This window comes from Alcanivorax sp. (assembly GCF_040118815.1).
Lineage (GTDB): Bacteria > Pseudomonadota > Gammaproteobacteria > Pseudomonadales > Alcanivoracaceae > Alcanivorax.
The window spans coordinates 1-43,306 of record NZ_JBEDTC010000014.1 but is presented as its reverse complement, the minus strand read 5'-3'; the positions used below and the strand labels follow the sequence as shown (position 1 = coordinate 43,306).

The 43,306-nt window shown below is 58.7% G+C and carries 40 protein-coding genes and 1 pseudogene; 14 read left to right on the top strand and 27 right to left on the bottom strand.

The genetic code is table 11. The features are described from left to right. Nucleotides 1–267: 267 nt before the first annotated feature. The 4 genes from ABNH18_RS09265 to coaD all read right to left on the bottom strand — a co-directional run bounded on the left by ABNH18_RS09265 (nt 268) and on the right by coaD (nt 4,298). Complete coding sequence (locus ABNH18_RS09265; RefSeq protein WP_349382539.1) at nt 268–687, bottom strand: SRPBCC family protein; 420 nt, start codon at nt 685–687, stop codon at nt 268–270. Nucleotides 688–834: 147 nt separating this feature from the next. Then, a complete protein-coding gene (locus ABNH18_RS09260) occupies nt 835–1,881 on the bottom strand; it encodes an NAD(P)H-dependent flavin oxidoreductase (RefSeq protein ID WP_349382538.1) in 1,047 nt (348 codons plus the stop codon). A gap of 31 nt (nt 1,882–1,912) precedes the next feature. Then, a complete protein-coding gene (gene ggt / locus ABNH18_RS09255; protein ID WP_349382537.1) occupies nt 1,913–3,589 on the bottom strand; it encodes a gamma-glutamyltransferase in 1,677 nt (558 codons plus the stop codon). Nucleotides 3,590–3,806: 217 nt separating this feature from the next. After that, on the bottom strand, nt 3,807–4,298 hold the full coding sequence (gene coaD / locus ABNH18_RS09250; protein ID WP_349382536.1) for a pantetheine-phosphate adenylyltransferase: 492 nt from the start codon (nt 4,296–4,298) through the stop codon (nt 3,807–3,809). A 444-nt stretch (nt 4,299–4,742) separates the two neighbouring features. On the opposite strand from coaD, the gene ABNH18_RS09245 reads away from it, so the two are divergent. The 4 genes from ABNH18_RS09245 to ABNH18_RS09230 are packed head-to-tail and all read left to right on the top strand — an operon-like array spanning nt 4,743 to nt 7,093. Beyond that, the gene (locus ABNH18_RS09245) at nt 4,743–5,723 is read left to right on the top strand and encodes a hypothetical protein (RefSeq protein WP_349382535.1); all 981 of its coding nucleotides are present in this window, start codon (nt 4,743–4,745) and stop codon (nt 5,721–5,723) included. A gap of 2 nt (nt 5,724–5,725) precedes the next feature. Then, nucleotides 5,726–6,277, top strand: a complete 552-nt coding sequence (locus ABNH18_RS09240; RefSeq protein ID WP_349382534.1) for a GTP-binding protein — start codon at nt 5,726–5,728, stop codon at nt 6,275–6,277. Next, the gene (locus ABNH18_RS09235; protein ID WP_349382533.1) at nt 6,274–6,678 is read left to right on the top strand and encodes a roadblock/LC7 domain-containing protein; all 405 of its coding nucleotides are present in this window, start codon (nt 6,274–6,276) and stop codon (nt 6,676–6,678) included. Before ABNH18_RS09240 ends, ABNH18_RS09235 begins: the two co-directional genes overlap by 4 nt. A gap of 55 nt (nt 6,679–6,733) precedes the next feature. Continuing rightward, the gene (locus ABNH18_RS09230; protein WP_349382532.1) at nt 6,734–7,093 is read left to right on the top strand and encodes a hypothetical protein; all 360 of its coding nucleotides are present in this window, start codon (nt 6,734–6,736) and stop codon (nt 7,091–7,093) included. Nucleotides 7,094–7,184: 91 nt separating this feature from the next. Here the strand turns inward: ABNH18_RS09230 and ABNH18_RS09225 are convergent, their stop codons facing one another. Then, nucleotides 7,185–8,243, bottom strand: a complete 1,059-nt coding sequence (locus tag ABNH18_RS09225) for an SDR family oxidoreductase (RefSeq protein ID WP_349382531.1) — start codon at nt 8,241–8,243, stop codon at nt 7,185–7,187. A gap of 103 nt (nt 8,244–8,346) precedes the next feature. Between ABNH18_RS09225 and ABNH18_RS09220 the strand changes: the two genes are divergently transcribed. Together ABNH18_RS09220 and ABNH18_RS09215 are read left to right on the top strand one after the other, a co-directional pair. After that, nucleotides 8,347–8,745 (top strand): MerR family transcriptional regulator, encoded by a 399-nt coding sequence (locus ABNH18_RS09220; RefSeq protein WP_349382530.1) that lies wholly within the window; start codon nt 8,347–8,349, stop codon nt 8,743–8,745. A gap of 167 nt (nt 8,746–8,912) precedes the next feature. Further along, nucleotides 8,913–9,497, top strand: a complete 585-nt coding sequence (locus ABNH18_RS09215; protein WP_349382529.1) for a DUF4334 domain-containing protein — start codon at nt 8,913–8,915, stop codon at nt 9,495–9,497. Between the two features lie 40 nt (nt 9,498–9,537). Here ABNH18_RS09215 and ABNH18_RS09210 read toward each other — a convergent pair whose 3' ends face one another. The 4 genes from ABNH18_RS09210 to ABNH18_RS09195 all read right to left on the bottom strand — a co-directional run bounded on the left by ABNH18_RS09210 (nt 9,538) and on the right by ABNH18_RS09195 (nt 14,377). Continuing rightward, nucleotides 9,538–10,401, bottom strand: coding sequence for a PA4780 family RIO1-like protein kinase (locus ABNH18_RS09210; protein ID WP_349382528.1), 864 nt, complete (start codon nt 10,399–10,401; stop codon nt 9,538–9,540). 149 nt (nt 10,402–10,550) lie between these two features. Beyond that, entirely contained in the window at nt 10,551–12,161 is a 1,611-nt protein-coding gene (locus ABNH18_RS09205; protein WP_349382527.1) for a GMC family oxidoreductase, read from the bottom strand. Between the two features lie 61 nt (nt 12,162–12,222). After that, entirely contained in the window at nt 12,223–12,756 is a 534-nt protein-coding gene (locus tag ABNH18_RS09200) for a twin-arginine translocation signal domain-containing protein (protein WP_349382526.1), read from the bottom strand. Between the two features lie 178 nt (nt 12,757–12,934). Then, nucleotides 12,935–14,377 carry a coniferyl aldehyde dehydrogenase gene (locus ABNH18_RS09195; RefSeq protein WP_349382525.1) on the bottom strand — a complete coding sequence of 481 codons (1,443 nt, stop codon included), beginning with the start codon at nt 14,375–14,377 and terminating at the stop codon, nt 12,935–12,937. Between the two features lie 129 nt (nt 14,378–14,506). On the opposite strand from ABNH18_RS09195, the gene ABNH18_RS09190 reads away from it, so the two are divergent. Beyond that, on the top strand, nt 14,507–15,205 hold the full coding sequence (locus tag ABNH18_RS09190) for a TetR/AcrR family transcriptional regulator (RefSeq protein WP_349382524.1): 699 nt from the start codon (nt 14,507–14,509) through the stop codon (nt 15,203–15,205). A gap of 16 nt (nt 15,206–15,221) precedes the next feature. On the opposite strand, the gene ABNH18_RS09185 is transcribed toward ABNH18_RS09190, so the two are convergent. Then, a complete protein-coding gene (locus ABNH18_RS09185; RefSeq protein ID WP_349382523.1) occupies nt 15,222–16,208 on the bottom strand; it encodes a YheT family hydrolase in 987 nt (328 codons plus the stop codon). 105 nt (nt 16,209–16,313) lie between these two features. Between ABNH18_RS09185 and ABNH18_RS09180 the strand changes: the two genes are divergently transcribed. From ABNH18_RS09180 to ABNH18_RS09170, 3 genes are all read left to right on the top strand, one after another. Further along, nucleotides 16,314–17,036 carry a 16S rRNA (uracil(1498)-N(3))-methyltransferase gene (locus ABNH18_RS09180; protein ID WP_349382522.1) on the top strand — a complete coding sequence of 241 codons (723 nt, stop codon included), beginning with the start codon at nt 16,314–16,316 and terminating at the stop codon, nt 17,034–17,036. Beyond that, nucleotides 17,026–17,409 (top strand): DUF1294 domain-containing protein, encoded by a 384-nt coding sequence (locus tag ABNH18_RS09175; RefSeq protein ID WP_349382521.1) that lies wholly within the window; start codon nt 17,026–17,028, stop codon nt 17,407–17,409. Before ABNH18_RS09180 ends, ABNH18_RS09175 begins: the two co-directional genes overlap by 11 nt. A 73-nt stretch (nt 17,410–17,482) precedes the next feature. After that, entirely contained in the window at nt 17,483–18,334 is an 852-nt protein-coding gene (locus tag ABNH18_RS09170; RefSeq protein ID WP_349382520.1) for a DMT family transporter, read from the top strand. Between the two features lie 43 nt (nt 18,335–18,377). Here ABNH18_RS09170 and ABNH18_RS16915 read toward each other — a convergent pair. From ABNH18_RS16915 to pilG, 17 genes and pseudogenes are all read right to left on the bottom strand, one after another. Continuing rightward, nucleotides 18,378–18,961, bottom strand: a pseudogene (locus ABNH18_RS16915) (YoaK family protein). Nucleotides 18,962–19,104: 143 nt separating this feature from the next. Then, nucleotides 19,105–19,572 carry a helix-turn-helix domain-containing protein gene (locus ABNH18_RS09155; RefSeq protein ID WP_349382517.1) on the bottom strand — a complete coding sequence of 156 codons (468 nt, stop codon included), beginning with the start codon at nt 19,570–19,572 and terminating at the stop codon, nt 19,105–19,107. 112 nt (nt 19,573–19,684) lie between these two features. Next, a complete protein-coding gene (gene gloA / locus ABNH18_RS09150; RefSeq protein WP_349382516.1) occupies nt 19,685–20,227 on the bottom strand; it encodes a lactoylglutathione lyase in 543 nt (180 codons plus the stop codon). Nucleotides 20,228–20,388: 161 nt separating this feature from the next. After that, a complete protein-coding gene (locus ABNH18_RS09145; protein ID WP_349382515.1) occupies nt 20,389–21,348 on the bottom strand; it encodes an SPFH domain-containing protein in 960 nt (319 codons plus the stop codon). Between the two features lie 24 nt (nt 21,349–21,372). After that, nucleotides 21,373–21,837, bottom strand: coding sequence for an NfeD family protein (locus ABNH18_RS09140; RefSeq protein WP_349382514.1), 465 nt, complete (start codon nt 21,835–21,837; stop codon nt 21,373–21,375). Between the two features lie 330 nt (nt 21,838–22,167). Further along, entirely contained in the window at nt 22,168–22,656 is a 489-nt protein-coding gene (locus ABNH18_RS09135) for an FKBP-type peptidyl-prolyl cis-trans isomerase (protein ID WP_349382513.1), read from the bottom strand. Nucleotides 22,657–22,738: 82 nt separating this feature from the next. Next, on the bottom strand, nt 22,739–24,259 hold the full coding sequence (locus ABNH18_RS09130; RefSeq protein ID WP_349382512.1) for a BCCT family transporter: 1,521 nt from the start codon (nt 24,257–24,259) through the stop codon (nt 22,739–22,741). 180 nt (nt 24,260–24,439) lie between these two features. Beyond that, nucleotides 24,440–25,432, bottom strand: a complete 993-nt coding sequence (locus ABNH18_RS09125; RefSeq protein ID WP_349382511.1) for a lysophospholipid acyltransferase family protein — start codon at nt 25,430–25,432, stop codon at nt 24,440–24,442. Further along, nucleotides 25,425–26,432, bottom strand: a complete 1,008-nt coding sequence (locus ABNH18_RS09120; protein WP_349382510.1) for an MBL fold metallo-hydrolase — start codon at nt 26,430–26,432, stop codon at nt 25,425–25,427. The genes ABNH18_RS09125 and ABNH18_RS09120 overlap by 8 nt, the downstream gene beginning before the upstream one ends. Then, complete coding sequence (locus tag ABNH18_RS09115; protein ID WP_349382509.1) at nt 26,429–26,884, bottom strand: chemotaxis protein CheW; 456 nt, start codon at nt 26,882–26,884, stop codon at nt 26,429–26,431. Before ABNH18_RS09115 ends, ABNH18_RS09120 begins: the two co-directional genes overlap by 4 nt. A 52-nt stretch (nt 26,885–26,936) precedes the next feature. Beyond that, nucleotides 26,937–27,944, bottom strand: a complete 1,008-nt coding sequence (locus ABNH18_RS09110; RefSeq protein ID WP_349382508.1) for a chemotaxis protein CheB — start codon at nt 27,942–27,944, stop codon at nt 26,937–26,939. Further along, a complete protein-coding gene (locus tag ABNH18_RS09105; protein WP_349382507.1) occupies nt 27,941–35,017 on the bottom strand; it encodes an Hpt domain-containing protein in 7,077 nt (2,358 codons plus the stop codon). Before ABNH18_RS09105 ends, ABNH18_RS09110 begins: the two co-directional genes overlap by 4 nt. A 167-nt stretch (nt 35,018–35,184) precedes the next feature. Then, complete coding sequence (locus tag ABNH18_RS09100) at nt 35,185–36,063, bottom strand: CheR family methyltransferase (protein WP_349382506.1); 879 nt, start codon at nt 36,061–36,063, stop codon at nt 35,185–35,187. Nucleotides 36,064–36,094: 31 nt separating this feature from the next. After that, on the bottom strand, nt 36,095–38,122 hold the full coding sequence (locus ABNH18_RS09095) for a methyl-accepting chemotaxis protein (protein WP_349382505.1): 2,028 nt from the start codon (nt 38,120–38,122) through the stop codon (nt 36,095–36,097). A 58-nt stretch (nt 38,123–38,180) separates the two neighbouring features. Beyond that, the gene (locus tag ABNH18_RS09090) at nt 38,181–38,729 is read right to left on the bottom strand and encodes a chemotaxis protein CheW (RefSeq protein ID WP_007150053.1); all 549 of its coding nucleotides are present in this window, start codon (nt 38,727–38,729) and stop codon (nt 38,181–38,183) included. Between the two features lie 11 nt (nt 38,730–38,740). Then, entirely contained in the window at nt 38,741–39,109 is a 369-nt protein-coding gene (pilH, locus tag ABNH18_RS09085; protein WP_007151610.1) for a twitching motility response regulator PilH, read from the bottom strand. Between the two features lie 32 nt (nt 39,110–39,141). After that, on the bottom strand, nt 39,142–39,525 hold the full coding sequence (pilG, locus tag ABNH18_RS09080; RefSeq protein WP_007148837.1) for a twitching motility response regulator PilG: 384 nt from the start codon (nt 39,523–39,525) through the stop codon (nt 39,142–39,144). Between the two features lie 322 nt (nt 39,526–39,847). Here pilG and gshB point away from each other — a divergent pair, with 322 nt between their 5' ends. The 4 genes from gshB to ruvX all read left to right on the top strand — a co-directional run bounded on the left by gshB (nt 39,848) and on the right by ruvX (nt 43,053). After that, on the top strand, nt 39,848–40,801 hold the full coding sequence (gene gshB / locus ABNH18_RS09075; RefSeq protein WP_349382504.1) for a glutathione synthase: 954 nt from the start codon (nt 39,848–39,850) through the stop codon (nt 40,799–40,801). Nucleotides 40,802–40,918: 117 nt separating this feature from the next. Beyond that, nucleotides 40,919–41,797: a TonB family protein gene (locus tag ABNH18_RS09070; RefSeq protein ID WP_349382503.1), complete on the top strand. Its 879-nt coding sequence runs from the start codon at nt 40,919–40,921 to the stop codon at nt 41,795–41,797. Between the two features lie 211 nt (nt 41,798–42,008). Next, nucleotides 42,009–42,569, top strand: coding sequence for a YqgE/AlgH family protein (locus tag ABNH18_RS09065; protein ID WP_349382502.1), 561 nt, complete (start codon nt 42,009–42,011; stop codon nt 42,567–42,569). A gap of 79 nt (nt 42,570–42,648) precedes the next feature. Further along, nucleotides 42,649–43,053, top strand: a complete 405-nt coding sequence (gene ruvX / locus ABNH18_RS09060) for a Holliday junction resolvase RuvX (protein ID WP_349382501.1) — start codon at nt 42,649–42,651, stop codon at nt 43,051–43,053. Nucleotides 43,054–43,306 lie beyond the last annotated feature (253 nt).

The following is a 43,306-nucleotide window of genomic DNA, read 5'->3' as shown; positions in this document are numbered from 1 at the left end:
GATCGAGCTTTTTCTTACTGACATCAATACCGATGGTAGCCATCTCTCCACTTCTCCTTGTTCGTGCAGCCTCATCCGGTCAACGGAGGGCTCGGATACCGTTCAAGTTGTAAGAGAAATACTGGCGGGACCTATCTACGTCACAGGCTCAGGGCCTCAGGTCGGATACGGGTTGCCCGCCAGCAGTGGCGAAAGGGTAGCAAATCCTTCCGCCGGAGAGACACAAGGTCGGATTAGGCCGAAGGCCGTAATCCGACAGCCAGAGCTTTAGAGCTTCAGCTTGTTCAGTCCGCGGTCAATGGCCTGGCCCAAGCCGGCTTTGATGATCGGGCCGATCAGTGGCAGCTTGCCTTCAAACTCGATGGTATAGTCCAGCTGGCTGCCACCATTGGCCGCTTCAGAAAAGCGCATGACACCCTTGTGGTGCTTCAGCGGGCTGCCCTTGGTGATGGTGTACTCAATACGTTCGTTGGGGACCACTTTGGTGACGGTTTCCTCGAACGGTGGCGCGATAAGAATCTGCATTTTCCGCGTGGAACCCACCCCGTTGGGGCTGTCTTGCCCATCCTTGATGCGTTTGATTTTGGCCGGGGCAAAAATCAGTTCCAGGTTCTCGTGCACGCTGAGAAAGTCGAACAGCTTGTCCACAGAGAACGGAAAGGTCTTGGAAATCTCGATGCGTTGCATGGCGTTGCTCCCACTGCAGCCCGGCAAGGCCGCCGGGAAAGATTCATACTACCAAAGGGGGGTAGTAAACAGGGTGTCGATTTTGCCTGTTGGCTGCCCGCCCACAAGGTTAGTTTGGGCCATAGCGTTGTTCGTGGCCGCTTGATCCTACCACCGTGTGCTAACGAACCCTTCAGCCAACCAGGCCGTCACACTCGCAGCACTGTCTTCGCGGCAGCCGCTGGCGTTCTGTCCTGCCCACAGAGGCGAGTAGTCACCGCTGCCCTGCGCTTCCGCGGCGGCGCGCAATGGTCCGATGGCGTTCCCCGCCAGCGGGAATGCCGGTGCAGTGTCCGGGAAGTAGCCCAGTTCATGCATCAGCCGGTTGACCATACCCCGGGCGGGGCGCCCGGAAAAGGCCGTGGTTAATGCGGTGTGTCGGGCCCGGTCGCTATTCAGCCATTCACGGTGCACGGGTTTGGTGGTGGCTTCCGGACACAGCAGGTAGGCCGTGCCCACTTGCACGGCGGTTGCGCCTAACGCCATGGAGGCCCGTACGCCGGCTGGGCTGGCAATGCCGCCGGCCGCAATCACCGGAATCGATACCGCGTCTGCGATCTGTGGCAACAGGCTGAAGGTGCCCTGCTGAAGGCTCAGGTCATCACTGAGAAAGTGGCCCCGATGACCGCCTGCTTCCAGCCCTTGCGCAATCACCGCATCGGCGCCTTTTGACTCCAGCCAGCGAGCTTCCTCCACCGTGGTGGCGCTGGAGAGTACGGTGGCCCCGGTGGCTTTTACCCGATCCAGCAGGCTGGCCTCCGGCAAGCCGTAATGAAAGCTCACTACCGCAGGGGTAAGGCGTTCCAGCACGGCGGCGCTGTCGGCATCGAAGGGTTGCCGTGACGGCCCGCCGGGAATGGCCGTGGAGTCTACGCCAAATTCGCGGTAATACGGGCGCAAGGTATCCACCCAGCGTGGCTCCCCTTCTGCATCCACTGCGGGGGTGTCATGGCAGAAAAAATTCACGTTGAAAGGGCCGTCGGTGGCCTTGCGGAGGTGGGTGAGCTGTTCCTCCAGCGCAGCGGCGCTCAGCATCCCCGCCGGCAGAGAGCCGAGCCCGCCAGACAGGCAGACAGCCGCGGCCAGGTGCCAATCCTGCACCCCGGCCATGGGCGCCTGGATCAGGGGAAAGTCGGTACCAGGCAGGGAAGGCATGGTGGGCTCCGGTGCATTAAGGCTATGGTTTTCAGTGTTCAGCCGTTGGCGACGGGTTGCGCACTTCGGCACTGCCAATACCACGGGGGTCGCTGGCAGCGGTGACTTCGCCGCTATCCTTGCGCCACAGAATGGCCTGCATATTGCCGTAATTGCGGCCGGTGGAGACCACCTTGTGGCCCCTCAGCATCAGTTCCTTGGCCGCCTGGCTGCCGACGAATTCCGGTTCGGCCTGCACTTCGTCAGGTAAGAACTGGTGATGGAAACGCACTCGGCTGACCCAGTCTTCCACGGGCTTGTTGTTGGCGGCTTCAAGCACGCCGAGCATGACCATGGAGATGATCCGGCTGCCGCCGGGGGTGCCGAGAATGGCGATCCGGTCGTCGAATTCTACAAAGGTGGGGCTCATGGACGACAAGGGACGTTTGCCGGGGGCAATGGCGTTGGCCTTGCTGCCGACCAGGCCGTAGGCATTGGGGCTGCCGGGCTTGGCGGAGAAATCGTCCATTTCATTATTGAGCAGGACACCGGTACCCGGGGCCACAAAGCCGCTACCGAATGGCAGGTTGATGCTTAGCGTAGCGGCGACCCGGTTGCCGTTTTTATCCATGACCGAAAAATGGGTGGTATGAAAGCCCTCTTCCACCCCGATGGGCTTGCCCAGGCTGCTGCTGGGGGTGGCCTTGTCCAGGGTGATGCTGTTGGCGCGCTGTTTGGCGTAGTCGGTACTCAACAGCTTATCCACAGGCATATCCACAAAGTCCGGATCGCCCAGATAGCGGGCCCGGTCTTGGTAGGCGCGGCGCATGGCTTCGATGGCCAGGTGAGGGGTCATATCGCCGGTGTCGCCGTCGTTGAACTGACTGAGAATATTCAGTGCTTCGCCCATGACGATGCCGCCGGAGGACGGCGGCGGTGCGGAGATAACCCGGCCGCCCCGGAACTGACTGACGGTGGGCGAGCGTTCCACCACGGTGTAATCGGCCAGATCGTCCAGCGTCCAAATACCGCCGGCCTGCTGGACACCGTCCACCAGTTGTTTGGCTACCTCGCCCTGATAGAAGCCGGCGTTACCCTTTTCCGCGATGGCGGTGAGTGCCCGGGCCAGGTCTGGTTGCTGAATCAGATGGTTGTTGGGGGGCACCTTGCCGTTATGCAGGAAGATGGCGGCGGCTTCCGGGAAGCGGTTGAGTACATCTTCCCGGTATCCGGCCAGCTTGCGGTAGTGGTCTTCCACGCGAAAGCCGTCAGTGGCCAGGGCGATGGCAGGAGCCAGGGTGGAAGTGAGTGGCAACTTACCGTAGTTGTCAGCCAGATGGGCGAATGCGGCGGCCTGGCCGGGAATGCCGGCGGCACTGGGGCCGTTCACTGCCCAGTCGCGCATCACGTTGCCGTCTTTGTCTTGGTACATGGTGGCGGAGGCGGCACCCGGCGCGGTTTCGCGGGCGTCCACAAAGGTCTGCAAGCCGTCCTCTTCCCGATGCAGCAGCCAGAAGCCGCCACCGCCCATGCCGGCAGAATAGGGTTCGACCACCGCCAGGGCCGCCGCCACGGCTACGGCTGCATCGAAGGCATTACCGCCCTGCGCCAGAATATCGAGCCCGGCTTGCGTGGCCAGTGGATGGGCGCTGGCCACCGCATTCTTGCCCGGTCCGGCCGCCTGGGCGGACACGGTGATCAGCAGCAGGATCGGGAGCAGGTAACGCATGGGGTTCCTCCGTGGGTGCCGGTGTTTATCGATGGACGGCCGGTTTTGTTGTTATACGAGCAGCTGCAAGCCACAAGCTTCAACACGGTCAGGGGTATGCGGGGTTGACCTTTACGCCCTGCCCGCGCACCAGCACTCGAGTCGCGGCTATGCCCTTTCCGGATCATCAAGCAGCGGGCCGCGTTGAAGCTTGCTGCTTGACGCTTGTGGCTATCTGTTACTTCTTCCGCGCCTGGCGCTTTTCTTCCAGGGCGTCTGCGACCAGTGGTGGCACAAAGTTATTCACATCCCCGTCTAGCAGGGCGATTTCACGGATCAGGGAGCTGGAAATAAAGGACAGGTGTTCCGCGGGGGTCAGGAATACCGTCTCCAGCTCCGGGGCCAGCTGCCGGTTCATATTGGCCAGTTGGAACTCGTACTCGAAGTCACTGACGGCGCGCAGGCCCCGTAACAGGATGTTACCGCCCTCTTCCCGACAGAAATGGGCCAGTAGCTTGGAAAAACCGGTGACCTTCACGTTCGGCAGGTGCGACAGCGCTCTCCGGGTCAGGTCCACTCGCTCTTCCAGCGTAAACAGGGGGCCCTTCTTCTCGCTGGCGGCGATGCCTACTACGACTTCATCAAACATTTTGGCGGCCCGTTCCACCAAGTCCAGGTGGCCATTGGTAATCGGATCGAAGGTGCCGGGGTAAATTACGCGGTTGGTCATGCTTGGCTCGCTCTGTCGCGGTAGAAACCGTACCCGGCTGTGTGCCAGATACCCACTGTGCCGCAAGCATACCCGATGCGTTGGCAGAGTTGCAGGTATGGCCATGGTGGGTGGCAAGGGAGCATAGCAAGGAGGTCGTTACAACAAGCCGGTGGAATAGTGTCGAGTGAAGTCGTGGCATGTAAGGATTCACGCACAAAGTAAGATTAAAGTTTTATTACATAAAACAGGGCTCTAGTTATTATGCCGTATACAAACTGTTCATATGTTTCATCCGTTTTTATCGTCCACTTGTCGTCATCTGTTTGCTGAATGCAATCTCGCAGGACTAATTTGGGACGTGGGTCACACTTGATGGCCGGAAGGTAATTCCGGAAGACACCGGTCCCAATGATGGGTTTGGATTATCAGGGATAGTTGCCGACTTAATGGATTATGTGAGCGATGAAAAACCAACGGCTGGGATTTGTAGGATTGGGGGATGATACGGCAAGCGCTTGCCTGTCCATGTTGAAAATCATGGAAGGTAGAGCCGCTGTGAGCTGGAGTCTTAGTGACCCGGATAACGCAGATGTGTTGATGATTTCCTGCGATCAAACAGGGGAAACACAACGCTGGGAGCGAAGTGATAAGCCTCGCATTGTGGTGTACCGCGGTAATCAGCAGAAGCCGTCTTCTCCGTTCGTTTTACAGCATCCTTTTCGGGTTATGCAACTATTATCGGTTCTCGACGAGGTGGCGGGCACGCTATCTTCCAGGGGCAAGACGGCGCCTCAAGTAACTGCTCCGGCTCAGCCCTCTTCTGCGCCGGGGGCTGTCTCTACGAATACGGTGTCACCTTTCTGGTTATCCCTGCACGAAGCGGTTAATGGCAATGTGGCTGACCCGGCCGGATTATTGATGGCCACATCTCCTCATGGCCCCTTGTATTTTAAGCCGGCGTCACAGCGTTTCTATGCAAGTAAAACACTGTTCCGTCAGTTGGCGGCGGGATCCTTGCCGCTAGGTTCATTGACACCGACAACGGATGCGGTTTCCGACGACATGGTGGCCTGCCCATTATTTTCTGTGTGTTGGATGGTATCCCGGTATGACGCCATACATTTGGCGCCGTGGATGAACCCTGAAGGGGCTTTTCACCTCAAGCGTTGGCCCAGCTTTGGCACCCTGGAAAAAAGCCGCACGCATTTATCGTTGTGCGCCCTTATGACCAAGCGACCTTTGACCCGCGAACAACTACAGCAGATCTCACAATGCAGCGAAGACGAGCTCGATCGTTTTATCAATGCCTGTGAGATGAGTGACTTGATGGTATTTGAAGAAGCGGTGCAAGCTCCCTTGCCGGTTGCCTCCGAAGAGGGAAACAAGGGACGTTTTGGTGGCCTGATACAAGGTTTGCGTAGTCGGCTGGGGTTGAGTGCTTAGCGATGACAAATGATGAATTCAAAATTCTTTTTACTGGCCCCATGGGGGCGGGGAAAACGACTGCGATTACCGCTTTAAGTGATCAGGAATGTGTGTCTACTGATGTGGTGAATACCGATATTGATCAGTGTGATAAGGAAATGACAACCGCAGCGTTGGACTACGGTTACATTGATATTCCTGGTGGCGGCGGTGTGCGTTTGTACGGAACACCAGGGCAGGAACGGTTTCGTTTCATGTGGCCCATTCTCGCCAATAACGCTGCGGGCGTTATCGTTCTTTTGAATGGTGAACATCCAGATCTGGATAGTCATCTTTCTGTATTCGTAGATGCGTTTTGGGAGCAGGGAGCCATGCCGATGGTTATTGGCATAGGGCGCCTGGATAGCGAGGACTTTGAAGTGATCGAGCGAATCACTGATGCTTTGCTGGAACGTCATATTTCACCGCCCATTTTTTCTGTGGATGTCAGAGAAAAAGATGATGTTTTATTGCTGGTAGAGGCATTGCTTTGCCAGATTGAAGTTAACGAAATGGGAATGATGCAAGCATGAAAGACGCTTCTCCGATGGGAAAAACCGAAACAGCGGTTGCCCAGAAAGAACTCGAAATGTTTCAGGAAAATACTAAAGGCGTGACCTCCGCCGTATTGCTCAGCACGGATGGTTTTGAAGTGGCCTCGTTGCAGGTCAACAAGGAAAGCGCAAGCCGTCTTGCGGCCATGGGTAGTTCGTTGGCGGCGATAAGCTCTGCCATTGCCAAGGAAGCCGGCATTTCTGAATGCAGTCGGCTGATCGTCGAGTCCGATGAAGGTGTTGTTGCGGTCATGAAGGTTCCGAATCTAAAGCCACCACTGGCACTTGCAGTGGTAGCGAACGATGCCTCGTTATTGGGGCAGCTTCTCTGGGGGGCCAAGAATTGTTGTGCCGCTCTTGAGGAAAAACTGAAAAAGTGAATTTTATAACCCGTTAAAAATTTCGGGATAACATAAGTGTTGAAGGAGATTTACCATGGCGAATGTCAAAGAAAGTATGGATCAGCTTCTGCAGTCTGACGGTGCCATGTGTACCGCCATTGTTGATGCCAACAGTGGTATGGTTCTGGGTCAGGCTGGTTCCGGTCTGGATCTGGAGCTGGCAGCGGCGGGCAACACGGAAGTGGTTCGTGCAAAACTGAAAACCATGAAGAGCCTGGGGCTCAATGACAAGATTGAAGACATCCTGATTACTCTGGGAACCCAGTACCACATTATCCGCCCGGTAGCGTCGAAAGAAGGGCTGTTTATCTATCTGGTGCTGGACAAGGGAAAGTCAAACCTGGCGCTGGCGCGTCGCAACTGCCAGGAAGTGGAATCCACGCTGTCGTTGTAATCTGCTTATCCCCGCCACCTCCCGGTTGGCGGGGTTTTTTCTTTCTCTTATTTTTTTCTGCTGCATATCAACGTAACAGACCGGCTGATCGTTATGGCGACAGTGGTGTGTCGTATTGCTGTTGGTAGCGAAGCGTGCTCGCCTTGATCACTGTTGTCATGTTGGGCGCCACTAATCGATGCTGTTGAAGAAACGCTTCCGTGGTTGTCGTATCAAAACGTGTGGGCTGAATAAAATGCAGCGCTTCGGGGTAGGTGTTCATCAGTGCCGGCAGGCCGGGAATGCGCAGTAACGCGGCCAGCACAGGCAGTGGAATATGGTGGTTGGGGGCGCGTTTGCCCATGTGGACAGCCGCCTGTGCCAGCATGGGTTGCAGGTTGGGGGTGTTGGCATCCAATGCCAGTAATTTGCCCGGCACTGTTGCGATGGTGGCGCCCAGTCGAATGATCTCGGCGAGGTGATCCACGGCGACCAGCGGTAACCAGTGCGCCCGGGTGCCGGGAACCAGAGCCATGCGCCCGCGGGCCAGATTATCGAGCAAGCTATAGAGAGGCTGACTGTCATCGAGCTCCCCGCTTTTGCTATGACCGGCCACCGTGGCGGGCTGCACTTCCACAAGATCCAGCTCATGGTGCGTGGCAAACTCTCGAACTCGAAACGCCGCTTCCAGTTTGCTGGCTTCGTAGCCGCCGGCGCGGCGGTACACCTGTGGCCAATGAGTGCGTGAAGCGTTTTCCAGATCAATACCAAGCCGGTTCAGGTGAGCATGGTTTTCCAGCATGAAACCGCTGATAAACACCAGGCGACATTGCTGTTGGTGGGCCAGCTCTGCCACGGCCAGGCTGCCGGTGACATTGGTGCGTCGGGCCATCTCGTTGTCGAGCTGCCAGGCGAAACGGGCGCCGAGATGAATAATGGCATCCAGCGTGGGGAGCGGCTGGTCGAGCCCCAGTGTCGGCTGGTCCAGGTCGCCGCTAACGGCCCGGATCAGCTGCCCTTGCCCGCCGAGTCTGTCCACCTGCTGACGTAGCGTATCGAGTTGGCTATCCGCGTCGCGCAGCATGGCGATAACGGCGTGGTTGTGTCGGGTCAGGCTGGCGCAGACGTGGCGGCCGATAAAGCCGGTGGCGCCGGTGATAAAGACAGTCATGGCGAGGTCCTTTTCTTGGATTCAGCGGTATGCAGAGAAAGCTCACGACTACGCTAAGGTGTAGAGTATGCTCTAAGGTCAACAGGGAATTAGTGAGCCATGTATGCGTATTGCAGAGCTGGAAGAGCGGACCGGTGTGAGCCGCCATACATTGCGTTATTACGAGAAGGAGGGGTTGCTGCTGGAGGTGGATCGGCGCGGCAATAATTATCGGGATTATTCGGAAAAAGCGGTGCAGAGAGTTGGCATGGTGCGCCAGCTCAAGGCGCTGGGGTTTTCGCTCAAGGAAATTCGCGATGTCCTGGATGCCCTGCGCAGTGACAGTATTGATTGTGATCAGGGGGCGGCGTTGATGGCCGAGAAGAAAGCGGCGGTGGATAGCAAGATCGCTGAGCTGAAGGCGGTCAGTGCAATGCTGGGTGATGAGCAGAAACGCTTGCTTGCCAGTGCCGAGGCGCAGCGGCGGCGCCAGTCCTGTCTCAGTGATTCAGCGGCTGACTAAACGCATTTACCGTTGTTGTTTCCTTGCTGCGGGCAGAGCAGCGTTTCCTGTCAATTCTGGTGGTTTTGGTTAGTGCCCTGGTCGGACAAGTGCGTTTTTTTACTGGCACACGGATGGCGCGGCCATTAGCGTGATTTCCCTCTATTCACTAAGTGCCAGGAATACCCATGAGTCGTGCAACGCAAGCCAATCCTTCTGTTCAGGCTGTACCGGGCCTGTCGTTCACTGCCGCAAAAGCACAGGGGCAAGTGTCCCGCGAGGACGCGCTGTCGATTTTTGATGCCCTGGAACCGGTGGCCCCGGATTTTATGATCGGTGCCTGGAAAGGCGAAGGTTTTGAAACCGGCCACCCGCTGGACGGAGTGCTGGAGCGTTGCCATTGGCATGGCAAACGCTTCGAGAGCGAAGAGCATGTGCATCCGCTGGTGTTCCGCAAGGTGTCGGGCAGGCTGACCTCGGTGAAGCCGTTGCTGGCCATGCCGGGGCTGGGATTGCTGGACTCAATGCCGTTTCTGAAGTCAGCGTTTGTGGGCAGGGTGTTCCAGTGGATGTTGCCGTTGTTGTCCGGGCGCAAGTCCGCCGCACGCCTGCGCACCACCACTTACCGGGGGGTGGCCACGGCGACCATGATGTACGATAACCTGCCGATCAACGATGTGTTTCGCAAAGTGGACGACAACACCTTGTTGGGCATCATGGATTTGAAAGGCATGAAGCAGCCGTTTTTCTTTGTGCTGCGCCGGGAGGCGTGAACGTGATGGGGTGAGGTGTGGGGCTCACGCTGGGCTATGCTCAACCGTAGGGGGCATCGTCGCTGTCGCTGAGCCGCTCGCGGCGCTCCTGTTCTTCCTCGAAGGCCGCCTTGATCTCTGCCAGAACATCATCCACATCGGCAATGTGTTCGTCGTCGTCCACTTGGCCGGTGAGCTCGCTGTCCGGGGTTAGCTCTCCGCTTTCGTATAAAGCCCAGATTTCCTGCCCGTAGCGGCTGCCACGCAGAGACGGTGCGTACTGGCCGTAGTAACGGGTCATGTTATCGACATCGCGATACAGCATAGCCTCGGCATTGTTGTTGGCGGCGGCATCCACCGCCTGGGGCAGGTCGATGATGACCGGGCCGTAGTCATCCACCAACACATTGAATTCCGATAGATCGCCGTGAATGATGCCGGCGCAGAGCATGCGTACCACGTATTGCATCATCAGGGCGTGGTCTTCTTCGGCTTGCTCGGCAGGCATCACCACTTCGCTCAGTCGCGGGGCCACATCGCCTTCATCGTCGGTGACCAGCTCCATCAGCAGCACGCCTTCGAGCATGTCGTAGGGCTTGGGCACGCGCACGCCGGCTTCTGCCAGCCGGCGCAGAGCGTCGACCTCGGCACTCTGCCAGATCTGCTCCTGCTGCTCGCGGCCAAACTTGGAGCCTTTTTCCATGGCCCGGCTGCGTCGGCTGTTACGCACTTTGCGCCCTTCGCGATACTGGGCGGCTTTCTTAAAGTTGCGCTTGGCAGCTTCTTTGTAGACTTTTGCGCAGCGGATTTCCTGGCCACAGCGGACCACGAAGATATCGGCTTCCTTGCCACTCATCAGACGGCTGATGACCTCATCGACGAGACCGTCGTCGACCAGGGGCTGTAAACGTTGCGGGGTTTTCATGCCGCACTTATACCTTATTTGGCGCGCGTCTTCGCCTGCTTCCTGCGGTTTTCGATGAGGATGGGTAAAGAAAAGACGGTTAGGAAGGCGAGGATGAAGAAAAGCCCTGCTGCGCAGATCGAGCTGCGCGGCAGGGTATCAGTGGCGGATTAGCCTTTCAGCTTGTCGGCCAGGGCGGAGGCATTGCGGGCGCTGAGGCCGTAGATGGACAGCTGTGGGTTGGCGCCAATGCTGGTGGGGAATACCGAACCATCGATGACGTAGAGCCCGTTCAGGTGCTTGAAGCTGCCATCACTGTTTACCGAACAGCGGCTCTCGTCCTGGCCCATGGTCAAGCCACCCATGACGTGGGCGCTGCCCAGGCCGGTAATAACGGGAGCGTAATCCAGTTGCTCTACTCCTTCGCGTGCCGCTTTCCAGCTTTTGTAGTAGCCGGCGTGGGAATGGCTGGGACGCACTTCTTTGGCGCCGGCGGCGAATTGCATTTCCAGCATGGTCAGGTGGGCTCGTTTGGTGCCCTCCAGCAAGTAATCATTCACCGGGTAATCCAGAAGCGGTTCGCCATTGTCACGCAGTTCCACGACGCCACCCTGGTTTTCGTCATGGAAACCGTCGCGAATCATGGCAATGGAGGCGGCCAAGTTGGGTAGCCGTTTGATTTCATCGCGGGCCCGTTCGCCAAAGCCGCCCATTAGGGCACTGGACAGCCCCGGGTGCATGGGCATCATTTCCATCTTGTAGCCCGCAGGACCATCCACGCCGTGCTTGAAGTTGAATTCGTCGGAATACACGGATTGGGGGGCGCCGTAGTACGGGGCGATTTCTTTGTCGTAGAGGCCGAAAGCAAAGCTGGTGGGGTGCAAGAAGGTGCGTTTGCCCATCAGGCTATTGGGGTCCGGGGCGTCGGAACGCATTAGTAATGCCGGGCTCTGGATGCCGCCGCCGGCAGCAATCACGGTTTTCGCTTTCAGGGTCACGGTGGCGCCGGTGGGCACCTTGTCGTCATTCAGCGGCCGCACGCGTACCCCGGTGACGGTGTCACCTTCGATAATCAGGGTGTCCGCCTGGGCGCTGTGAATCAGCGTGGAGCCGTGATCCAGGGCACCGGGAATGGTGGTGACCAGCATGGATTGCTTGGCGTTGGTGGGGCAGCCCATGCCGCAATAGCCGATGTTCCAGCAGCCGCTGACGTTGCGGGGAATCAGGGCAGAATGCCAGCCCCTGTCGTCGCAGCCACGCTTCATTACATCGTTGTTGGCGTTGGGCGGGATGGCCCACTTTTCCACCTTGAGGCGGGTTTCCATCTGTTGGAACCACGGGTCCAGCTGAGCCCGGCTGAGACCCTGCACGCCGAATTCGTCGTGCCAGTATTGCAGGGTTTCGTGGGGTGTGCGGAAACAGCTGGTCCAGTTGACCACGGTGGTGCCGCCCACCGTCCGCCCCTGCAGAATGGTCATCCCGGCATCCTTGGTGGCGCGCAGGGCGCCTTCCTGGTACAGGTCCCGGTAGGCTTGGCCTTCATCGAGTTTGAAGTCGTCGGAGCTTTTCAGTTTGCCGGCTTCCACCAGGATGACCTTGAGGCCACGCTGGCTGAGAATTTCAGCACTGACGCCGCCGCCGGCACCGGTGCCGACGATGATTACGTCGGCTTCCAGGGTGCGATTGTCGGTGATAGTGCGCCCGTCGAGTACGTCCCAGCCGTTGGCCGGGTCTTTCCAGGGGTCTTTCACGTTAATGGTGAGGGTGGTCAAGTCCTGCATGGCGTTATCCTTTTTCTTTGGCTAGCAGAGCGCACGCAATAAAGGCCGAAAGTGGCGCGTGTCAGGCAACGATTTTCTGGGGTGGGCCGGGGTAGCCGGTGCTGAGGGCGCCGGCCGGTTTTACATACCAGGCCATGTAGATGGGTTGTGTCAGGCCCTTGAAGGCCATGCGAGCCAGGCCTCGTTCGCTGGCAGCCCAGGCGGTTAGGGTCTGCTGGAGTTCCTCGGCGCTTTGCTCGGCAAAGCTGGCCCAGGTGCCGGTGATATACCAGCGGGCAGCGCCCAGCTGCATCAGGTCCAGCACCTGGAACAGTGCGCCACGAGTGCCGGGCATGCCTCCATCAAGCAGGTCATCGAAGGCTTTCATGCCGTCTTCGGCGGTGGCGCCCACATCGGTGAGGGCCGAGCCAAGCACGGCGCCCACCAACGGGGTGAGTAGATCCACGTCTTGCTGGCGAAAGTGTTTGTAGCCGGGTGCGGGGCCGTCGTTACTGGAGCAACCGGTGAGCAGGGCCAACCCGGAACCGGTGGCCAGTACTGCACTGCCGGCGGCGCTCAGCTTGAGGAAGCCGCGGCGATTGATTCCCTGATCCATAGCGCACTCTTCTTGTTTTGAGTTGAAAGGAGCAAGTTAAAAGTTGAAAAGCGCGGGTCAGGCGATTGAACGTTGTAACGCCAGGCCCGCGATTAACGGTAATGACGCGGGTATGGCCGTTCAGTAATCCTCGCCTTTTCCCGCGCTTTTTAACTTCATACTTTGAGCTTGGAGCTAATTATTTCAGCAGGTACTTGTAGATGAACTTGTGCATGCCGCGCCCGTAGGGGGGCAGGATGTGCTTGGTGGCGTTCATCTTGCCCTTTTTGTAGATGCCCTTGGCTTGGGAGAAGGTCTGGAAACCTTCAGGGCCGTGGTAGGCGCCCATGCCGGAGGGGCCGATGCCACCGAAAGGAATGTCATCCACGCCTACATGGGAAATGGTGTCGTTCAGACACACGCCCCCTGAATGGGTGTTTTTGAGTACGTGGTCGCCGTTTTCCTGATTCCAGTCGAAGTAATACAGCGCCAGCGGACGAGGCCGGTCGTTAACGTATTCAATGGCGTCATCCAGGGTTTTGTAGGGCACCACAATCATCAGCGGCCCGAAGATTTCGTCCTGGGCGATACGCATATCGTCGGTGACATTGAGCACCATGGTGTGCGGAATTTTCTGGCTGCCGGTGAAGTCTTCATTGGCCGGGTTAATTTCGATTACCGTGGCGCCTTTCTCGCGGGCTTCCTGAACATAGCCAGTGAGGCGGCTGTGCTGACGCTCGTTGACGATGGCAGTGAAATCCGGGTTGTTGAGCATAGTCGGGTAAGACTGGGTCACTTGCGCTTTCCAGGCTTCAATGAACTCGTCCACGCGGTTTTCCGGGCAGAGGATGTAATCCGGAGCCACGCAGGTCTGGCCAGAGTTGAGGCACTTGCCGAAGGCGATACGTTCGGCCGCGTCTTTCATGGGGAAGTCTTGGCCGATAATGCAGGGGCTCTTGCCGCCCAGCTCCAGAGTGACTGGCGTCAGGTTGGCGGAGGCGGCACGCATAATGTGCTTGCCCACGGTGGTGGAGCCAGTGAAAAGCAGGTGGTCGAAGGGCAGCTCAGAGAAAGCCTGGGCCACGTCGACTTCACCATTGATTACCGCCACCTGTTCCTGCGGGAAGGTGTCGGCGATCAGTTTTTCCAGCAGCGCGCCGGTGCGCGGAGTGGCTTCGCTCATCTTGACCATCACGCGGTTGCCGGCGGCCAGGGCGGTAATCAGTGGCACCACGGCCAGCTGCACCGGGTAGTTCCAGGGCACGATAATGCCGACCACGCCCAGCGGCTGGTATTCCACCCAGGTTTTGCCGGGCCAGTTCATGGCGCTGACATGGCGCTTGGACGGTTTCATCCATTTGCGCAGTTTCTTGGTGGTGTACTTCAGCCCTTCCAGGGTAATCATGATTTCCGCGAGCTTGGTTTCGTCGGCGGAACGGGTGGTGAAGTCGTTGTTCAGGGCGTCGGTCCAGGCGTCCATATGATCGAGCAACAACGGCTTGATCCGGCTGATCAGCTCAATGCGCTGTTCGGCGCTGGGATAAGGGTGCTGGCGGTATGCCGCTTTTTGGGCAGCGAAGATGCTCTGCATGCGAGCGATCTCTGGGTTGTTGCTGTGCAGATCTTTTACTTCGGCGACCATGGTCCTCGCCTCCCGAGTTAAATAGTTAGGTATGATGGAATGGTTTAAAAATTCACCTTGAGTCTGATTTTTAGAGTAATTACTCTAAGAGTCAACACAGTGTATCAGAAAGATCACATTTGGCCTCTTATGACCAGCACCAAAGACCGTATTCTGGAAACCAGCCTTGTCCTCTTTAACCGGCAGGGAGAGCGTAATGTGACCACCAACCACATTGCGGATGCCCTGGGGATTAGCCCGGGCAACCTGTATTACCACTTCCGTAATAAGGGAACGATTGTGGCGGCTCTGTTCGACCGCTATCAGCACCAACTGCTAGCACTTCTGGAAGCGCCTCAAGGGCCCCTGAGCTGGAAAGAGAAGGTGCATTACCTGGAGGGTTTGTTGGCGTCCATGTGGCAGTACCGCTTCTTTCATCGTGACCTGTCGCATTTTTTGCAGGCGGACCCGGCCCTGGCGTCGCAGTACCGGCAGTTTGTGGAAACCGTTCTGGTGCGTGGCACGGTGATTTATGAGGAATTGCGCACTAGCGGGATTCTGGCGCTGGACGATGAGCAGTTACAGGCGCTGATGGTCAACACCTGGGTTATGATGTCGTCGTGGGCGGCCATGATATATGGCCTGCGCCCGGACGCGGCGGCGGATGAAGGCCTGGATGAGCGCCTGATGCGCCATGGGGTGTACCAAATTATCTGTCTGGAAGAGCCGTTCTTGCAGGGCGAGACGCGGGCGCACCTGGCCGAAATGAAGGCCCGTTATCGGGCGTCTTCGAATACCACCGAATTGTTGCTGGGCCACGCGATTGGGTCGTCATCCGCGGCTTGCTGAGTGCCGCGCAATGGGATCAGCGAAATCCGAAGCCTTGTACAAAGGCCAATAGCCGTTGTTCCAGCCAGTAGCGTTGATCGCTGCCCCCCACAAACCCCACATGACCACCGTAATCGCTCACTTCCAGTGTTACCGCGGGGCCTAACTCCTCCTGCCGGGGTAGGGTTTGTGGGGTCATGAATGGATCATCACGGTTCTGCAGGATTAATGTCGGGGTACGGATCTGAAGCAGTTTGGGGCCGGCGGAACATTGCGCGTAATAGTGCCAGGCGCTGCGAAAACCATATAGCGGGGCGATGATCTGGTCGTCGTAGCGCCAGAACGAGCGAATGCCTCGCATATTCAGACGATGCAGCCGTTTGGCCTCCGGTGGGTTCACTTCGTCCAAGTGGGTTTTCTGGACGGCAAACTGTCCCAGCAGGTTTTTCAGCAGGTGCTGGCGGTACAGTTTCGACAGGCCCTGATCCAGTCGGTTGGCACAGATGTCCAGCCGCAACGGGGAGCAGACCGTGGCCACGGCACTCAGGTCACCGTTGTCCCGGTGGGCCAGCCAGTTCAGCAGGCGGCTACCGCCGAGCGAAACGCCAATGGCGATACGGTGGCCAGTGGGGTTTTCATGGAACACATGCTTGATCACTGCATCCACATCGTCCACTTCCCCGGCGTGATAACTCAGAGCGGTGTCATTGGGTTTCTTGGCGCCCCGGCTGTTGATAGCCACCGAACGAATGCCGGCTTCGGCCAGCACTGTCTGCATGCCGCGCATGTAATGGGAGTCGCTGCAGCCCGACAGCCCATGCAGTAACAGCACGGTGAGTTGACCGGGGCGACTTTCTGGCCCGGCCCAATCCAGCAACAGATAATCACCGTCCTTCAGGTTCAACCGCTCGCTGCGGCGTTCCACTTCCGGCAGGCTGCGGCCCATGGGGCCCCACAGGGTTTGCAGGTGCGGGTTGCGCAACCAAAACGGTGGTCGGAAAGCCGACCGTAGGATCTCGCCCATAGGCAGGGTCTCATCCGGCAGAGTGGGAAAATCACGCCTGTGGCGTGGCGCACGTATGGTAGCCTTTTGTTTTTCCCGCTGGCACCTATTCATGATGGAGATTGCATGTCGCGCCGTTTTTTTGATGATCAGGATTTCCATGTCGGCCAGGCCACCGAGTTAAGCACCAGTACCAGCCACCATATTGGCAAGGTGCTGCGCATGGCGGTGGCGGAAGAGCTGGTGGTCTTTAATGGCCGGGGAGGTGAATGGTCAGCGCGGATTACGGCGATCAGCAAAAAAGCGGTCACTGTTGAGCCGTTGGCCTTTACGGAACAGAACCGCAGCGCCCCGTTGGCGGTAACGGTGGCACTGCCCATGATCAAAGGCGAGCGCATGGACTACGCGATCCAGAAAGCCACCGAACTGGGTGTCAGTGAGTTGGTGATTCTCGACACGGAACGTTGCGAAGTGCGCCTCAAGGGTGAGCGGCAGGACAAGAAACTGTCCCACTGGCAGCAGGTAGCGACCAGTGCCTGTGAGCAATGTGGGTTGAACCGGGTGCCGACGGTGCGCGGCGTGCTGAACCTGCGGGACTGGTTGTCGTCGGATTTGCCCACCCTGAAACTGATTGCCCACCCCGGTGAACAGCCCTTCTCCCCTGCCGCCTTGCAGGAGGAAAAAGAGCTGGTTCTGCTCACCGGTCCGGAAGGTGGCTTTTCTGACGAGGAATTACAGCGAGCTGCGGATGCGGGCTTTGTCTCGTTCGCACTAGGCAACCGCGTGCTGCGAGCGGAAACGGCGCCGGTGGCGTTGCTGGCGGCACTGTGGGCATGGCATGGCCACTAGGGCCAGGGCGAAGACGCGTAACGCTCGTAACTCATCGGGCACCGCGGCAGCGCTGATTTATATCACGGTGTTTGCTGCGGTGCTGGGCATTTATGCGCGTCACCATCCCTGGCTGCCTTACTTGGCGCTCGCTTATGCGTTGTTCACGGTAATCACGCTGGTTTTTTATGCATGGGATAAGCGTGCGGCGGTGCATGGCCGCTCGCGTATTGCCGAGCAAAACCTGCATTTGCTGGCGGTGATTGGGGGTTGGCCGGGTGCCATGTTGGCGCGCCCCCTGTTTCGCCACAAAACCCGCAAGCAACCGTTCAGCGGCATTTTCTGGTGCACGGTGCTGCTGAATATGGCCATGGTGGGGGCGCTGTTGTGGTAACGGCTCGGGCGCTACAGACATTCGCTAAAAAGGGAGCGCGTAATGCAGCGAACCCGTTGGGTACAGTATTTTGATGGCATCACAGCGTAGCGTATGGCTGACGGTGTTAGCCATACTGGCCTTTGCGGCCAATTCGGTTTTATGCCGCCTTGCCCTGCGCGAAGGCGCTATTGATGCGGCCAGTTTTACGGCCGTACGGTTGGTGTCTGGTGCGCTCGCCTTGGCGTTGATTCTGGCATGGCGGGACCGTGGTGTACGCGCGATCGCCGCCCAGGGTAATCATGGTTCGGCGCTGGTCTTGTTTGTTTATGCTGCCGGGTTTTCTCTGGCCTATGTGGAGTTAGCCACGGGGACCGGCGCCTTGCTGCTCTTTGGTGCGGTGCAGGCCACCATGATTGGTATTGGCCTGTACCGGGGTGAACGGCTGGCGGTGGCGCAGTGGTTGGGCTTGGTAATGGCGTTGAGTGGTCTGGTGGCGCTGATGTTACCCGGCGCCACGGCACCGCCGCTGGCGGCGGCGGCCTTGATGCTAGTGGCAGGGGTTGCCTGGGGTGTGTATTCCCTGCGAGGCAAAGGTGCCGCTGATGCTACCGCGGTGACCGCGGGCAATTTTCTACGTTCACTGATGTGGTTGCTGCCGCTGGCAATCTTTGCCTGGCCAGAAGAATGGCCCCAGGGTGTCGGCATTGCCTATGGGATGTTGTCTGGTGCGCTGGCCTCTGGCGCGGGCTATGCCGTCTGGTATCTGGCGTTGCGAGGATTGGCTAGCTCCACGGCGGCTACGGTGCAATTGAGTGTGCCGGTGCTGGCGGCGTTAGCTGGGGTGGTCGGGTTAGAGGAACGTTTCACGATACGTTTATTGTTGGCGTCGCTGGCCATTCTGGGTGGCATCGCGTTAGTGATTCGCCGCGGTAATGAGCGTTGAAAAGCCTGCTGTAAGTTGCTGTAAGTGGCCGCAATGTATTGGGTTACCGATGCCCGCGACTGTAGGTCCAATAAATCATCGCCAACAAGGCGGCGAGAGAGGCAGGAGCGATCAACGCGGCAAAGTGAAGCAGCCGAAACAGTAAGGTGCCGGTCACGCCACCACAGATAAACCCACTGATGAGAAGAATGAAAAGTAATAATCGACGCCCATCGAGGGGGATGCCGCGTAGCCGGTTGCCGAGCATGATGCCCAGATCAGTGAATATCCCGGAGAGGTGAGTGGTGCGAATAATAGAGCCACTATATGTAGTGACCATGGCGTTCTGTAGGCCACAGGCTAGGGATGCCAGGTAGATTCCCACATCATTTCCCCGCTGCAGGAGTAGCATTGCTGTGACCAGTAATGCGGCTTCAATCAGCAGGGAAAGCCGTAATGTCGGCCCAGCTTCAGGGCAGTGCTGGTAATCAACAGGCCGCTGAGAGCGGCACCGGCCAAAAAGCTGAACAGGGTTAACAGCAGGTGTATGGCATCGCTGATGGCAAGATCGGCTAACGCCAGGCCCAGTAGGGACGATGTGCCGGTTAGATGAGATACCGATTGGTGACTGAAGCCCAGTAGCCCCACCGCATTGACGCTGCCCGCCAGAAACGCGAGTAGAAAGGCTCCAACTTCAACCCAGGGGGGAAGGCGTGTGAGCAAGTAAAACCCCGATATTTAGCCGTAATAATGTGCTAAGTGTAGCATGACCAATGACCGGGGTTTTCGGGCTATTTCTTTTTCTTCTTCTTGCTGTTTTTCGAGGTTTTTTTACTGTCCCCTTTTTTATCTGAAGTTTTCTTTTTTTCTTTCTTATCGCTCTTTTTACCTTTCTTGCTGTTCTTTTTGTCTGAATTTTTATCAGACTTATCTTTCTTGGCTTTTACGGGTTTCAGTGGTTTGATTTTTTTTACTTTTTTCTTCGTGTCAGTAGCCGGCGTATTGGCCTTTTCATCAGCCTTAACGGGGCCCGCTGCGGTGGTGGCAGCGGAGTCAAAGATGCCTAGCGCTACGGAGCGAAAACGGCGAAGACAATAGCGTACCTGACCAATGCTGAGCCCGGAATCGGCCGCGGCTTGTTGTTGGGTTGCCCCGCTGTTGAGGGCTAAAAGGGCTTTTGCGCGCGGGCCATCCGGTGCCGGTGTTTGCTCTCGGGCCAAGCAAGCTTTTTTCTGTGCGGCTGTAAGCAAGGTGGTCATTAAGTTTTCCCCATATGGTGAGTTTGGCGTCATGCCAAGCTCAGACCATAAGGGAGATTGAGGAGGAAAAGCAAAAACAGGCAGCGCCTGTCATTAAGTTGAAACAATAAAATCAGGACTGCTGCTTTTCCATCATATCGGCCTGAAGAATTTCAATCCAGTAGCCGTCCGGGTCTTTGATAAAGGCGAGGCCTTTCATTTTTCCGTCATTAGGCCGTTTGATGAATTCCACACCCAGTTTTTCGAAGCGTTCTGCTGCAGCGTACACGTCGGGAACGGTGATGCCGATGTGGCCAAAGCCTTGGGGTTCTGCATTGCCATCGTGATAGGAAAAATCGGCTTTCTCTTCGCTGCCCCAGTTGTGGGTTAGCTCCAGCATGGCTTCTCGGCCAAAGGTATAGGTGAGTCGCTTGGCAGAATCTGCAGGTACATCCCCGGCGTCTTCTTCACTCAGGTACCCGAGAAAGTAGAGGCTGAACTGCATTTCCGGAAAGTCCAGTTTGCGAATCAGTCGCATGCCCAATACTCGGGTATAAAAATCCAGGCTGGGCTTCGGATCCTTGATGCGCAGCATGGTCTGGTTGAACAGGTATTCGTGGGTGACTTCATCCGGGTGTTCAAACAGGCCGTCGGCTTTCTCAAAATGACGGGACATGAGGGCTCCTGATATTAGCAAGGGGGATATCAGGATATCGGGATAGCTAGCCGGGAAAACAACCCCGTAGGCTGGGTGTGACTAGAGGGCGAGGTTGCCTGCAAGCGAAAGGCGCTATCTAGCGCTTCGCAAGCAGGCAAGGCAAGGGCCTGGGGGGTAGATCAGGCCGGGGTTTTTTCCACGGTCTTGAGGACTTTTTGCAAGCCGGCAACGGTGCCGCCAATATCGCTGAGTCCTTGAGGTAGCAGCATGGTGGTGGATTCCTTGGCGACTTTTTCGAAGGCGGTTACGTACTGTTCTGCGATACGCAGGCTGACGGCTTCCTGGCCACCGTCTTCTTTCACGGCAGAGGCAACCTGACGCAGACCTTCACCGGTGGCGGTGGCGATCAGCTCAATTTGCTGCGCACGCCCTTCCGCTTCGTTGATCTGCTTCATTTTTTCACCTTCAGAGATGTTGATCATCTCCTGCTTCTCACCTTCGGAGCGGTTGATCGCCGCCTGGCGGTCACCCTCTGAACGGTTGATGGCGGCTTGGCGCTCCCCTTCGGACTCGGCTACCACGGCGCGACGTTCCCGCTCGGCGCGGACCTGTTTCTCCATGGCATCCTTGATGGATACGGGCAGGTTGATGTCGGCCACTTCGTAACGCAGCACTTTCACGCCCCAGGGCTGTGCCGCTTCGTCCACGGCGCGAACCACTTCCATGTTGATGTCGCCACGTTCTTCAAAGGTCTTGTCCAGATCGATTTTACCGATCACCGAACGCAGGGTGGTTTGTGCCAGCTGCTGGGCGGCCATCACGTAATCGTCTACGCCGTAGCTTGCGGCTTTCGGGTCGATCACCTGCAGGTACATGACACCGTCGATGGAGACTTCGATGTTGTCTTTGGTGATACAGCTCTGACGCGGCACGTCACGAACGATTTCTTTCAGGGAGTGCTTGTAGGCGACACGATCGATAAAGGGCATAAGAAAGTGCAGGCCCGCCTCTAGTGATGTTTGATATTTACCCAAACGTTCCACTACAAACACCTGCCGCTGGGGCACGGTGCGGATGACCATAAACAGCAGTACAACAACGCCCAGTGCGAGCAACCCGGAGATAATCAAACCAGCCATGAAATCTATTCCTTTTTATGACAATTAAACGGTTTCGTTGGAAGGGACGGTCCACGGCTCAACTGTGAGCCAAAGACCGTCGTGTTGAGTGATACGTACCATGTCGCCAGGGTTTAACGGCTGGCTGGATTGAGCCTGCCAGCGTGCGCCCCGGTAAGTCACTGAGCCGGTACCGTTGCTGAAGGCTTCGGCTACGATGGCGCGGTGGCCAATCAGGCCGGCGCTGTCGTCTTCACCGTTGCGTTGGTTTTCTTTGCCCATCAGTTTGTTGTTGAGCACGCGGCGCACAAACACCAGTAGCAGCACGCTGATAATGGCGAAGAGGGTCAGCTCCCACGTCGTGTCATCCAGCAGGCCGAGGAATTTCAGGCTACCCACCAGCAGAGCCGCGATACCGAAAAAGATCACTACCAGACCGGAGACGGCGAATTCGGCGATCATCAAAGCGAGCCCGGCGATAATCCAGTAACTGTATTCCGGCATATCCATTCCTGTGTTCCTTGGCGTTATTCTAATGCCCAAAGATAGCACGTTGGTGACAGGAACGTCGGTAGGAAATGGCTGAAAATGCGCAGTTGCAAGCCTCAAGCTACAACGCGGGGAGGGGTATTGGCTTGGGCGATGTGGTGGGCCGCGTTTCGGGGAAAAGTGACGAGTCACGAGTCACGAGTTTCGAAAAGCGAAAATAGTGAGCCCGGTTTTGCCTTTCGCAACTCGAACCAAGGGTTAAAGCACCTGCGGTGAGGTCGCGGGGAAGGCCTGTGAGTTTATCCGGCCTTCCCCGCGTTGTTGCGTGCCGCACGATGCGTGAAGCGGCTTTTAGTGCTGATGCCCGCCCTCTCCGTGGGCGTGTTTGTGGGCTTTCTCGTCGTCGCTGGCGTCGCGGATGTCGGTGATTTGAACCACGAAACGCAGGGACTTGCCGGCCAGCGGGTGGTTGGCATCCACGTCCACGGTTTTCAGGCCCACTTTCAAAATGGTGAGCATACGCGGGCCTTCATCGGTGGAAACGGTGACCACCTTGCCAGGTTCCAGTTTGCCCGCGTGTTTTAGGTATTTGCGGGAGATACGCTGGAACAGCTCGTTGTTGTATTCGCCGTAGGCGTCTTCCGGGCTAATGGTGACATCCACTTCATCGCCGGTGTTTTTGCCTTCCAGTGCGGTTTCCAGTCCCTTGATGATGTTGTTGTAGCCGTGCAGGTAAGCCATGGGCTCGCCGGTTTCCTGCGAGCTTTCAATCTCACTGCCGTCATCGGCGTTGAACAGGCTGTATTGCAAGGTGACAACCTTGCCGTTTTCGATAGTCATGCAAGCCACTCCAGGGGCAGAAAATAGGGAGCCGGATGCGGGCCCGGGGCAGCATTGTGCCGCCGCCCTGAGCCGCAGGCAATTAGGCTTGTTGCTTGCGCAACAGTTCGCCGGCGAGTGCCGGGCCAGTCCACAGGCTGGGCAGCAGAATCAGTGAGACGGGCACCGCCGTGACCACAATAAATTTCTGCAATGCGCCAATGCCGCCATCTCCGATGCTGATCAGAATAGCGGCGCTGGCGCCCATCATGATGCCCCAGAATACCCGTATGGCCGACGGCGGCTCTTCGGTGCCGGTCATCACCACGGACACGCTATAGGTCATGGAGTCGCCGGTGGTGGCCACGAAGATGGTAGTGAGTACCAGGAACAGGGCGGACAGCAAGGTGCCCCAAGGCAGGGCCTGGGTGGTGGCTAGCAAGGCAGCGGGCAAATTAAAGCCTTCAAAAGGCTTGGAAATAATGCCCGGTTGGGCAATTTCCAGAGAGATGCCGGTGCCGCCGACAATGGTGAACCAGAAACAGGTTACCAGCGGGGCCACTAGGGCAACCACACCGACCAGTTCGCGCAGGGTTCGCCCGCGGGAAATGCGCGCCACGAACAGCGCCATCAACGGGCCGTAGCCAATAAACCAGCCCCAGAAAAACACCGTCCACCAGTCCAGCCAGCCAGCATCGCCGCGGAAGGTGGCCATGGGGAAAAATTCGCCCAGATAGGTGCCGAAGCCTTGAACAAAACCGTCAACGATAAAGGCAGTAGGGCCGGCAATCAGGATAAAGAGCATCAGCACAACGGCGAGCATCACATTGAAACGGCTGAGTAACTGGATACCCCGGTTTACGCCGCTGATCGCGCTCAGGGTGTAGATTAGCACCAGCCCCAGAATGACGGCGAGTTGGGTGGTGTAGCTGTCGGCCACACCAAACAGTGCATTCAGACCAAAGCTGACCTGCAGGCCGAGAAAGCCAATGGGCCCCACCGTGCCGGCGACTACGGCCAGTACACAGCAGGCGTCGACTATGGCTCCGCCAGGGCCGTGCAGGATGCGCTCACCGAATACCGGATAGAGGAGTGTTCGGGGCTTTAGCGGCAATCCTTTTTCATAGTGCAGCACCATCAGGGTAATGCTGGTCAGGCAGCCGAGGATGGCCCAGGCCAGAAAGCCCCAGTGCATGAAGCTTTGCGCCAGGGCATTGGTGCCCTGCTCCATGGCACTGCCTGCTTCACCAAACAGTGGGGGGGCCGAGATGAAATGAGCAATGGGTTCCGCTGCTGCCCAGAATACGCCGCCACCGGCTAGCAGGGTGCACATGATGATCGACACCCACTTGAACGTGGACAGTTCCGGTTTATCCATCCCCCCCAAGCGAACGCTGCCAGTGCGGCCGATGGCCAGATACAGGGAAACAAAAAAGGTGGCTAGCATCAGTAGCTGCCAATAGGCGCCGAACAGCTGGGTGGACCACTGAAAGCTGGTTTGTACCCAGGCCGCTGTTTGTTCGATATCCCAGAGGGACAGGCCGACAAACAGCAGGATCAGGCCGCCGCTAAGGATAAAGGCCGGCACATCCACGGCCTGGAAGGTGCGAGAGAAGAAAGACATTGTCGTTTCCTGTGAGAAGCGACCAGGACGCAGACGAGGCTGCGGCAAGCAAGGAGACCAGAACGGATAATCCGGTAACTGCGGCCAGGACCTTGGGTCACAGGTAAATGAATACGTTGCGCAAACGCATGCAACACTGGGGCCATTCTAACACGGCTTGCCAGCAGGCTGGCAGTAGGCTCAGTGTTCCGCGTCGGGGTGCAGGCCCAGCGCTTTGCGGTCGGTGCCGTTGCGAATCTCGGCGAGCAGGCGGTTGGATTGCCGGTACCAATTGCGTCGACCTTGGGGCCCCCATTTGAAGCGTTTGTAAGTCCACTGATACTGAGCCAGATTGCGATCAATATAACACTGTAAGCTGCTGTTCATGGCGGTGAGCACCTCGGTGGTATCGTTGGCCTGCTCCATAGCCGGGGACTCTTCGAAGTGCAGGTGAATATCTTTCACGCCGCCTTCGCCGCGAATACAGGACACGATAAACACATGGGGGCGGTAACGCTGGACCAGTTTGTCGATCAACGCCGGGGTGGGCACGTCATAGCCAAAAAAGGGCACAGAGGGATTACTGCGGTTGCCCGGATTGTGGTCGGAAAGAATGCCCAAGGTGCCGCCGGCTTTCATGGCGGCCAGTGCCTGTTTGACGCCCTGGCTATTGGTCGGAATAAGCACGGAGCCGGTGCGTTCGCGGGCCGCTTTGACCATGGCATCCATCAGCGTGGCGGGGTGGGGCTGGTACATGATCAGCGTTTTGTCCCGGCTGCCCTTGTCGCCCACATACAGGTTGCTGATTTCCCAGCTACCCTGGTGCAATGACAGCATCAATACTGGCCGTTCGCTGGCGCAGGCCTCGAGAAAGGCCTGCTCACCGTGGATATGGCTGACCCGCGACAGGGTTTCTTCCACGGGCCGGTGCCACACATGGCTGAATTCGGTGAGCGTGCGGCCCAGTTCGCGCAGGCTTTGTCGGCCGATTTTTTTGGCTTCGGCGTAGGACAGCTGCGGGTGGGTGGCCAGCAGGTTGATCAGCACTACCCGGTAGGCACCCGCATAGCGTAGCGGCACCAGGGAAACCAGGGTGGCTACGGCGGCGCCGAAACCGGTGATCAGTGGCAAGGGAAGCCAGGCAAGCAGGCGGACCACCATCCATAGGCGGCGGCCTGGGTATTGTTTATTCATGTGTCAGTTCAATGGTCAGGGTTTCGCCATGTTGCGGAACCCGAAAATGTGCATGTTCGATGTGTTGGTCTGTCAGGGCCTGGGCCAGCGCTTTCGGCGGTGCATCCATGGGCTCGTCAGTGAGCACGAAGGTGCCCCAGTGCATGGCCAGAGACTGGCGCGCCTGAATATCCTGATGGATTTTCACCGCTTCCGCCGGGTTGATGTGCACCGGCGACATAAACCAGCGCGGCTCGTAGGCCCCGATGGGTAATAATGCCAGATCTACCGGCCCGAATACTTGTCCAATTTCGTTAAACAATGGTGCGTATCCGGTATCGCCGGCAAAATAGAGGCTGAAATCCGGGAAATTCAGGCGCCAGCTGCACCACAGGGTCTGGTTGTGATCGTTGGGGCCGCGTCCACTGAAGTGCTGGGCGGGCAAACAGAAAGCTTCGACCTGACCGTGGTAATCGCTTTGCCACCAGCCCAGTTCGATGATTCGCTCTACTCCCAGTTTCTGCAGCCAGGCTTTGATACCTCGGGGAACGAACCAGAGGATATCGCGGCCGAAGCGGGCCTGTAATTGCTTTACCGACGCCTTGTCCAGATGGTCATAGTGGTTGTGTGATACCAGTACCGCATTGATGTCGGGCAGCTGGTCAATGGTCAGTGCCGGCGGTACGGCCCGTTTCGGGCCGGCGAAGGTGAACGGGGAACAACGGTCGGAAAACACCGGGTCGGTGAGCAGATTCCAGCCACGGTGCTGGAACAGATAGGTAGCATGGCCGATCCAGGTGATCTGTGGGCGGTTACCTGGCTGACGCAGCTGTTCCGGGTCCGGGGTGTGCAGGGGAAAGGACTGATGGCCGGGAAAGCGCCCGCGCGACTCCCACTGCCAGCGCAGAAAGGCGCCGAGCCCGTGGTGTGGGGTGTCAAACCGGTTACGGAAAGCATGCCCACGGCGCTGGCTGGCGGGTTCCTCAGCGGCCAGCGCGGCCAGTCGCTCACGGTCGATCATGCCGGCTTCTGCAGCCCCGCCACGGCACCCTCAATGGCGTCCAGATCCGGAATCACCGCCAGGTCGCCGCCAACCTGAATGTACATGGCTTCCGCAGGCCCGGTATCCACGGGTTCTTCCACCGGATCGTCCTTGCCCACTTTTATCAGGCGGGGAATCCCCTGCACGATCACCGCATAAAAAGGCGCCTTGCTGGCCACGGTGTTAAGCACCGCAATACGGGCATCCTGGCCGATGGTGACCTGGCCGGATTCGTTGAGCTTTTCGAATGACAACAGCGGGATCTGTTGGTCCCGCCAGCTGAGCCAGCCAAGCAGCCATTCCGGGCCATGGCCAGGGCGATCCGGTTGGCGCAGCGGGATCACCTCGGCCACCACAATATTGGGTACCAGCCAGGGCCGCCCCTGCATGGGGATCAGCAGGCTGGAAATGTCGGATGGTAAACTGCTCATAACTCACCTCAATAAATAAACCCGACGACAATGGAGTGCGCCTCGCCAGGCGTCAGGCTTTTTTTAATTCTCTTCTTACCCGCTCCACCAGCTGCAGCGCAAGCTGTTCGGGGGAGCCGCTAAAGCTGACACAGCCGGTTTCGCGTACGGAATCCGGCTGGCTGCTGACCGCACAGGTCTCGGCGCTTTGTGCCCACACCGGGCAACCGGTAGCCGCCAGGCGCGGGGCGGCAATGGCGCCGTCGTTGCCCATGCCGGAGAACAGGATGGCGCCGCAGGCGTTGCCAAAGCCGTCGCCCACATGCTGGATCACTTGATCGATGGAGGGCGCATAGGGGCCTTCCCAGGTATCGCCGGTGGACTGGATGCGGCCGTCATGGCGGAAGCGCACAGCGTACTCTACCGGCACAATGGCCAGCTCGCCGTGACGCAAGGCTTCGCCATCGACACCAATCTTGCACTGTATCGGGTTATCCCGGCCCAGCACGCCGCACAGGGTCTCCAGAAAGCTGGCATCAATGTGTTGGGCCAACACGAACGCCACCGGCAAATTGGCAGGAAGGCAGTCGAGAAACAGTTTTACCGCCGCCGGCCCGCCCAGGCTGGCGCCCAGTACCCACACCTGGCGAGGGCGATCGCCGGGGCGAATGGCCTGGAATTCCCGCGGCTGGGGAATGCGGGCCCGGGGCGGTGGAGAAGGAATGACGTCCAGCCGTTCTTCCGCTGCAGGCTTGCCGATAAAGCTCACCAGCTTGGTGACCAGGCGTCGCTCCCATTTGGGGTAGCGAACGTCGGTACGCGCGGGGGCCTGACCGTCACAGAACAGAATCGGCACCTCAGCGCGTTCCAGCAGGTCGTCCAGGAAGTGCTGCCAGCGATCTTCACTGGATAGATCCACGACCCACAGGTCCAGCGCGTCAGCGGCCAGCCAGCGGCCTTCCAAGGCATCCGGCTCGGTGCTGACCAGTACCTGGTAGCCCTGACCCTTCACCGCACTGGAGAGCAGGTGGCCCTGCAATGTGCTGTCGGCGATGACGCCGACGCGGCCAGGCGCGGTCATCCGTTATCCGTTTCCTGCAGTTCACCCAGCAGTTCGCGAATGGTGGACAGCAGTTCGTTTTCCTGGAACGGCTTGCCCATGTAGCAGTTCACGCCAATATCGAAGGCCCGCTCGCGATGTTTCTCGCCGGTGCGGGAGGTGATCATGATGATCGGCACATCCTGCAGGCGACTGTCGTGGCGCACGTGGGTGGCCACTTCGAAACCGTCCATGCGAGGCATTTCGATATCCAGCAACATCACATCCGGGCGAATGTCTTCCAGCTTGGCGATGGCGTCGATGCCGTCTTTGGCGGTGACCACTTCGTAGCCATTACGCTCCAGCAGGCGAGTGGTGACCTTGCGCACGGTGACCGAGTCATCGGTAACCATGACCAGCGGCGTGTCACGCTGGGGCTGGGCATCTTCTTCCGGCTCCTGAGGCAGCGTCGGTACTACCTCCCCGGCCGCTAGGGCGGTGGTCTGCACGTGGGCGGCGCGGATCAGGGAATGGATATCCAGAATGATTACCACGGAGCCATCCCCGAGGATGGTGGCGCCGCTGATGCCGGCTACCGTGGCCAGCTGCGGACCGACGGCTTTCACTACGACTTCCCGGGAGCCGACCAGGTCGTCCACCACGATGGCCACGGTGTGTTCGGTGCTGCGAATCAGCAGCACTGGCATGGGCGTGGTCTGGTTCTCCAAGTGCGGTACCCGGTTGCCGTGGACAAAGTTGCCCAGGTACTGCAATTCGTAATCCTGCCCCACGTAGGTGTAGACAGGGTTTTCTTCCTCGAAGTAGTGCTGCAGCTCGAACGGGCTGATCCGCACGATACCTTCGATCTGGTTGAGCGGAATGGCGTAGGAATCTTCGGCGGCTTTTACCATCAGTGCGCGGTTCATGGCCAGAGTGAATGGCAGGCGAATGATGAAACGCGTGCCCTGCCCTTGGCGGGAATCGATAGTCACCGAGCCGCCCATCTGCTTGATCTCGCTGGCGACCACGTCCATGCCGACACCGCGGCCGGAAATTTGCGTCACCGCGGCAGCGGTGGAGAAGCCGGCGTGGAAGATGAACTGCTGGATTTCCTGCTCGGAGAGCTGGGCATCCGGCGCCACCAGGCCCCGCTCGATGGCTTTCTTGCGCACCGCATCGGTATCGATGCCCTTGCCGTCATCGGACAGGGTGATGACCACCTCGCCGCCCTCGCGGGACAGTTCCAGGTTGATGTGACCGGTGCTGTCCTTGCCGGCGGCCTCCCGGCCGGTACCGGTTTCGATGCCGTGATCCACGGCATTGCGCAGCATGTGTTCCAGCGGTGCGACAACGCGTTCCATCAGGGAGCGGTCCAGCTCGCCTTCCGGGTTGAGCACATCGAAGTCCACGCGTTTGTCCACTTCGCCGGAAATCTGCCGAACAATGCGGCGCAGGCGCGGTACCAGCCGGCTGAAGGGCACCATGCGGGTGCGCATCAGTTTTTCCTGCAGCTCGGTGTTAATGCGCGCCTGTTGCAGCAGCAGGGTTTCGGTGTCCTTGTTGCGGTCCAGCAGGGTGTTCTTCAAATCCAGCAAGTCAGAGGCGGACTCGGACAGCTGCTTGGTAACCTGGTGTAGTTCGGAATATTGATCCATTTCCAGCGGATCGAAGTCTTCGTCGTATTCACCGAGATCCACGCCCTTCTGGTAGTTGGACATGATCTGCGCTTCGGTTTCCGAGTCCAGCCGGCGCAGCTGTTCGTAAAGACGCTGTACCGTGTTGCCCATTTCTTCCACGTTGAAGGCAAACTCGGTGATGCCCTGCTCTACCCGGCCACGGTTGATGGAGGTTTCCCCGGCCAGGTTTACCAGAGCCTCAAGCACATCCGCGCCGACTCGGACCATTTCCTGCGGCTGCGCCTGGTTTTGGCGCTGGCGGCGGTCATCTTTTTGCGGTTGCTGCGGTGCCGGTTTGGCGGCGGCTGCAGGCAGAGTGTTGGCCTGCGTAGTGGCGTCCGCGGCCTCAGGTTCCGGGGCGCTGGCTTGCGCGGCCTTCGCGACAGATTCCATACCCCGGTTGATCTGGTCGTGCCAGTCCAGCATGGGCTGGAAGTCGTTTTGGGCCGGCGTTTGGCGGCGGCTTTCCAGTTCCAGCAAATAGGTTTCGAAATCGTGGCTGATGTCGCCCAGTTGTTTGAGGCCGGCCAGGCGTGCGCCCCCTTTCAGGGTATGCAGTGCCCGCTTCAGGTCATCGATGAAGTCGGTGCTTTCCGGGTGATCTTTCCAGGAGGTCAGGCAGGCATCGATAATGTCCGACAGCTCTTCGGATTCTTCCAGGAAAATTTCCAGGATTTCCGGGTCGCTGTCTGACTCCCATACATCATCGGCGGCGCTGTGTGCCGGTATGGGGTTTTCGCTGGTGAGTGACGATGCCGACGGCGCAGGGGCCGGTTGAGCAGCTGGCGTGCCCGCCATGGCGGGCAGGGTAAAGCTCGCCGGGTCGGTGGCATAGCTATGGATCGCGGCGATCAGCACTTTGCCACTGGGCAGCGGGCGGCTGGCTTTCAGCGCTTCCACCATCTCCGCCAGCTGGTCGTGGCAGCGATGGAGCAGATCAAACAAGGTGGGTTCGATGGCCAGTTGGCTTTGGGCCAGCCCTTCGTAGAGGGTTTCCAGCTCGTGGCCCAGGTCGCCCAGCTCCGGCACTTCGGCCATGCGCGCGCCACCCTTGAGGGTGTGCAGGTCGCGCTGCAGAGATTGCAGCTCAATCAGGTTGTCTTGTTGGCTGATCCACAATTCCAGGCTGTTGCCGGCGGATTCAAGAATTTCCTCGGCTTCTTCCAGGAAAATTTCCACCAGCTCCGGGTCACGTTCCGGTTGAGGTGGCGCATCAGTGGGCGCGGGCGCGTCCTCAACCGCAACGGGCGCGGGGGCGTCAGTGGCATTGAGGGCGAGCATGGCCAAGTCATTGGCGGGTTCATTGCCGTCGGCACTCTCGAACGATTGGCTGCTGTTGTCGTTCAGGCTTGGTGGGGCTTCGCCACGGATAAAGGCTTGGATGGCGGCCACCAGAGCAGGAGCATCCGTCGGGGCGATGTTGGCTTGCAGGTTTTCGATCATCACCGCCAGGCTGTCATGGCACTGGTGCAGCAGGCGGAACAGGGCCGCATCGGATTCCAGCTGACCGGCGTTATAGCCTTCGTACAGGTTTTCCAGTTCGTGGGCCAGGTCGCCTACCGGGGCAACGCCGGCCATGCGGGCGCCGCCCTTGAGTGTGTGCAGGTCACGCTGCAGGCTGCTCACATTACTGCTATCGCCGGCTTCCCACTGGTCGAGAATGTGGCTGGAGGATTCGAGAATTTCCTCGGCTTCTTCCAGGAACAGTTCCACCAGCTCCGGATCCAGATGCGCTTCGTAACGGTTGCTGTCCGGGGTGGCGGCGGGGATGCCACTAACGGAGACGGTGCTGCTGTCATCGTTGCTGTTGGCGTACTCGCCCTCGACAGGCTGGCCGCCGTCCGGACCACCATCGGGTCCGTCACTTTCGGCCAGTTCACGCAGGGCATCCACCAGGCCCAGCTCCGGGCGCACGGTCTGGCCGGCAGCCAGGCAGTCCATCATGTTCATCAGCGCGTCTTGGCCTTCTCCGGCCAGGGCAAACAGGCGCTCGCTGTAGGGTAAGCGGCTGCTTTCTACGGCGCTGTAGCAGGCGGCCAAGGCCGCCGCCAGGTCGTGGATTTCGTTGAGGCCGGCGGTGGTGGCGCTGCTAGCCAGCAGCTCCAGTTCGTCGCGCAGGCGTACCAGCTCATCAGTGTGTTCGGGGTGCTGCGCCCACTGGCTGAGCAGTTGCTCTGCATCGACGATCAGGTCCATGCCTTCGGACAGGAACACGGAAAGAATGTGCGGGTCCGGGCCGGGGCTGTCGCTGCCCTGCAGCTGGTCGCGTTGCTGGTTGAGCGATTGAATCAGAGCGTCGGCGCCGGGCAAATGGGCCGGCGGGGTCGGGTCCATTTGGTCCAGGCTGACCAGGATCAAGTCGTGGCTTTGGGCCAACAGGTCGACCTGTTGCTGGTTGGCGCGGCGGTTGCTACTGATCAGATCCCGGGTCAGCTTTTCGGCCGGCTCGGCCACTTCGGCCACCGCTTCGATTTCTGCCATGCGGGCGCTGCCCTTCAGGGTATGCAGGGCGCGATGCACGCTGTCATCCACCGGGTGCTCGGACAGATCGGTGTCGTTGCTGGCCAGCCATTGGGCGATCAGCGCCAGATTGCGGCGGGCTTCGCTGGAAAAAATTTCCAGCAGGACGGTGTCCGGCCCGTCTTCGCTGCTGTCAGCGTCGCCGGGGGCATCGCCGCTCATGTCCGGAATGTCGGACAGGCTCTCAGCTGCCGCGTCGCTGGTGCTGGCGGCAGGGGCTGTGTCCGCGTCGTAGTCCGGTTCCTGTTCCGGCAGATCCAGGGTAAGGCTGTCGTCAAGGTCGTTGAGTTCGTTGTCCACTGGGAGCAAGTGGATGTCATCGCTGCTGTCGTCAGTGTCCCAGGGGGTGAGGGAATCTTCGCTGGCGGCGGCGTCAAACGCGGCCAGATCCTCAGCGGACAGGCTGTTGTCAGTCAAGTCGTCTTCGCTGGGCGCGTCGAGGGTGATTTCTGTGAGACTGTCAGACTCATCGCTGTCGGCGTCGCGGCTGCCCACGGCGGGTACCTGATCGATCTGGCCGCCGGCGGCCAAGGTGTCGGCGGCATCGGCCAGCGGCTGCACATCAAAGGGGTCGGGTTGGCGCAGGGTAAAGGCATCGACCAGGGCGGGGACCCGGTTGCGCACTTCCTGGACCAGGGCAATCAGTATCGCGGTGGGCTCGATGGTGCGGTCGATGACGCGGTTCAGCATGTTTTCCACCGACCAGCCCAGTTCGCCCACGGTGCTGGCGCCGACCATGCGGCCGGACCCTTTCAGGGTGTGGAAGGCGCGGCGGAATTCCACCAGGGACTCTTCGTCGCTGGTGTTGGCAGCCCAGCGCGGGAAATATTGATCTAGGGCTTCCAGCACTTCGCCCACTTCTTCCTGGAAAATCTCGATGATTTCGTCATCGATCAGCTCATCGCTGTCGTCGTCAGCGGCAACCGGGCTTGGCGTCTCGGGCTCGGCCGGGGCGGTGATTTCCAGGGTTGGGTCGAGCAGTTCGTCATCGTCGCTGCTATCGAAATCCGGACTGTAGTCGCTGCTGTCCAGCGGCTGTAGCTCCAGGGTGGCGTCCTGGTCAGCATCGGTTTCACTGTCGTGCTGTTCGGTACTGGCTGAAAACCCGGACCAGGCATCCACATCGTGTTCCTGGGATGCGCGGGTGTCAGTGGGGCCGGTGTCAGCGTCCAGTTCCGGTTGTTCCAGTTCAATGCGTTCTACGTCGATATCGTTATCGGCAAAGTCCTGTTCGTCTTCCAGCGGATAGCCGAGCGCTTCCACACTGGCGCGAGCCAGCTGCAGAATATCGTCGGTGGTGGCCGGGTCGTCGCTGAGACGCTCCAGGTAGTATTCCACTGAAGTGATAGCGTCAGCGAGGGTGTCCATGCTGCGCCAGTCCGGCTTGGGCTGGTCCGCTTGCAGCAGCTTTTCTTCGATGAACTGCACGCACTGGCGCAGTATCAGTGCCGGTTTGCTCAGCTGGATCACGTCCAGACCACCGCGGACGGCATTCAGGCGTTCGGGCACCACTTGTAGCGGATCGGTATTCCACTGTGACGCAATGAATTCCACGATGCCGTCTTTGGCTTCTTCCAGCCCGGCCCGGCATTCGCGCAGCACGGCGTCCATGGCCTGGCCCACATGGCTGGGCATGTCATCGCCCTGGCCGTTGTAGCTGGCACTGCGGCGGTCGCCACTGATGCCGGCCAAGGTGGCTTCCACGTAGAGCAGGGCCCCGGCGATATCCATCAGGCTTTCGCGTTCGGCGGGTGCCTTGCCGGCGACGATGTCTTCCATGGCGTGCAGTTGCTCTTCCACCAGCGTGCGAGGCTGGCCCAGGCCGAGTACGGCGACAGTGTCGGCCACCTGTTTCAGGGTGAGCGTGAGAGGCTGCAGCTTACTGGTGTCGGTGTCGCCACTGTGGACAAAGCTTTCCAGGGCGTCCTTGACGGTGGTGAGCTCTTCGGAAAGGGCTTGTACTACGGAGTTCATGGCCTGGGCGTCCGGGCCGGTCATCCGTTGGCGTTCTTCGTTGACCAGGTCATCGGACGGCAACGCCTCTTCCAGTCGGAAGCGGGCTTTCACATCACGGATGCGGGGGCTGTCCACATCGGCCTTGGCCACGTAGTACAGCAGGTTCTTGATCAGTTCGGTGGACGCAGGCCGGTTCAGGCTGGCGGCGCCGTCAACGGTCAGCTCACGCAGATTGCGGTCCACGTGGCCGAGCATCAGTTTTACCGAGCTACCAAGAATGATGGCGTCTTCGGAGAGACCTTCTACCAGCGCATTGCTGATCGACCATAGCGGTGCACGCGGTGCATCGCCGGTGACCTGTTCCAGTTTGGTGAAGACCTTGGCCATGTAGCCCAGGTTCTCGCTCATGTTGTCGTTACGCAGAACACCGAGCAGGGCAATCTGGAACATCTGGCGAACTTTTTTCGCCAGCAGGATAAAGCGTGGATCGTTGAGCAGGTCGTCGGGAATCTGGCCCTGGCCGGTGGCGTCGGTGAGGTCCGGTTTGAACAGGGAGGTTTCCGACAGCAGGGATTCGCCGCGGGCGGCGCGCAGGTCATTGAGCAACGGCAGCAGCACCACCGGCAGATCGCGGCGATTGCTGGCGACCCGGTCCAGGTAAGGAGGTAGTTGCAGGATCGCCCGCATCAGGGTTTCCTGGCTGTCGGTCACATTGCCTACGTTGCCGTCGAGCAGTGCCTGAGCCAGTTTTTCCATTTCCTCGGCGAGCAGCGCCGCACCGTAGAACTCCACCATCTGCAAGGTGCCGTACACCTGGTGCAGGTGGGTCTGGCAGAAACGCATGCGAGTGGCGTCGTCCGGGTTGTCCACGAACGATTCCAGTGCCTGTTGCGCCTGGTTCAGGGTTTCCTGGATTTCCCCGCGAACCCAGTCCAGAGCCAGATAGTCGTGACGGTCACTCATGACGTCTCCTGTCATACTCAAACCTGCCGTCACTGCGGGCAGGTTTCTGTAATACGCAGCACGTAACATGCAGCACGCCTCATGCAGGTCATTCCTGTATGGGTGCCGCCCCAAGCGTTTTTCTTTTTCGTGCGCTGCGTGTTGCGTGCAGCTTGTTGTTTTATGTCTTATCTACAGCGCCGGAATGCCAACGTATCAGCAAAATGAATGCGTTCCAGATCCGGATGTTGCCAATCGGTCACTTCCCCGGGCCCGAGTACCAGAATGCCACCTGGTGCGAGCCGTTCCGCCAGCCGGTTCACGATCTGGCGTTTTCGCCAGCGGCGAAAATAAATCAGCATGTTCTGACAAAAAATCAGGTCCATGTTGTTCATTGGTGCGGTGCTCAAATCCAGCACGTTGAGCCGCGCAAAACAGATGCGTTCGCGCAGTTGGCCGGTAATCGTCACGGTTTGCCCGTTTCCGGTGGGCTGGAAATACTTGTCCCGCAATAGCGGGTCCACCTGCAATATCCGCCGCGCGGCATATTCGCCTTTGCGGGCCTTGGCCAGGGTAGGCAGGCTGATATCCGTGGCGGTGATGCCGTAGAACCGTTTTTGCTCGCTGGCAGAAAACTGTTCGTTGATCATCATGGCAAGGGAGTAAGCTTCCTCGCCGGTGGAGCACCCCACGCTCCACACCTCCAGGCTGGCGCTGGCTGGCTGTTCGGCCATGAAGCGCTGCGTGAACTCTTCGACCAGCGCGAAGGAACCGGGATGCCGGAAGAAGCTGGTTTCCTGGACAGTCAGACGGTCCACCAGCACGGACCATTCCATGGCCCGTGACTGGGTAGAACCCACCATCAGGTGTTCGTAATAGGTGTCGTAGTCCTCGATGCCCAGCTCGCGCATGCGAATGTTCAAGCTGGTTTCGAGGAAGGTCTTGCGCTCGTTGGATAGCGTCATACCGGTGCGGTCTTCCAGCAGCGCCTGCCACAGCTGGAACTGCTCCGCATCCATGGCGGGCGTGCTTTTGATCGACCAGCGATCTGTCACTGCAGCACCCATGGCATGTCTCCCGAGACCGGCTCAGGCCGGATCAGGAGTGCTCCGGCAGGCGGAAGCCGGCAACGGAATTACGCATTTCCTGGGCCATTTCGGCCAGGTTACCAATGGACCGTGCTGTTGCGGTGGTACCGGCAGAGGTCTGTGAGGTGATTTCCTGGATCACGTTCATGGTGTTGGAAATGTGACCCGCGGAGGCCGCCTGTTGGCGCGCCGCGTTGGAGATGTTCTGGATCAGGTCCGCCAGGGTTTTCGATACGTTCTCGATTTCTTCCAGTGCCACACCCGCATCCTGCGCCAGGCGAGCCCCTTTCACTACCTCGGCAGTGGTGGCTTCCATGGAGATAACGGCTTCGTTGGTATCGGTCTGAATGGTTTTAACCAGGGTTTCAATCTGCTTGGTTGCCGCAGCCGAACGTTCCGCGAGGCGCTGTACCTCATCCGCAACCACCGCGAAGCCCCGACCGGCTTCGCCGGCCATGGACGCCTGAATGGCGGCGTTCAAGGCGAGGATGTTGGTCTGGTCGGCGATGTCGTTAATCAACGATACGATGTCACCAATTTCCTGGGAGGATTCACCCAAACGCTTGATCCGTTTGGAGGTTTCCTGAATCTGTTCGCGGATGGTGTCCATGCCGTGGATGGTCGCCTGTACCACTTCGGCGCCCTTGTTGGCGATGGCTACCGCTCGTTCCGCTACCGCGGCCGATTCGGCGGCGTTGGCCGATACTTGGTCAATGGAGACCGCCATTTCGTTCACAGCAGCAGATGCCCCGGCAATTTCCTGGGCCTGGTGCTCGGACGCTTCGGCCAGATGCATCGCCGTGGACTGGGTTTCCTGGGCGGCTGATGCCACCTGTACCGCCGAGTTGTTAATGGTCTGTACCAGGCTGCGCAGCTGGTCAATGGAGTAGTTGATGGAGTCAGCGATGGCACCGGTGAAGTCCTCGGTTACCGTTGCCTGTACGGTCAGGTCACCGTCAGCCAGGTCACCCAGTTCGTCGAGCAGACGCAGAATCGCGGCTTGGTTACGCTGGTTCTCACTTTCCAGTTCGTCTTTCAGCTTGGCCGCCTGACGGTTCCGTTGGGCCATGATGATAAAGAAGAACAGCACCGCCAGGCCGGCGCAAACGCCCCCCAGCCATACGGACGGGAACATGCCACTGGTGGTGTCTTCGAACTGGTTGTTCAGGTTGGTGGATTCCTGCAGCAGGTCCTGGGAGCGACGGAAAATGGTGTCGGCCGCGTTACGTACCTGGAACAGCTCGGGGGCGGTTTCCAGGATCTCATCCACGGACTGGTTAACGAATTCGTCGAACAGGTCAGCAATTTCAGCCAGGTAATCCAGGGCATCGGGGTCATTCACCTGGTCAATACCCATGGCGGCATCGCCTTCGATCATGCCGTTCATGACACGACCGAACAAGCTGGCGTCACGGCCGAAGGAGTCTGCCGCGATGACGGCGCCGTCGCCGCCTTCCAGTACCTTGGCAATGGACCGCACGATGCGCTCAGCCAGCCAGGATTGGCGCTGCGCAAAGGCGATTTGTTCCGGTTCCGCATCGGTGGCCACCAGAATTTCCACGACGCCTTCGTATTCGGCCTGCAGGGACGGAATGGTCTGGGCCAGGGTGTCTGCCACTTCGTGCAGATCCAGTACCGTGTCTTCCCCTTTCAGGATCACGCCGGCGTTGGCGTTCACTTCATCCCACAGGGTTTGTAGGCGAGCCATGGCCTGCGGGTCACTAACGGGTTCGTCTTTTACGGCGTCCCAGGCGGACTGGAAGCTCTTCTGGGATTTATCCAGCAGTTCGAAGGCGTCGGCGTTGCCGGCCGCTGCTTCCAGGGCGTTTTTGGCGATCTGCTGGGAAATTACCCGCATCTCGGAGGCGCGGGTGATGTTCTCCTGCGCCCGGTTTGCCGTGGTGGCGGACAGCAGGAAGTTGGCCAGTGCCAGTACGATAAAGATGGCAAGACCCACATAAAGGGCAATATTCAGCGTGTTGCCACCGCCTGCGCCCCCCCGCAGTTTTTCCAACAATGCTCCCGAATTGAACTTCATAGTCTGGCTCCTGGCCTGGCGTTCACTCTTCTTATATTCCCCGAGTTGTTCTATGCCGTTAGCCGGTACGGGCTACCTGCATAAAACGCGGGTCCTCTGCCAGCCTGGTGAGGCTGAACACGGACCAATACTCCCCTTCCCGTCGGTAGGCCCCGCGCACAAAGTTCGTGACGCTGGTGTCGCTGACCGGCAGTGATTCCACAAATTCATCAATGGGAAAATGTTGCATCCCCAGTACCTCGTCCACGGCCATGCCGGTGTAGAGGTCGTCCTGGTCCAGCACCAGCAGCCGGCGGCGCTTTTCCTGAACCGGTGAACTCTTTTCCAGAAAGCCGCTGAGATCCATGACGGTCATCAGGCGGCCCCGGACGTTGGCTACCCCTTTCATCCAGCTGCGTGCACCGGGAATGCGGGTGTAAGCCGGCACCGAGAGGATTTCGGAAACCTCATCCAGCGGTGCCACGTATTTCTTGCCGTCGAGCACAAAGCCTACGCCACTCCAGTAGCTGACCGCATCCTGCTGCATGGGCAGATCTTTGGCCTGCTCCCGGCAGCGCTGATTGTATTCAGCCAGTTTGATGTAGGCGGCGGAGGCGTTGCTGCTCATGGGTGGCTCCTTCAGGCGTCGGCCAGCATGCGGTCGACGGTTTGCAGGAGCACGTCTTCGTCCACCGGCTTGGTCAGGTAGTCCCGGGCGCCCTGGCGTTTGCCCCAGACACGGTCGGTCTCCTGATCCTTGGTGGTAACGATAACGATCGGAATATGGGCGGTATCCGCCCCTTTGGTGAGCTGGCGGGTGGCCTGGAAGCCATTCAGGCCAGGCATTACCACATCCATCAAAACCAGCTCGGGAAGCTCGGAACGGGCCGTGGCGACGCCATCGGCGCCATTGGCAGCCTCGATAACTTCGTGGCCATGCTTTTCCAGAATCTCGCGCAACTTGTATGTCTCGGTGGGCGAGTCATCCACAATCAGAATACGTGCCATCTTACCCTCTTCAGGTTCAGCGGCGATGCCGCTTAACCGTTGATATGCTGACGAATCGCACCGAGTAGCTCGTCCTTGGAGAACGGCTTGGTCAGGTACTCATCGGAACCCACAATTCGCCCCTTGGCCTTGTCAAACAGGCCATCCTTGGACGACAGCATGATCACCGGGGTTGCCTTGAAGGCGCTGTTGTTCTTGATAAGCGCGCAGGTCTGATAGCCATCGAGACGCGGCATCATGATATCGACGAAAATGATATTGGGCTTGCTGTCGGCGATTTTGGCCAAGGCATCGAAGCCATCGGTGGCCGTGATTACTTCACAACCCGCTTTCTTCAACAAGGTTTCGGCGGTACGACGAATCGTCTTGGAATCGTCGATTACCATCACCTTGAGGTCTTGGAAATTGTCAGTCATGGAAACTGCCTTTAACCGTGAACCGTAATTGGCCGCAACTTATTGTAATTTTTGGCCTTTCTAGTAATTCGCTGGGCGGCCCTGTGGCGGTGTCAGCCCAAGCGAAGTTTTTAACACAGATTCTACAATCAATCTATAAGACCCTATGAAACTTGAGAAAATGTCCCTCAGACGGGGTGCTGAATAAGCTTCGCCGCACATAGCGAACCCGTCTGTGCGCTGCTAACATTGCCCCGGCCATTGTGTTGGTATAAGCAATGCCCGTACCAAATCCCCCGCGCGCAGCCGTCAGGCTGCCCGCGCCCTGTAGAACGGAGACTTCATGAGCCTGCGTGTTGGTGTGGTGATGGACCCCATCGCCAAAATCAAACCCTGGAAAGACAGCACCTTTGCCATGCTGCTGGAGGCACAGCGGCGCGGCTGGTCTCTGCTCTACATGGAGCCGGGGGATCTGTATGTGCGCGATGGTCGCACCTTTGCCACTACCCGGGCACTGTCTGTCACCGACAATAACGACGATTGGTACCGTCTGGCCGACGCCGTGAATCACGACCTGGCCGATCTGGACATTATCCTGATGCGCCAGGACCCGCCGTTTAATGCGGAATATATCTATGCCACCTACTTGCTAGAGAAAGCGGAGCAAGAAGGAGTAATGGTGGTGAATCGCCCGGGCAGTGTGCGCGACAGCAATGAAAAACTGTTCGCTACCGACTTCCCGCAGTGCTGTGCGCCGACTCTGGTGTCCAGCCAGTCCACACTGCTGCGCAACTTTGTACAGGAGTTTGGTGACACCGTGATGAAGCCGCTGGACGGCATGGGCGGCAGCAACATCTTTCGGGTGCGCAAGGACAGCCCCAATATCTCGGTGGTGATCGAAGTGCTCACCCAACACGGCAAGACGCCGATCATGGCCCAGCGCTTTGTGCCGGAGATCACCGAAGGGGACAAGCGCATTCTGATGATCAACGGCGAACCGGTGCCCTATGCGCTGGCACGGATTCCCAAGGAAGGTGAGTTGCGGGGCAATCTGGCCGCCGGCGGCACTGGGCAGGGTCGTGAACTGAGCGACCGGGATCGCTGGATCTGTGAACAGGTGGGGCCGACACTGAAGCGCAAGGGGCTGTATTTTGTCGGGCTGGATGTGATTGGTGATTATCTCACCGAAATCAACGTGACCAGCCCCACCTGCATTCGTGAGCTGGATGCGATTTTTGATATCAATATCGCCGGGCAGCTGTTTGACACCCTGCTGGAGTTGCGGCCGTCGTCATAGACCCGGCTGCCATGGAGGAGCACACTTGCCGGCATTCTGAGTGGCGGGCGTTGTCCTCCAAGGCTGAATCCAATGGCGGACTGACGTCCGCCGATAAGTAGTAGTGAAAACAATAACATGGCATCAAACTCTGCATCTGTTACCGCCTCTGATCGTCTCACTTTTACCGTTTTCCTGGCGGTGGCGTTCCATGGCATTCTGATTTTCGGCGTGAGCTTTGCGCCGGAGTTGCAGCGGGCTGCCCCGCATACCCTGGAAGTGACCCTGGCCCAGCACCGCAGCGACAGCGAACCGGAGGAAGCGGATTTTATTGCCCAGAGCAACCAGGAAGGCTCCGGTGATCAGGCCGACAAGCAGGAGCTCACCACCACCGAGCAGGCGGATTTTGCCGACAACAAACTGGAAAACGTGCAGCTCAAGGAAAAAACCACCCGTGAGCGCCGGGAGCGGGTTAGCCAGCAGCTGGTGATCACCACCGCTCGGGATAGCGAGCACAAGATTAACGCCGACCAGAAAGAAAAGACCGAGCCCAAGCCTCTGAAAGTGGCTAAGCAGGAAAACCTGCAGGACTTGAGCCAGCAGATCGCCAGTTTGCAGGCGCGCTTGGACAAACAGAAGCAAGCCTACGCCAAGCGCCCGCGGGTCCGCCGCCTGACCTCGGTGTCCGCCAAGGCGCATTTCGAAGCGGTTTATATTGATGGCTTCCGTCGCAAGGTGGAAGACATGGGCACTCGCAATTTCCCCGCCCGGGCCCTTAACAGCAACACCTATGGTGCCGTGCGCCTGATGGTGGCGATCCAGAAAGATGGCTCATTGAAAGAGGTGCGGATGCTCAAGTCCTCCGGCCATAAGTTCCTTGACCAGGCGGCCATTCAGAGTGTGCGCCTGGCGGCGCCGTTCGATGGCTTCACCGCAGAAATGCGCCGCAACATGGATGTGTTGGAAATTATCCGCACCTGGAAATTCGACAGCAGCCGCAAGGTGTCTTCGAAGTAGAAGTAGTTGAAAGTTCAAAGTTTAAAGTTAAAACAGAGGTTGGCATCAAGGTCGCAGTGCCTGGTCCACGCTGTTCTGTAAAGCAGGTGAAGCGGGGGCATGGTGTTCTTCGAATAGCTGAGAGGTTACTCGTGCTTTTCAACTTTAAACTTTGAACTTTCAACTCGCCCCCGCGCTTGCTTGAAATTCGCCGGCACCGGATACTGTGCCCATGGAAAACACACCACTGAAACACCAGTTACTGGTGGCCATGCCGCACATGGCCGACCCGGACTTTGAGCATTCCGTTACCTATATCGTTGAGCACAGTAGCGAGGGGGCCATGGGCCTTACCCTCAACCGCCCGGTGCAGATCAGTCTGGGCGATATCCTCAGCGACATGGATATTGAAATCGAAGTGCCGCCCTCCGAGCGGCACCGAGTGGTGGCCGGTGGGCCGATCCAGCAGGAGGCCGGCTTTGTGCTGCACAGCGCCGCCACCCGCTGGCACGCCAGCACCGTCCTCAGTGATGGTCTGATTCTCACCACCAGTCGTGACATTCTCGAAGCCATCGCCATTGGTGAAGGCCCGGAGCAGTCCCTGATCTGTCTGGGCTATGCCGGCTGGGACGCCGGGCAGCTGGAGCAGGAACTCGTTGAAAATGCCTGGCTCAGTACTCCCGCCAGCCGTGAGCTGGTGCTCGATACCCCCTTTGAGCAAACTTGGCATGCCGCCGCCGCGCGCATTGGTGTCGATATGAGCCTGATTGCCACGCATGCGGGGCATAGCTGATTAACGCTGGCATGCTGCCCGTTTCACGCAACACGGCGTGCCAGCATGGTGCATTTGGCGTGGAGAGTGACGCTTTATCATGATTCTGGCCTTCGACTACGGCACACAAAAAATTGGCGTGGCCAGTGGCAATGCGCTGCTGGGCACCGCCACCCCTTTGAACGCCCTTCCCTGCAAAAACACCCAGCCCAACTGGGATGATATCGCTGCGCTGTTGAAAGAGTGGGAACCGGAAGCGCTGGTTGTTGGGTTGCCGCTGAACATGGATGGCAGCGATAGCGAATCCACCGCCCGCGCGCGTAAATTTGCCAATCGCCTGCATGGCCGCTTTGGGAAAAAAGTGTGGTTGGTGGATGAACGTTTGAGTACCCGCGAAGCGCGTGAACGCACGGGCATTCAGAAAGCCGATAGTCGGGTGGATTCCATGGCGGCGGTGATCATTGCGGAAGGGTTTTTTGCGGGTGATGCTGAGTTCATTGGCTGAATAGGCCGGGTAAAGTGTGGGTCAGGTTCATCAATCGGAGGCCGAATGTAGGTCGGGTTAGCCGCAGGCGTAACCCGACATTCGGCGTTTTCTTTACGTAAAAGTTAGGAAGTCGGATTACGCCTGCGGCTAATCCGACCTTGTGTCTCTCCGGCGGAAGGATTTGCTACCCTTTCGCCACTGCTGGCGGGCAACCCGTATCCGACCTGAGGCCCTGAGCCTGTGACGTAGATAGGTCTCGCCAGTATTTCTC

What these genes read in the sequence shown, in the direction of transcription:
- ABNH18_RS09265 (WP_349382539.1), bottom strand. Translation starts at nt 687, where the DNA reads ATGCAACGCATCGAGATTTCCAAGACCTTTCCGTTCTCTGTGGACAAG.
- ABNH18_RS09260 (WP_349382538.1), bottom strand. Translation starts at nt 1,881, where the DNA reads ATGCCTTCCCTGCCTGGTACCGACTTTCCCCTGATCCAGGCGCCCATG.
- ggt (WP_349382537.1), bottom strand. Translation starts at nt 3,589, where the DNA reads ATGCGTTACCTGCTCCCGATCCTGCTGCTGATCACCGTGTCCGCCCAG.
- coaD (WP_349382536.1), bottom strand. Translation starts at nt 4,298, where the DNA reads ATGACCAACCGCGTAATTTACCCCGGCACCTTCGATCCGATTACCAAT.
- ABNH18_RS09245 (WP_349382535.1), top strand. Translation starts at nt 4,743, where the DNA reads ATGAAAAACCAACGGCTGGGATTTGTAGGATTGGGGGATGATACGGCA.
- ABNH18_RS09240 (WP_349382534.1), top strand. Translation starts at nt 5,726, where the DNA reads ATGACAAATGATGAATTCAAAATTCTTTTTACTGGCCCCATGGGGGCG.
- ABNH18_RS09235 (WP_349382533.1), top strand. Translation starts at nt 6,274, where the DNA reads ATGAAAGACGCTTCTCCGATGGGAAAAACCGAAACAGCGGTTGCCCAG.
- ABNH18_RS09230 (WP_349382532.1), top strand. Translation starts at nt 6,734, where the DNA reads ATGGCGAATGTCAAAGAAAGTATGGATCAGCTTCTGCAGTCTGACGGT.
- ABNH18_RS09225 (WP_349382531.1), bottom strand. Translation starts at nt 8,243, where the DNA reads ATGACTGTCTTTATCACCGGCGCCACCGGCTTTATCGGCCGCCACGTC.
- ABNH18_RS09220 (WP_349382530.1), top strand. Translation starts at nt 8,347, where the DNA reads ATGCGTATTGCAGAGCTGGAAGAGCGGACCGGTGTGAGCCGCCATACA.
- ABNH18_RS09215 (WP_349382529.1), top strand. Translation starts at nt 8,913, where the DNA reads ATGAGTCGTGCAACGCAAGCCAATCCTTCTGTTCAGGCTGTACCGGGC.
- ABNH18_RS09210 (WP_349382528.1), bottom strand. Translation starts at nt 10,401, where the DNA reads ATGAAAACCCCGCAACGTTTACAGCCCCTGGTCGACGACGGTCTCGTC.
- ABNH18_RS09205 (WP_349382527.1), bottom strand. Translation starts at nt 12,161, where the DNA reads ATGCAGGACTTGACCACCCTCACCATTAACGTGAAAGACCCCTGGAAA.
- ABNH18_RS09200 (WP_349382526.1), bottom strand. Translation starts at nt 12,756, where the DNA reads ATGGATCAGGGAATCAATCGCCGCGGCTTCCTCAAGCTGAGCGCCGCC.
- ABNH18_RS09195 (WP_349382525.1), bottom strand. Translation starts at nt 14,377, where the DNA reads ATGGTCGCCGAAGTAAAAGATCTGCACAGCAACAACCCAGAGATCGCT.
- ABNH18_RS09190 (WP_349382524.1), top strand. Translation starts at nt 14,507, where the DNA reads ATGACCAGCACCAAAGACCGTATTCTGGAAACCAGCCTTGTCCTCTTT.
- ABNH18_RS09185 (WP_349382523.1), bottom strand. Translation starts at nt 16,208, where the DNA reads ATGGGCGAGATCCTACGGTCGGCTTTCCGACCACCGTTTTGGTTGCGC.
- ABNH18_RS09180 (WP_349382522.1), top strand. Translation starts at nt 16,314, where the DNA reads ATGTCGCGCCGTTTTTTTGATGATCAGGATTTCCATGTCGGCCAGGCC.
- ABNH18_RS09175 (WP_349382521.1), top strand. Translation starts at nt 17,026, where the DNA reads ATGGCCACTAGGGCCAGGGCGAAGACGCGTAACGCTCGTAACTCATCG.
- ABNH18_RS09170 (WP_349382520.1), top strand. Translation starts at nt 17,483, where the DNA reads ATGGCATCACAGCGTAGCGTATGGCTGACGGTGTTAGCCATACTGGCC.
- ABNH18_RS09155 (WP_349382517.1), bottom strand. Translation starts at nt 19,572, where the DNA reads ATGACCACCTTGCTTACAGCCGCACAGAAAAAAGCTTGCTTGGCCCGA.
- gloA (WP_349382516.1), bottom strand. Translation starts at nt 20,227, where the DNA reads ATGTCCCGTCATTTTGAGAAAGCCGACGGCCTGTTTGAACACCCGGAT.
- ABNH18_RS09145 (WP_349382515.1), bottom strand. Translation starts at nt 21,348, where the DNA reads ATGGCTGGTTTGATTATCTCCGGGTTGCTCGCACTGGGCGTTGTTGTA.
- ABNH18_RS09140 (WP_349382514.1), bottom strand. Translation starts at nt 21,837, where the DNA reads ATGGATATGCCGGAATACAGTTACTGGATTATCGCCGGGCTCGCTTTG.
- ABNH18_RS09135 (WP_349382513.1), bottom strand. Translation starts at nt 22,656, where the DNA reads ATGACTATCGAAAACGGCAAGGTTGTCACCTTGCAATACAGCCTGTTC.
- ABNH18_RS09130 (WP_349382512.1), bottom strand. Translation starts at nt 24,259, where the DNA reads ATGTCTTTCTTCTCTCGCACCTTCCAGGCCGTGGATGTGCCGGCCTTT.
- ABNH18_RS09125 (WP_349382511.1), bottom strand. Translation starts at nt 25,432, where the DNA reads ATGAATAAACAATACCCAGGCCGCCGCCTATGGATGGTGGTCCGCCTG.
- ABNH18_RS09120 (WP_349382510.1), bottom strand. Translation starts at nt 26,432, where the DNA reads ATGATCGACCGTGAGCGACTGGCCGCGCTGGCCGCTGAGGAACCCGCC.
- ABNH18_RS09115 (WP_349382509.1), bottom strand. Translation starts at nt 26,884, where the DNA reads ATGAGCAGTTTACCATCCGACATTTCCAGCCTGCTGATCCCCATGCAG.
- ABNH18_RS09110 (WP_349382508.1), bottom strand. Translation starts at nt 27,944, where the DNA reads ATGACCGCGCCTGGCCGCGTCGGCGTCATCGCCGACAGCACATTGCAG.
- ABNH18_RS09105 (WP_349382507.1), bottom strand. Translation starts at nt 35,017, where the DNA reads ATGAGTGACCGTCACGACTATCTGGCTCTGGACTGGGTTCGCGGGGAA.
- ABNH18_RS09100 (WP_349382506.1), bottom strand. Translation starts at nt 36,063, where the DNA reads ATGGGTGCTGCAGTGACAGATCGCTGGTCGATCAAAAGCACGCCCGCC.
- ABNH18_RS09095 (WP_349382505.1), bottom strand. Translation starts at nt 38,122, where the DNA reads ATGAAGTTCAATTCGGGAGCATTGTTGGAAAAACTGCGGGGGGGCGCA.
- ABNH18_RS09090 (WP_007150053.1), bottom strand. Translation starts at nt 38,729, where the DNA reads ATGAGCAGCAACGCCTCCGCCGCCTACATCAAACTGGCTGAATACAAT.
- pilH (WP_007151610.1), bottom strand. Translation starts at nt 39,109, where the DNA reads ATGGCACGTATTCTGATTGTGGATGACTCGCCCACCGAGACATACAAG.
- pilG (WP_007148837.1), bottom strand. Translation starts at nt 39,525, where the DNA reads ATGACTGACAATTTCCAAGACCTCAAGGTGATGGTAATCGACGATTCC.
- gshB (WP_349382504.1), top strand. Translation starts at nt 39,848, where the DNA reads ATGAGCCTGCGTGTTGGTGTGGTGATGGACCCCATCGCCAAAATCAAA.
- ABNH18_RS09070 (WP_349382503.1), top strand. Translation starts at nt 40,919, where the DNA reads ATGGCATCAAACTCTGCATCTGTTACCGCCTCTGATCGTCTCACTTTT.
- ABNH18_RS09065 (WP_349382502.1), top strand. Translation starts at nt 42,009, where the DNA reads ATGGAAAACACACCACTGAAACACCAGTTACTGGTGGCCATGCCGCAC.
- ruvX (WP_349382501.1), top strand. Translation starts at nt 42,649, where the DNA reads ATGATTCTGGCCTTCGACTACGGCACACAAAAAATTGGCGTGGCCAGT.